Here is a 55,331-nt window from a genome sequence, read left to right as displayed (position 1 = left end):
CCCGCCGCCGACCGTGGCCCGGCCGCCGGGCACCCGGCTGCCGCGTACGTCCCGGACCTCTGAGGTGTCCAGGCCGGCGTCGTCGTCGAACTGCATGGGGCCACCACCCTGTGCGCGCCTGGCGGCCCCGCACCGTGGCCGCGAACACTCCAGCTTGGCCGAAAAGCAGTTGCACACGCCCGTTAGACTGGCCCGTATGGCCATTCTCCCTGTGCATTAGACCGGCGTCGAAGCCACCGCACCCGCCGTCCTTCCGCCGTCTTCCACCCCGCCCTGGAGTCTGTCCGTGATCACCGCTTCCGGCATCGAGCTGCGCGCCGGCGCCCGCGTCCTCATCGAATCCGCTTCCTTCCGCATCGCCAAGGGCGACCGCATCGGCCTGGTCGGCCGCAACGGCGCCGGCAAGACCACCCTCACCAAGTGCCTCGCCGGCGAGGGCGTCCCCGCGGGCGGCACGATCTCCCGCTCCGGCGAGGTCGGCTACCTCCCGCAGGACCCGCGCACCGGCGACCTCGACGTGCTGGCCAGCGACCGCATCCTCTCCGCCCGCGGCCTGGACGTCCTGCTCCGCAAGATGCGGCAGAACGAGGAGCGCATCGCGGGCGGCCAGGGCGCCACCCGCGACAAGGCCATGCGCCAGTACGAGCGCCAGGAGACCGAGTTCCTCACCAAGGGCGGGTACGCCGCCGAGGCCGAGGCCGCCACCATCGCCGCCGCCCTCGGCCTGCCCGACCGGGTCCTCGGCCAGCCGCTGCACACGCTCTCCGGTGGTCAGCGCCGCCGCGTGGAGCTCGCCCGCATCCTGTTCTCGGACGCCGACGTCCTGCTCCTGGACGAGCCGACCAACCACCTCGACGCCGACTCGATCGTCTGGCTGCGCGACTACCTCAAGACGTACCGCGGCGGCTTCATCGTGATCTCCCACGACGTCGATCTCGTCGAGACCGTCGTCAACAAGGTGTTCTACCTGGACGCCAACCGGTCGGTGATCGACGTCTACAACATGGGCTGGAAGCTCTACCAACAGCAGCGCGAGGCCGACGAGAAGCGCCGCAAGCGCGAGCGCGCCAACGCCGAGAAGAAGGCCGCCGCCCTCAACTCGCAGGCCGACAAGATGCGCGCCAAGGCCACCAAGACCGTCGCCGCGCAGAACATGGCCCGCCGCGCCGAGCGGCTGCTGTCCGGCCTCGAAGACGTCCGCGCCTCCGACAAGGTCGCCAAGCTCCGCTTCCCGGAGCCCGCGCCCTGCGGCAAGACGCCGCTCACCGCGGAGGGGCTGTCCAAGTCGTACGGATCCCTGGAGATCTTCACCGACGTGGACCTCGCCATCGACAAGGGGTCGCGGGTCGTCATCCTCGGCCTCAACGGCGCCGGCAAGACGACGCTGCTGCGGCTGCTGGCCGGGGTCGAGAAGCCGGACACCGGCCAGGTCACGCCGGGCCACGGCCTCAAGCTGGGCTACTACGCCCAGGAGCACGAGACCCTCGACCCGGACCGCACCGTCCTGGAGAACATGCGCTCGGCCGCGCCCGACCTCGACCTCGTCGAGGTGCGCAAGACGCTCGGCTCCTTCCTCTTCTCCGGCGACGACGTCGACAAGCCGGCGGGTGTCCTCTCCGGTGGCGAGAAGACCCGGCTGGCGCTGGCCACCCTGGTCGTCTCCTCGGCCAACGTCCTGCTCCTCGACGAGCCGACGAACAACCTCGACCCGGCCAGCCGCGAGGAGATCCTCGGCGCCCTGCGCACCTACAAGGGCGCCGTCGTCCTCGTCACGCACGACGAGGGCGCCGTCGACGCCCTCCAGCCGGAGCGGATCATCCTGCTGCCCGACGGGGTCGAGGACCTGTGGGGCGCGGACTACGCGGACCTCGTGGCACTGGCGTAACCAGCCCTGATCGTCTCCGTATGGATCATTCGGCTTACGCGTGATCCATCATCTGAGTGAGGACGTCTCGTACCGCGGCGTGGCGCCGGGCCAATTTCCCGTCCCGGCCACACGCCGCCCCTTCCCTCCTCCCACCTCCCTGACCTGGCCTTTCACCCCCCGGGCCGGTCCTGATCCGGAATCGTGGCCCGGAATACGGCCCCGGGGCGGCGAAACCTTGCGGCACGGACCTTGTCGAATGGCTGGCCAGGAAGCGCCCGAGGGGTGATCATGAGAAGACCAGAGCGCACTTCCCATGAGGAGGCACGGGTGGCCGAGACTCTGAAGAAGGGCAGCCGGGTGACCGGCGCCGCGCGCGACAAGCTCGCGGCAGACCTGAAGAAGAAGTACGACTCCGGTGCGAGCATCCGGGCATTGGCCGAGGAGACGGGCCGATCCTACGGATTCGTCCACCGGATGCTGAGCGAGTCCGGAGTCACGCTGCGTGGACGCGGCGGAGCGACGCGAGGCAAGAAGGCCGCTTCGGCCTGACGGCCCCCGCGACCTGACGAACCCGAGCGCGGCTCGTCCGGCCCCACCGGTTACGGCAGGGCCACCCGGTCGATCGCAGTGTCGGCCGGGTGGTTACTGTGCAGTCACTTGATGGCTGCACAGTTGCCCCTGCACCGGACCCGGAGGCGCCCCATGACCTCGCTCGACCCAGTCCTCGAAGTGCTCGACAAGGACGGCGTACGGCTCACCGTCGAGGACGCCGTTGCCACGGTGACCCTGACCAACCCGGCCAAGCGCAACGCCCAGTCCCCCGCTCTGTGGCGGGCGTTGGTGGAAGCCGGCCGGTCGCTGCCGGGCAGCGTGCGGGTCGTGGTGCTGCGCGGTGAAGGCAAGTCCTTCTCCGCCGGGCTCGACCGGCAGGCGTTCACGCCGGAGGGCTTCGACGGCGAGCCGTCGTTCCTCGATCTGGCGCGCGGCTCCGACGCCGAACTCGACGCGGTCATCGCCGAGTACCAGGAGGCGTTCACCTGGTGGCGCCGTAACGACCTCGTGTCGATCGCGGCCGTCCAGGGGCACGCGATCGGGGCCGGCTTCCAGCTCGCCCTGGCGTGCGACCTGCGGGTCGTGGCGCAGGACGTCCAGTTCGCCATGCGCGAGACCAGCCTGGGCCTCGTCCCCGACCTGACGGGTACACACCCGCTCGTCGCGGCGGTCGGCTACGCCCGTGCGCTGGAGATCTGCGCCACGGGCCGGTTCGTCCACGCCGCCGAGGCCGAGCGCATCGGGCTCGCCAACCTCGTCGTGCCTGCCGACGACCTCGACGGTGCGGTCCGGGACCTGGCGGCCGCGCTGCTGGCGGCGCCGCGTGACGCGGTCGTCGAGACCAAGGCGCTGCTGCGGGGCGCGGGGGAGCGTACGTACGAGGAGCAGCGCACGGCCGAGCGCGCGGCCCAGGCGCGCCGCCTGCGTGACCTGGCGGGCCTCGCCGACTAGCTTTCGAGCACCTCGGTGACCAGGACGGTCACCGGGAGAGCGCCCTTCCCGGCGCCTTCCACGGCCCCGCGTACCGCCCGTGCCACGTCCAGTGCACGGTGGTCCGGGGCCGTCGCCAGTTCGATACGGAGGTGATCGGCCGCCCGGTGGACCGACGGCCCCAGCACCGCCGTCAGCCGCGCCACGCCGGGGACGGCGGCCGCAGCGACGGCCGCGGGGTCGTCCGCGGGGTCGTCCGGGGTGGTCGCCGGGTCCTCCGATGGGGGAGCGGGGGTGGCCGGCGAATCCGGCGGGGCGTCCAGGAGCGCCGTGACCCGGAGGTCCACCTCGGCCACGGCCAGCCCGAGGCGCCGCTCCGCCGCCGTGAACAGCGCGGTACGCACCCGCTCGGTGAGGTCCGGCAACGGCACGCCGTACCCGGCGGCGAACTCCGCCTCGACCCGCAACGGGCCGGGCGGCACCGAGCCCGGCGGGGCGGGAAACGCCGGTACGGTCGCCGATTCGGCGCCCGCGAGGGCGATCCGGAGCCGGCCCGGCTCCACCCCCGGCACCCGCCGTGCCGCCCGGCGCAGCACCGCGTCGGCGGCGCGCTCCGCGATCCAGGCCCCGTCGGCCGCGTCACCCAGTGCAATCAGCCGGCCCAGGCCGATCCGGCTTCGTACCGTCGCCATCCATCCGTCAGCCGTCGTCATTCCTCCAGCCTGCCGCATTCCTGGCGCGAGATCCGGAAACCACCCTTAATGTGAGCGAAGGAGACCGAATCCTCCCTATCGCCCCGAAGGGATAACGGTGATGACTGACGCGTCGCAGTCCGCCTCGTCCGACCAGGCAGCCCAGTCCGCCCAGGCGGCGAAGGCCGCGCGGGTCAAGGAACCGGCGGCCGAGGAGAGCAGGAAGACCTCCGTGGCCAAGCGGAGCGGCGCCGGCGGCGATCCCGCGTCCCGTGGCCGTACCACCATCGCCGACGGTGTGGTGGAGAAGATCGCCGGGCTGGCGGCCCGTGATGTCGTCGGCGTCCACGCGATGGGCAGCGGCATCTCCCGGACCTTCGGCGCGGTGCGCGACCGGGTACCCGGCGGCCGGCCGAGCGTCACGCGTGGTGTGAAGGCCGAGGTCGGGGAGGTGCAGACGGCACTCGACCTGGAGATCGTCGTCGAGTACGGCGTCTCGATCCTCGATGTCGCCCGCGCGGTGCGGGAGAACGTGATCACGGCGGTCGAGCGGATGACCGGACTGGAGGTCGTCGAGGTCAACGTCGCGGTGAGCGATGTGAAGCTGCCGGAGGAAGAGGAAGAAGAGCCGGAGACACGGCTCCAGTAGCCAGCCGATCGAGGAGCGCACGATGAGCATGTCGGTGGTCGGCCTGTTGGCCGGAATGGCGCTCGGCTTCGCCGGATACTTCGGCGGCTTCGGGGCGTTTTTGCTGGTGGCCGCGTTGGGTGCGGTCGGATTCGTGGCGGGGCGGTTCCTGGACGGGGACCTGGAGCCCGGCGACTTCTTCCGGAGCCGTGACCGCGACGACCGGCGGCGGTGACCCGGTGACGGCGGTCCTTGCGGCGGAACGCGGAGCGACCACCATCGCCGACCGCGTGGTGGCGAAGATCGCCGCGCACGCGGCGCGGGAAGCGCTCGAGGGCGTCCCGGAGGGCGGTCGAGGTGCCGGGGAGGGCGGTCGTCCGCCACACGCGACGGTCGTCGTCCACCGGGACATCGCGCGTGTCCGCGTCAGTCTGGAGCTCGGCTACCCCTCCGACATCGGCGCCCAGTGCGGCGCCGTACGCAGCCAGGTGGTCCGGCGCGTGCGGACGCTGGCGGGCATGGAGGTGCGGGAGGTGACGGTCCAGGTGGAGCGGCTGCACTCCTCGTACACGCGCGACCGCGACGACAAGGGACGGGGGAGGGTGCGATGAGCACGACCGTGCCCGCCGATCCCGTACCCGTACTGGAGAAGACGGGAGTCGGCACCGCGCGCCGCTTCTGGTCCGTACGCCGCGTCCCGGCCGCGCTGCTCGCGCTGCTGGTCCTCGCCGGTGCGGGGTTGCTGCTGTACGACGTCGCCGCGGTACGGGCCGGGCGGCCCGGCATGCGATGGCGCCGCGCCCTCGCCGACGAGCTGGCCACGCGGCCGCTCGACAACCTGTGGGTACTCATCGGTGCCGTGGTCGCCATCGGGCTGGGCGTGTGGCTGCTCGTGCTGGCCGCCACGCCCGGGCTGCGCGCCGTCCTGCCGATGCGGCGCGCCGAGGGTCCGCTGCGCGCCGGGCTCGGGCGGGAAGCGGTCGAGATCGTGCTGCGCGACCGGGCGATGGCGGTGGCGGGCGTGCAGGCGGTACGCGTACGGGCGCGGCGTCGCAAGGCCGTCGTACGGGCCGTGTCCCACTTCCGCGAGCTCGACGACGTACGCGCCGACCTGGACGACGCGCTGCGTGCCGCGGTCGGGGAACTGGACCTGGCGCGGCCGCCGGACCTGTCGGTGCACGTCGTGCGCCCGGCGCGGAAGGGGTGAGCGGACATGCTGCGGGCGGTGAACCGGGTGTTGCTGGGCCTGGGCGGAGCGGTGCTGGTGTGCGCGGGCGGGGCGGTGCTCGCGGCCGGCCTGGACCTGGGCGTGCCGTCGTGGTGGCCCTGGCGGGGCCCGGACGCCGTGCTGCTGAGCGAGTCGGCGCGGAGGCGCTGGGGGTGGGTGGTCGTCATCGCGGTGCTGGCGGCCGTGGTGCTCCTGGCGCTCGGGTGGCTGCTGGCACAGCTGCGGCGCCCGCGCCTGGCCGAGGTGCTCGTCGACAGCCGGGACGGAGACAGCGCGGTGCTGCGGGGCCGGGCGCTGGAGGGCGCCGTGGAGGCGGAGGCGGAGGCGGTGGACGGCGTGTCGCGCGCCCGCGTCCGGCTCACCGGCCGCCGTACGGCGCCCTCGGCGCGGGTCTCGATGCTCCTGGAACCCCACGCGTCCCCGGCCGAGGCCCTGGCCCGCCTCCGTGACGGCGCGCTGCGACACGCCCGTGACTCGGCGGGCCTGCCCTCCCTCCCCACGGAGGCTCACCTCCGCGCCGCCAAACACCCGCCCCGCCGCGTCACCTGAGGCCGCCGCCCCACGGGCGGGCGCACGGCCGGGCGGGCCGGGCCGGTGCGGCGGGTGCGGCCCGTGCGGCCGGCGCGGTCAGGAGTGGCCCGTGCGGCCGGTTGCCCTGTGCGGAGTGAGGCCGCCCGGTATCTGGGCGGGGCCGCCTGGTTCCCGGACGGGGCCGCTCCGTTCGGGGGCCGGACCGCCTGGGTTCGTGGACGTCCGCCCGGCTTCCGGGCGGGCCACCGGGCCGCCCGGGACGGCGACCGCGCGTCTCGCGGCACCGCCCCGGGCTCTGGACGTGCCCCCGGTCGGGCCCCGGGCCGCCGGCCGGAGGCTCATGTACCCCCGGGTCAGAAGCCGTGGCGGGCGCCGCCGTCGACGGGGAACATCACGCCCGTCAGGTAGGAGGCCGCGGGAGAGAGGAGGAACGCCGCAGTGTTGCCGAACTCCTCCGGGGTGCCGTAGCGGCGCAGCGGGATGTGGGACTCGTTGGCCGCGCGGGTGGCAGCGGCGTCGCCGGACAGGGCGTCCAGTTCGCGGACGCGGTCCGTGTCGATGCGGCCCGGCAGCAGGCCGACGACCCTGATGCCGCGCGGGCCCAGTTCGTTGGCGAGGGACTTGGCGAAGCCGGCGAGGCCCGGGCGCAGGCCGTTGGAGATGGTCAGGCCCGGGATCGGCTCGTACACCGAGCCGGACAGGACGAAACCGATCACCCCGCCCTCCGGCAGCGCGGCCGCCGCCGCCCGGGCCATCCTCACCGCGCCCAGGAACACCGAGTCGAACGCCGCCTGCCACTGGTCGTCGGTGTTGTCCGCCGCCCACCCCGGGGCCGGGCCGCCCACACTGATGAGGACGCCGTCGAAGCGCCCGAAGTGCGTCCGGGCGGCGCCGATCAGGCGGTCGGCGGCGGCCGGGTCGGCGTTGTCCGCCGCGACGCCCACCGCACCGGCGCCCAGCTCCTCCGCCGCCCGGGCCACCGCCTTCTCGTCACGCGAGGAGACCACGACCTTCGCGCCGTCCGCCACCAGCGCACGCGCCGACGCGTTGCCCAGCCCCCGGGACGCGCCGGTCACGACGTACACACGATCCTTCAGTCCAAGATCCATGGGCCTATCCTGCCGCCTCCTCCCGCGCCAGCGCGAGGGCCGTCCCCACCAGCCCGATGTGGCTGAACGCCTGCGGGAAGTTGCCCAGCTGCCGCCGCGCCGCCGCGTCGTACTCCTCGGCCAGCAGCCCCACGTCGTTGCGCAGCGCCAGCAGCCGTTCGAACAGCTCCCGCGCCTCCTTCGTACGGCCGGTCATGCGCAGGGCGTCCGCCATCCAGAACGAGCAGACGAGGAACGTTCCCTCGTCGCCCGGCAGCCCGTCGACCGACACGCCCTCGGTGCTGTACCGCCGGATCAGTCCGTTGTGGTTCAGCTCCGCCCACACCGCGTCCACCGTGCCGACCACGCGCGGGTCGTCCGGCGGCAGGAAACCGACCCGGGGGATCAGCAGCGTCGCCGCGTCCAGCTCGCGGGAGCCGTACGACTGCGTGAACGTGTTCCGCTCCGGGTCGTACCCCTTCTCGCACACCTCCCGGTGCACCTCGTCGCGCATCGCCCGCCACCGGCCCACGTCACCGCGCAGCGACGGGTCCTTCTCCAGCGTGCGCACCGCGCGGTCGGCGGCGACCCATGCCATGACCTTGGAGTGGACGAAGTGGCGGCGCGGCCCGCGCACTTCCCACAGCCCCTCGTCGGGCTGTCGCCATGTCGACTCCAGGAACCCCAGCAGGCTCAGCTGGAGGTTCCAGGCGTGCGACTGCGCGGCCAGCCCCGCCTCGCGCGCCAGGTACAGCGAGTCGATGACCTCCCCGTACACATCGAGCTGCAACTGCCGCACCGCCGCGTTGCCCGTCCGTACCGGTGCCGACCCCGCGTACCCGCGCAGCCACGGCAGCTCCGTCTCCGGCAGCCGGCGTTCGCCCGCGAGCCCGTACATGATCTGGAGGTCCGCCGGGTCACCGGCCACCGCCCGCAGCAGCCAGTCGCGCCACGCGGCCGCCTCGTCCAGATAACCGGCCGACAGCAGCGCGCCGAGGGTGAGCGTCGAGTCGCGCAGCCAGCAGTAGCGGTAGTCCCAGTTGCGTACGCCCCCGATGTCCTCGGGCAGCGAGGTCGTCGGCGCGGCGACGATGCCGCCCGTCGGGGCGTACGTCAGCGCCTTGAGGGTGACCAGCGAGCGCAGCACGGCCTCACGGTACGGCCCTTCGTACGTGCACTGCGCCGCCCAGGACTTCCAGTCCTCGAGCGTGTGCTCCAGCGCCTCGTACGGGTCGATCAGCGGCGGGCGCGGCCGGTGCGAGGGGTGCCAGGTGAGGACGAACGCCACCTTCTCGCCGGCCCCGACCGTGAACGACGAGCAGGTGCTGAACTGCTGACCCCACGTCTTGACCTCCGGTTCGCTGCGCAGCCATATCGAGTCGGGGCCCGCGATCGCCACCCGGTGGCCGTCCGTCCGGCGCACCCACGGCACGATCTGGCCGTAGTCGAAGCGCAGCCGCAGCACCCCCGCCATCTCGACCGTGCCGGAGACGCCCTCCACGATGCGTACGACATCGGGGGCCTCGTCGCGCTGCGGCATGAAGTCCAGCACCTTGACCGTGCCGGTGCGGGTCTCCCAGATGGACTCCAGGACGAGGGAGTCGCCGACGTAACGGCGCCGGGTGCAGGCGTGTGCGTCCTTGGGGGCGATCCGCCAGTGGCCGTTGTTCTCGTCGCCGAGCAGCGCGGCGAAACAGGCCGCCGAGTCGAAACGCGGCAGGCACAGCCAGTCGATCGAACCGTCCCTGCCCACCAGGGCCGCGGTCTGCAGATCGCCGATGAGGGCGTAGTCCTCGATGCGTTGCGTCACGCTCTGGCGTCTTCCCGCCAGGACGGACGGCTAAGCAGTGGCGGACGGCTGGGGCGTACGGCGCTCTAAGTGGCCGCGTGCGCGGCCGGTTCCGCGTCGCCGTCGACACCGCCGCCTTCGCCCTCGCCCGCCGTCCCGGCCGCCGCCGCCACCTCGCGGTCGCGCTTCTCGCGGCGTACCAGCACCACCCAGCCGACCGGGACGCCCGCCGCGAACAGCCACCACTGCACCGCGTACGCCATGTGCGCGCCGATGGAGTCGTGGTCGGGCTCGGGGATCAGCTCCGGGGTGTCCCCGGCCGGGGCCGGAGCGGTCTGCTCCAGATAGCCGCCGAGCACCTCGCGGCCGAGGCTCTTCGCCTGCTGCTCGCTGTTGATCAGCATGACCTGGCGGTCCGGCAGTCCGCTGAGGTCCTTGATGCCGCTGGCGCCGGTCGTCTCGTCGGCCTTGAGCCGGCCGGTGACGGTCACCTCGCCCTTGGGCGCGGGCGGCACCTCGGGGAAGCTCCTCTGGTCGGCGGCGGCCGGGATCCAGCCCCGGTTGACCAGGACCGCGCGGCCGTCGTCGAGGACCAGGGGGGTCAGGACCAGGACGCCGATCCGTTCGTCGGCGGAGGTCCGGCGGCGTACGACGACCTCGTGGTCCGTGTCGAAGGTGCCGGTGGCGGTGACGCGGCGCCAGTAGTCGGAGCGGGGGACGGTGTGACCGGGCGAGGTGAGCTCCGTCACGGGGACGGGCTCCGCCTTCAGGTTGTCCTCGATCAGCTGGTTCTGCGCGACCCGGTGCTCGTGCCGGTGGAACTGCCAGAAGCCCAGCTCGATCATCACGGGGATGAGAACGAGGGCGATGAGGGTGAGGATCACCCACTGCCGGGACAACAGGAAGCGGTACACGGCTTCGACCGTACCTGCTCGGGTCCGGGGCCCGGATGGGGGGTCCCATCCGGGACGGATCAGACTTTGTCGACGATGCCCACCTGGCCCTTCTCCGCGCGGGCGCAGTGCGCCCCGCAGAACCACTGGCCGTCGGCCTCGACGCCCTGGCCGATGATCTGGACCCGGCAGTGCTCGCAGATGGGCGCCATGCGGTGGATGGCGCAGGCGAAGCAGTCGAAGACGTGCACGGCGCCTTGCGCGTGCACCTCGAAGGACATGCCGTAATCGTTTCCGCAGACCTCACAACGTGCCATGCGCCACAGGGTGCGGTCCGGCGTCCCGTAAGGGGCGGCGAAACGCCCGGCGGTCACCCGTCTGCTTACTCGTCTGCCGGGGCCACGTCACCGAGCAACTGGGTGAACGCCGCCTCGTCGACGATCGGCGTGCCGAACGACTTGGCCTTGACCGTCTTGGAGGTGGCCGAGTCCGGATCGTTGGTGACCAGCAGGCTCGTCAGCCGGGAGACGCTGGTGGCCACATGGAGGCCCGCCTCGACCGCCCGGTCCTCCAGCAGCTCACGGTCGATGGACGTATCACCCGAAAACGCCACCCGCATGCCCTGTTTGAGCGGTTTATCCACTTCGTACCGCCCGGGGTTCGGGTACGGGCACGCCGGCCGCTTGCGGGACGGCCGCCAGCTGTTGGTGCCGTACGACGCCTGGCGGCCGATGCGCGGCACCCCCGACGGGGTGGGTGACGGTGACGAGGCCCATTCGGTGAGCGGACGGCACTCCAGCAGCGGCAGCCGTACGCCCCGCTCCGCCGCCGCGTGCAGACTCGGGCGGAAGGCCTCGGCCAGCACGCGCGCGTCGTCCAGCGCGTTGTGCGCGCGCCGCTGCACGACGCCGAAGTGCGTGGCCAGCGTCTCCAGCTTGAAGTTGGACAGCGGCAGCCCCAGCTCCTTGGAGAGCGCGATGGTGCACAGCCGCTGCCGCACCGGCGCCGTGCGCTCGGCCCGTGCGTACTCGCGGGAGATCATCGACCAGTCGAACATGGCGTTGTGCGCGACGAGCACCCGGCCGTCGAGCCGTGCGGAGAACTCGGCCGCGATGTCCGCGAAGAGCGGCGCACCCTCCAGCACATCGGTCGTCAGCCCGTGGATCCAGACCGGTCCCGGATCCCGCTCCGGATTGACCAGCGTGTACCAGTGGTCCTCCACATTGCCCTGCGCGTCGAGCCGGTAGACGGCAGCGGACACTATCCGGTCGTCGCGGGCGAGGCCGGTGGTCTCCACGTCGACGACCGCGTACCCCTGCGTCGGGTAGGCGGCCGGCCACGGTGCTGCTGTCGTACGGTCGTCGAGCATGGTCACTGAGAATAGAGGCCGCCACTGACAGTGCCGCCGCCGGGCATGCCCTGTGCGGCGGCCGTGTTGACGCCCCGCACCCGTAAAGCCGTGGCCCGAGGGCCAGTTGGGGAGATTGCCGTCACCGCTCACCCCGTGCCCGTTTCGTACGGATACGTCGCACCTGCGAGCCGGTCGTCCCCGGCGGGCCGGTGTTCTGCGCGCCCGGCCCCAGCAGGCCCTCCACCAGCGCCCGTACGGACGTGACGAACAGCCGTTCCGCGTCCACCGGGCGGGTCAGCGCACGGGCCAGAGCCCGGTCGTGCTCGGCGGTCTCCGTGTCCCACAGCTCGTGCTCGCCCGGCGACTGCACCGGGGCCCGCTCGCGGTTGCGCTCCACCAGGACGTACCCGACGACCTGGAACTGCACCGCCCGCACCACCTCCGCCGCGCGGGCGCCGCGCAGGCCCGCCGCGTGGACCTCGTGGACGAGGGCGCGCTGGGCGGGCAGGAACATCCGCTCCGTAAGGCCCCGTTCATGGACCATCGCGACCAGGTGCGGGCGGTCCAGCAGCTCGCGGCGGAGCGTGCGGGCGACCGAGACGATCCGCGCGGCGGGGGTGCCGCCCCGGGGCGTGATCGCGCCCAGGTCCGCCACCGTACGGTCGGCGAGGGCGTCCAGGAGCGACTCGCGGTTGCCCACGTGCCAGTAGATCGACGTGACCGCCGTACCCAGCTCGGCGGCCAGCTTGCGCATGGTGAGGGCCGCCGGACCGTCCCGCTTCACCAGCCGGGCGGCGGCGTCCAGGACCTCTTCCCGGGTCAGTGACGGCTTCGGCATCGGTGCTCCACCCCCGTACGCGCACGACTGTTCCCACTTCATCGCTGTCGGTGTAACAGTGTTACAGAGTTGCTCCTCACCCGCCGACGAAGGGTGGTACGCCATGGCACGCGTACGGTACGGCGCCCGCACCGAGCAGGAGATCGCCGCGGCCCGCGCCGCGGGCGCGAAGCTCCCCGACATCTGGTCCACCGGCGTGGTCGCCGTGTGGGAGAGCGACCCCGACGTGGTCGCGGCCGTGCTCCCGCCGCCGCTCAAGCCCGCACCACGCCCGCTCGTACGGGCCGCCATCAGCAAGGTCGACCTGCCCGGCTACCCGCTCGGCGCCGGCTCGGTCGCGGTCGCGGCCACCCACGACGACCAGGAGGGCTGGTATCCGCTGGTCATGCCGATGACGCACGAGCGAGCGCTGACCGGCGGCCGGGAGGTGTTCGGCGAGCCGAAGAAGCTCGGCGAGGTGACCGTCGAGCGGGACGGGCTGACGGTGCGGGCGGCACTGGCCCGGCACGGCATCGCCTTCGTCGAGGTGCGCGGCGCCGTGGAGGGCCCGCTGCCGCTGCCCGCCGAGCCGGTCGAGAAGCTGGACTTCTACTTCAAGTTCCTGCCCGCCGTGGACGGTTCGGGCTTCGACACCGACCCGGTCCTCGTGCACTGCCTACGCCGCGAGAAGGTGCGCGCACTGGAGCGGATCACGGGGGACGTGGTGCTGCGCGAGTCGATGTACGACCCGGTCGCCGACCTGGCCGTACGCCGCCTCGTCGAGATCACGATCGGGGAGAAGACCACCGACCAGCGCGGCAGGGTGGTGGAGCGGGTCAGCGCGCAGGCCCTCCTGCCGTACATCCACCAGCGCTACGACGATCCCCAGCAGATCCTCGACGCGCCGCCGCCGCGAGGGGACGGCCGATGAGGCTGGAGGCGGGCCAGGTCGCCGTGGTCACGGGCGCCGCCAGCGGCATCGGGCTCGCGATGGCCCGCCGGTTCGCCGCCGAGGGCCTGAAGGTGGTCCTCGCGGACGTGGAGGCGGCCGCCCTGGACAAGGCGTTCACGCGGCTGCGTGAGGAGGGCGCCGAGGTCCTCGCCCGTACCGTCGACGTCTCCGAGCCCGACTCGGTCGCCTCCCTGGCCGACGCGGTGTACGACGCCTTCGGCGCCGTCCATGTGCTGTGCAACAACGCGGGCGTCGGCTCCGGCGCCGAGGGCCGGATGTGGGAACACGACCCGGCCGACTGGAAGTGGGCCTTCGCCGTCAACGTCTGGGGCGTCTTCCACGGCATCCAGGCCTTCGTCCCGCGCATGATCGCCTCCGGCGAGCCCGGCCACGTCGTCAACACCTCCTCCGGGGACGGCGGCATCGCGCCGCTGCCCACCGCCTCGGTGTACGCGGTCACCAAGGCGGCCGTCGTCACCATGACCGAGTCCCTGTACGCCCACCTCAAAGCGGAGCACGCGCGGGTGGGGGCCTCCGTCCTCTTCCCCGGCCCGCACATGCTGCGCACCGGCCTGTGGGAGTCGCACCGCAACCGGCCCGCCCGGTACGCCAAACAGCGCCCCCGCAAGACCCCGTACCGCAGCCTCGACCAGTGGGAGGCCGCCATGAAGGAAGCCGGCCACGAGGTCGCCTTCACGCCGGTGGAGGAGGTCGCCGAGCACGTGGTGGACGGCATCAGGGCCGACCGCTTCTGGATGCTGCCGGCCGGCGAGCACAGCGACCGGCAGATCAGGGCCAGGGCACGGTCCATGCTCGACCGCGCCGACCCGACGTACCTGGAGAGCTTCGTACTCGACTGAGGAATCGACTGAGGGGGCCGTTGTGACGGATCCGTATCTGATCATCTCCTCCGACTGCCACGCCGGACTGCCGACCGAGCAGTACCGGCCCTACCTGGACTCCCGCTTCCACCGCGCCTTCGACGAGTTCCTCGCCGGGCGGGACGCCCGCCGCGCCGAGATGACCCGCCTCGGCGTACGCAACGAGGCGTTCGCGAGCAAGTGGTTCAGCGACAACGAGGAGGGGCTGAGGGGCGGCTGGGAGCCCGCCCAGCGGCTCAAGGAGCTCGACGGCGACGGGGTGGCCGCCGAGGTCGTCTTCCCCGACGCGGACGCCGTCGACAGCCGGACCGCCGCGCCCTTCGGCGTGGGCCTGGGCCTGTCCGGCGACCAGGACCCGGAGCTGGGCATGGCGGGCGCGCAGGCGCACAACCGCTGGCTGGCCGAGTTCGTCTCCGAGCATCCCGAACGGCACTGCGGGGTCGCCCTGCTGCCCGTCACGGGCGAGGTGGACCGGGTCGTCGCCGAGATCCACCGGGCCAAGGAGTCCGGGCTCGGCGCGCTGATGATCCCCTCCATGTGGGTCGACAAGGCGCCATACCACGACCGCCGCTACGACCCAGTGTGGGGGGCCGCCGCCGAGACCGGCATGCCGGTGCTCACCCACTCGGGCGCGGCGCCGCGCCACGAGTACGGCGACCATCTCGGCATCTACGTCAGCGAGGTGACCTGGTGGCCGGCCCGGCCCCTGTGGTTCCTGCTCTGGTCGGGCGTCTTCGAACGCCACCCGGGGCTGAGGTTCGGCGTCGCCGAGTCGGGCTGCTGGTGGCTGCCGAACCTGCTGTGGTTCATGGACCGGCTCTACCTGGGCGCCCATGGCGGCAAGAAACTCTCGCCCTTCGCGGAGCTGAAGCGGCCCCCCAGCGAGTACCTGGACCGGCAGGTCTTCATCTGCGCCACCAACACCAAACGGCGCGAGCTGGCCCAGCGGTACGAGATCGGCGTCGACAACATCCTGTGGGGCAGCGACTTCCCGCACCCCGAGGGCACCTGGCCCGACACGCGCGCGTGGCTGCGGAAAACCTTCCACGACATCCCCGTCGCCGAGACCCGGCGCATGCTGGGCCTCGCGGCGGCGGAGGTCTTCGGGTTCGACACGGCGAAACTGGAGCCCGTCGCCCGCCGCATCGGGCCCACCCCGGCCGACCTGGGCCAGAGCGACGACCAGGCGGCCGTGGAGGCGTCCTGGGCGCGCTCGCGCGAGGTGGGCCGCCACTGGCTTACCGGCCACGACTTCCCGCACCTCGGAGGGGCCTGATGGAGCGCTACACGGTCATCTCCGCCGACTGCCACGCCGGCGCCGACCTCCTCGACTACAAGCCGTACCTGGAGAAGAAGTACCACGACGACTTCGACGCCTGGGCGGCCACCTATGTGAACCCGTACGAGGACCTCCTCGCCGACACCGCCGACCGCAACTGGAACTCCGGCCGGCGCCTCGCCGAACTGGAGGCCGACGGCATCGTCGCCGAGGTGGTCTTCCCCAACACCATTCCGCCCTTCTTCCCGTCCGCGTCCCTGATGGCGCCCGCGCCGACCGGTGAGGAGTACGAACAGCGCTGGGCGGGCCTCCGCGCCCACAACCGGTGGCTCGCCGACTTCTGCTCGCTGGCGCCGGGGCGGCGGGCGGGCGTCGCGCAGATCCTGCTGAACGACCCGGAGGAGGCCGCCCGCGAGGTCCGCCGCACGAAGGAGGCGGGCCTGACCGGCGGCATCATGCTCCCGGGCACCCCGCCCGGCTCGCGCCTCCCGGAGCTGTACTCCCGGGCGTACGACCCGATCTGGGCCGTGTGCGAGGAGCTGGACGTACCCGTCAACCACCACGGCGGCTCGGCGTCCCCGCCGCTCGGCGACGAACCGGCCGCGCGGGCGGTCTTCATGGTCGAGACGACCTGGTTCTCGCACCGCGCTCTCTGGCACCTGGTCTTCGGCGGCGCCTTCCGCCGTCACCCGGGACTCACACTCGTCCTCACCGAACAGGGCTCCGGCTGGATCCCCGGTGTCCTGGAGATGCTGGACTACTACCACGACCGTCTGGTCGCGGCCTCCACCTCGGCCGAGTCCAAGTTCGGCGCCGGACTGGCGGCCTCCATGGGCAAGGGCCCGAGCGAGGTGTGGCGGGACAACTGCTTCGTCGGCGCGAGCTTCATGCGCCCGCACGAGGTGCCGCTGCGGGACCGGATCGGCCTCGACAAGATCATGTGGGGCAGTGACTACCCGCACGACGAGGGCACGGCCCCGTACTCCCGCGAAGGCCTCCGCATCGCCTACGCGGGCCTGCCGCGCGAGGAGGTCGCCGCCATGGCGGGCGGCAACGCGGCCCGCGTGTACGGGTTCGACCTGGCGTTCCTCGACCCGCTCGCGGCCGTCCACGGCCCCACCGTCGCCGAGATCGCCGAACCGCTGACCGAGGTCCCGGCGGACGCGACGAGCCCCGCGTTCGCCCCGGGCGGGTCGGTGCGCGTCTGGTGAACGCGACGGTGAGACCCTCCCGTGGTGACTGACGCACCCCATGAAGAGGAACACGGCGGCGCGCTCGGCACACGCCTCAACTGGCTGCGTGCCGCCGTCCTCGGCGCCAACGACGGCGTCGTCTCCACCGCGGGCCTCGTCGTCGGCGTCGCCGGCGCCACCGACGACCGCGCCACCCTCCTCACGGCCGGCCTCGCGGGCCTGCTCGCCGGCTCCATGTCCATGGCCGCCGGCGAGTACGTCTCCGTCTCCACCCAACGCGACTCCGAAAAGGCCGCCCTGGCCGTGGAGAAGCGCGAGCTGCGCGAACAACCGGAAGCCGAACTCGACGAACTCACCGACCTCCTCGAAGCCCGCGGCCTGACCCGCGACGTCGCCCGCGAGGCCGCCGAACAACTCACGGAACGCGACGCACTGCGCGCCCACGCGCGCGTGGAGCTGGGAATCGACCCCGACGAGCTGACCAACCCCTGGCACGCGGCGGCCGCCAGCTTCCTCGCCTTCACCATCGGCGCCCTGCTTCCCCTCCTCGCCATCGTCCTCCCCCCGACCCCCGCCCGCCTCTACGTCACCGTCCTCTCCGTCCTGGCGGCCCTCACCCTCACCGGCTTCTCCAGCGCCCGCCTCGGCGACGCCCCCGCCCGCCCGGCCATCCTCCGCAACGCCGGCGGCGGAGCCCTCGCCATGGCCGTGACGTACGGGGCGGGAACGCTGCTGGGCGCGGCGGGGGTGTGAGTCCGGAGTCAAGCCCATCGAGGGGCGTCGGTGCCCCACAGGCCCGGTGGGCGGGCCCAGTTCGCCGGGGCTCCTTCGTACCAGACCGGGGGCAGGGCGTGCCGCAACCGGCCCATGGGGCTGTCCGTCTCGGTCAGTCGGCGCTCCGGGTCGAAGCCGCGCTCCCGCTCCGGTGTCTTCGTGAGGCCGTGCACCAGCCAGTGGGCGGTCTGGGTCAGGGCGAGGCGGGCGAGGCGTGTGCCGCCGCCGTCCTGGCCGTGCTGGAGCGTCACCGCCCGGAGCACGGCGGCGGCCAGCAGGTAGCCGGTGCCGTGGTCGAGGGCCTGCGCGGGCAGCGCGCCGGGCTCGCCGTCGGAGCCCTCCAGCGCGGCGATGCCCGTCGCGACCTGGACCAAGCTGTCGAAGCCCCGCCGCTCGTGCCACGGCCCGTACCGGCCCCACGCCGACAGCTGGGCGACGACCAGGCCGGGGCGGCGCTCGGCCAGGGCATCGGGGGAGAGCCCGAACCGGTCCAGCGCGCCCGGCCGGTAGCCGGTCACCACCACGTCGGCGCCTCCCAGCAGGTCCTCGAAGGCCCGGTGGTCCCTGGAGTCACCGAGGTCCAGGGTCGTCGAGCGCTTCCCCATGCCGGTGTCGTTGTGTGCCTCCTGGCTCTCCGGCAGGTGCGGCGCGTCGATCCGCAGCACGTCCGCGCCCAGCAGCGCCAGCGTCCGCGTGGCGACCGGCCCGGCCAGCACCCGCGTCAGGTCCAGCACCCGCAACCCGGCGCAGGGCAGTAGCGGCGTACCGGAAATCCGGCTCCACGCGCGCGTGGGCCCCCCTTCACCGATGGCCTCCAGCGTCAGCAGCGGCTGCCCGGCCACCAGCGCGCCCTGCTCGTGCGCCGCCCACTCCTCCGCGCCACGCGCCGCGACGGCGAGTCCGCCCGCCGCGTACACGGTGTCCTCCACATCGACGGCGCGGCGCCCCGCGATCACCTCGCCGACCGCGTCGGCCCCGGCGTCGTCCGGCAGGCCCAGCGCGGCGAGCAGCCGGGACCGGTGGTGCGGGTAGTTGGCGTGCGTACGCACCCACCCGTCGGCAGCCCGCCAGAACCGTGACAGCGGTGCGAACGTCGTCCACGCCCGCCCGTCCACCCTGACCAGCCGGTCGCTGAGGAACGCCGCGGCCACCGCGCCGTCGTCGACCCGCACCCGCGGCACCTGCCGCCCGGTGCGTACGGCGGTGAGCTCGGCGGCCGCCAGTGCGCAGACCGCGACGGTCGCGCGGGCCAGCTCCATCCCGGGCAGCCGCGCGGGCAGGCCGTCCGACGGACCGCCGTAGGAAACCCGCTCCAATAGAGCCGGGTCGGCACTCAGTGCCGCCCATGCCTGGGACGTACCGGCAGAAAGTTCAGCGTCCATACTGGCACTATGGCACTGAGTGCCATTGCGGGGAAGAGCCCCGGACGCGGTATGTGCACCGCGCCCGGGGCCCCGGGATCCGTTACCTCCGTACCGCGTCCAGCGCGTCGGTCATGCCCGTCCCGTAGAAGCCGTTGTCGCGCTTGCCGCCCTCGCACACCGCGTCGACCGTGCCGTCGCCGTTGATGTCGTACGGGTTCGTGCACGCCATGTCGTCGGCCTGCTTGTACAGCAGCGCCTTCACCTCGGCGGGCGAGGCGTACGGGCGCGTCGACTTGATCAGCGCGGCCACACCCGCCACGTGCGGCGACGCCATCGACGTACCGCCCTTGTAGCCGTACTTCCCGCCCGGCAGCGTCGACAGGATCAGCCCGCTGGTGGCCGGCGCCTCCGGCGGCTGGTACGCCGTCGAGTCACCACCCGGGGCGGCGATGTCCACCACCCCGTCGCCGTAGTTCGAGTACGAGGCCTTCAGGCCCTTCGCGCCCGTCGCGGAGACGGTGACCACACCGTCGAGCATCGTCGGAACGTCCGGGCACTCGCTCGGGTCGACGACCCGCTCGACCGGCGTGGTGTCGTTCGGGCTGGTCTTGTCGACCACCTCGTCCGACGCCAGGTCCGTACGGGAGTTGCCCGCGGCGGCGACATTGACCGCGCCCTTGCGCTCGGCGTACCGCGTGGCGCGCTGGAGCGCCTCCACCAGGGCGCCCTGGTCGAGGTCGTTCTTGCACGTGTACAGCCACGGGTCGACGTAATAGCTGTTGTTGGTGACCTCGACGCCGTGCTCGGCGGCCCAGACGAACCCGCAGACGACGGACTCGGTGTAGAAGAAGCCGTCGGGGTCGGACACCTTGATGCCGGAGACCTTCACGCCCGGGGCGACACCGGTCACGCCGACACCGTTCTTCGCGGCGGCGATCGTGCCGGCGACATGCGTGCCGTGGTCGCTCTCGGTGGGGCCCGGCCGCCAGGAGCCCTCGGTGGTGTCCGGGGCGCCGGTCACGCAGTTCGCGGACGCCGCGCGGTCGAAGTTGGGGGCGAGGTCCGGGTGGGTGTCGTCGACGCCCGTGTCCAGGACCGCGACGGTGACCTTCTTGCTGCCCAGGGACTTCTCGTGCGCCTTGTCCGCCTTGATGGCCGGCAGGTCCCACTGGAGGGGCTCGAACGGGTCCTGGCCGTCGGACGCCAGGTCGGCCGCCGCGCGGGCCTCCTTGGCGGACAGTGGCTGCTCGGCCCCGATGTCGGTGGTGGTCTGGGCGGCGAGCGGCGCGGTCCTCGTGGCTCCCGCCGACTTCACGCCGCGTACCTCGCGGATCGTCCTGGCGAAGTCCGGGTTCTGCGAATGGACGACGATGACACCGATCTGGTCATAGGCGATCACCACCGTGCCGCCCGCCTCGGATATCGCCCTCTTCACCGCCTTGACGGTGGAGTGACCGCCCGTCACATTCACGACGTACGACATCTTCGGGCCGTTCGTCGCGACAGCGGCGGCCGGGGCCCCCTCCAGCGGGGCCGCCGACGCGGCACCCACCGGAAGCAGGCCGAGCGAGGCCGTGAGCGCCAGACCGGCGGGCAGCGCGAGTATGCGCCCGCGTCCGGTTCCCAGATGAGCCATGGGTTCTCCACATCATCCGTGACGTCCGCCCACACACCGGGTGCGCGTGGACGGGTACATGACGAGCGAAGTTATCGCCGATCATCCCGGCCCATCAATGACTTGGAGAGATTGGAAGAAAGAAAAAGGCCCCAGGTGAACCGCGTCGACACCGCTTCCGTGCCGTTGATCAGGGGAGGAGCACCAGGCCCGTGCCGGCCCCCCGACCGTGAGGTTCTTTGTCCATGCCCAGCGCACCCGCGTCGCGAGGAGTTTCCGTGGTTACCGATGCACCGCCGCCCGAGGGCGGTACGGACACCAGTCCCGCCCAGCCCACGACAGAGTCGTTCGTCGAGGTGCAGGAGGGTGCGGAATTCGGCGAACTGCGCCGCACGTACCGCTCCTTCGCCTTCCCCCTGACCATCGCCTTCATCGCCTGGTACCTGCTGTACGTCCTGCTGTCCAACTACGCGGGCGGCTTCATGGGCACCAAGCTGTTCGGCAACATCAACGTGGCGCTGGTCCTCGGCATCGGCCAGTTCGTCACCACCTTCCTCATCGCCTGGTTCTACTCCCGGCACGCCGCCGAGAAGCTCGACCCGAAGGCGGAAGCAATCAAGTCCGGTATGGAGTCCCGTATGGAGGCCGGCGCATGAGCAGCCCCACCGTCTGGCTGGCCGCGGCATCCGACGCCTCGGAGCACCGGCCGCTGATCATCACCCTTTTCGCGGCCTTCGTCGTCGCGACCCTCTTCATCACCGTCTGGGCCGGCCGCCAGACCAAGAACGCCTCCGACTTCTACGCGGGCGGCCGCCAGTTCACCGGCTTCCAGAACGGCCTCGCCATCTCCGGCGACTACATGTCCGCCGCGTCGTTCCTCGGCATCGCGGGCGCCATCGCCCTCTTCGGATACGACGGTTTCCTCTACTCCATCGGCTTCCTGGTCGCCTGGCTGGTCGCCCTGCTGCTGGTCGCCGAGCCGCTGCGCAACTCCGGCCGGTACACCATGGGCGACGTCCTCGCCTACCGCATGCGCCAGCGCCCCGTCCGTACCGCCGCGGGCACCTCCACCATCGTCGTCTCGATCTTCTACCTGCTCGCCCAGATGGCGGGCGCGGGCGTCCTGGTCTCGCTGCTGCTCGGAATCACCTCGGACGGCGGCAAGATCGCGATCGTCGCCCTCGTCGGCGTACTGATGATCGTGTACGTGACCATCGGCGGGATGAAGGGCACCACCTGGGTGCAGATGGTCAAGGCCGTGCTGCTCATCGCGGGCACCCTGCTCATCACCTTCCTCATCCTGCTGAAGTTCGGCTTCAACCTCTCCGACCTGCTCGGCACCGCCGCCGCCAACAGCGGCAAGGGCGCGGCCTTCCTCGAACCCGGCCTCAAGTACGGCGCCACCGGCACCTCGAAGCTGGACTTCATCTCGCTCGGCATCGCCCTGGTGCTCGGCACCGCGGGCCTGCCGCACATCCTGATCCGCTTCTACACGGTGCCCACGGCCAAGGCCGCCCGTAAGTCGGTCAACTGGGCCATCGGCATCATCGGCGCCTTCTACCTGATGACCATCGTGCTCGGCTTCGGCGCCGCCGCCCTCCTCAAGCCCGGCGACATCATCGCGTCCAACAAGGCGGGCAACACGGCGGCCCCGCTGGCCGCCCTGGAGATCGGCGGCGGTGGCGACTCCGCGGGCGGCGCGATCCTGCTCGCCGTGATCTCCGCGGTCGCCTTCGCCACCATCCTCGCCGTCGTCGCAGGCCTCACCCTCGCCTCGTCGTCGTCCTTCGCGCACGACATCTACGCCAACGTGATCCGCAAGGGACAGGCCACGGACAAGGAGGAGGTACGCGCCGCCCGCTGGGCGACCGTCTTCATCGGCATCGTCTCCATCGCGCTCGGCGCGCTGGCCCGCGACCTGAACGTCGCAGGCCTGGTCGCGCTCGCCTTCGCGGTCGCGGCCTCCGCGAACCTGCCGACGATCCTCTACAGCCTGTTCTGGAAGAGGTTCACCACCCAGGGCGCCCTGTGGTCGATCTACGGCGGCCTGACCGCCTCCGTGGCGCTCGTGCTGTTCTCGCCGGTCGTCTCCGGCAAGCCCAGCTCGATGTTCCCGGACGCCGACTTCGCCTGGTTCCCGCTGGAGAACCCGGGCCTGATCTCCATCCCGCTCGGCTTCCTGCTCGGCTGGCTCGGCTCGCTGCTGTCGAAGGAGGAGCCGGACAAGGGCAAGTACGCGGAGCTGGAGGTCAAGTCCCTCACCGGTGTCGGAGCGCACTGACGCGCACACCGTGTGCGACCGTACGTCGCCGGCCCGTGGGCCGCGTCGTAGATCCCTACGACGCGGCCCCGCCGCTCCTGTGGACAATGGCCCGTGTTGTTGTCAGTGGTGTCACGTACGCTCCTTGGTATACGGAACCTGATAACCGGGGGAGGCGCCCACAGTGCTCATCGACACATACGGCCGCGTGGCCACTGACCTGCGCGTCTCGCTCACCGACCGGTGCAACCTCCGGTGCACGTACTGCATGCCCGAAGAGGGCCTGCAGTGGCTCGCCAAGCCCGACCTGCTCACCGACGACGAGATCGTCCGGCTGATCCGGATCGCCGTCACCGACCTCGGCATCACCGAGGTCCGCTTCACCGGCGGCGAGCCGCTCCTGCGCCCCGGACTGGTCGGCATCGTCGAGCGCTGCGCCGCCCTGGAGCCCCGCCCCAGGATGTCGCTGACCACCAACGGCATCGGCCTCAAGCGCACCGCGCCCGCACTCAAGGCCGCCGGTCTGGACCGGGTCAATGTCTCCCTCGACACCCTCCGCCCCGACGTCTTCAAGACCCTGACCCGCCGCGACCGCCACAAGGACGTCCTGGAGGGCCTCCAGGCCGCCCGGGACGCCGGGCTCACCCCGGTCAAGGTCAACTCGGTCCTCATGCCGGGGCTCAACGACGACGAGGCCCCCGACCTGCTCGCCTGGGCCGTGGAGAACGACTACGAGCTGCGCTTCATCGAGCAGATGCCGCTGGACGCCCAGCACGGCTGGAAGCGCGACGGCATGATCACCGCCGGGGACATCCTGGAGTCGCTGCGTACGCGCTTCGGCCTCGACCCCGAGCCCGACGAGGCGCGCGGCTCGGCACCCGCCGAGCGCTGGATCGTCGATGGCGGACCGCACCGCGTGGGCGTCATCGCCTCCGTCACCCGGCCCTTCTGCCGGGCCTGCGACCGGACCAGGCTCACGGCCGACGGGCAGGTGCGCACCTGCCTTTTCGCCCAGGAGGAGACGGACCTGCGGGCCGCACTGCGTTCGGACGCGCCGGACGAGGAGATCGCCCGCATATGGCGGCTCGCGATGTGGGGGAAGAAGGCCGGCTCGGGGCTGGACGACCCGAGCTTCCTGCAGCCCGAGCGGCCGATGTCGGCGATCGGCGGCTGAGCGGCCCGTCAGCGGTTCGAGTGGGACTCCCACTCGGCGAGCGTGACCACGTCCTTCAAGAAGCCCCGCACGCCCAGGAATTGGGACAGGTGCTCGCGGTGCTCGTCACAGGCCAGCCAGGTCTTGCGGCGCTCCGGCGTGTGCAGCTTCGGGTTGTTCCACGCCAGCACCCACACGGCCGCGGTACGGCAGCCCTTGGCGGAACAGATCGGGGTGGTGGTCTCGTCGCTCACAACACGTCCAAACAAAAAGCCCGAACAAAGGCGACGCCGGGCAGCCACGGGGGGAGCTGCCCGGCGTCGGTCCGTCGCTCCGACGGGGGATGCGGAGCGCCTACGAAGTATGTCACGGGGACCGGGGTGGCGTGCACCGAAACCACATGATTGATCTGAGCTTTTCTTGAGCTTTGCAGACCGGTGGCGGCTCAGCTCTGCTCGTACTGGCGTTCCTGCCGGGGTTTCCGGTGGTCCCGGCGATCCTCCCACTCCGACTCCGACTCCGACACCGGTTCCGCTGCCGGTTCCGTCCCCGGCTCTTCGGGTGCCCGTGCTCCGGGCTCCTCCGTGGCGCGGCCCGCCGTCAGCATAGGGTGCTCGGTCACCGGAGTCGGTACGAAGGTCTGCGGCAGCGAAGGCGCCGTCTCCCGGCCCGCGTTGGCGATCACCACCGCGACGTACGGCAGCACCGCTCCCAGCACCAGGGCCACGATCGCCACGTGCCGCTCGACGTTCCACAGGGACGCGGCCGCGATCACCGCGACGGTCCGCACCGACATGGAGATGACGTAGCGCCGCTGCCGGCCGCGCACATCGTCCGCCAGCCCCTGACGGGCGCCGGTGATCCGGAAGACCTCGTCGCTGCCACGCTTCCGCATCACGTTCCACCACCCGACATCCACGCCGGACGCTCCCCGGACCGGCTTGCTTCCACGGTACGCCCGCCCTGCGCCGCGTACGAGACCGGGTCACCCTTCACCAGCGCCGACGGTCCCGGGCCTCGCACGTACGGACGCGTCCGACATGCGCCGTACGCCAGGTGGGCCGAGACTTGTCGGGACTGCTCACGTCAATCCGTACCAAGGAGGCAGCCATGGGCTGGTTGTGGGCGATTATCGTCGGATTCGTGCTGGGCCTGCTGGCCAAGGCGATCCTGCCAGGCAAGCAGCACAGTCCGCTGTGGCTGGCCACCATTTTCGGCATCATCGGCGGCATCGTCGGTAACGCCCTCGCCAGGGCATTCGGCATCGAGGCGACCCCGGGCATCGACTGGGGCAGGCACGCCCTCCAGGTCGTGGCGGCGGTCGTCATCGTCGGCCTCGGCGACATGCTCTACATGTCGATGCGCGGCAACAGACAGCGGGCCTGACCCAACGGCGAAGGGCGGCGCCCCGAGTGCGGAACACTCGGGACGCCGCCCCGCGGCGCCTCATGGGCCGGCTTGCTCCGCCCGCCCGGCGATGTCAGTGCCGGTGCCGGCGCCGGGGAAGGCAGCCCCGACGAGCCGGAGCACGTCCCCGCAATGGCCGCCCGGGCCGACCGCCGCGCCGGAAGACCGCCTGCGGCCGTGCCCGGCGACAAACCCGCGCCGGAAGACCCCCCGGGGCCGTCCCGGCGTCCACCGCGCCGCGACAACCGCAACCGCGCCGGGACGCCGCCCGGGCAGCGCCGTGACAACCGCCCTGGAACGCGCCCGGGCCGCGCCGCGGCAACCCCGCCGGAAGACCGCCGGAAGACCGCCCGCGGCCGTCCCCGGTGAGTACCGCGCCGCGACAACCGCGCAACCGCAACCGCCACCGCAACCGCGCCGGAAGCGCCCCCGTGGCACGTGCCCGGGGCGCCCCGCCGGCAGCCGGGCCCGTCAGCCCGCGGTGACCTCGATCGCCGCCAGGTTCTTCTTGCCGCGCCGCAGCACCAGCCAGCGCCCGTGCAGCAGCTCGTCGGCGGACACCACGGCGTCCTCGGCGGTCACCTTGACGTTGTTCACGTACGCGCCGCCCTCCTTGACCGTGCGGCGGGCCGCCGACTTGCTCGGCGCCAGGCCCACCTCCGCGAAGAGGTCCACCACCGGGCCGGGCTCGGCGACCCGGGCGTGCGGCAGCTCCGCGAGCGCCGCGGCCAGCGTCGACGCGTCCAGCTCCGCCAGCTCGCCCTGCCCGAACAGCGCCTTCGAGGCGGCGACGACCGCGGCGCACTGCTCGGCGCCGTGCACCAGCGTCGTCAGCTCCTCCGCGAGCGCGCGCTGGGCCGCACGGGCCTGCGGGCGCTCCTCGGTGAGCTTCTCCAGATCCTCGATCTCCTCGCGGGACTTGAAGCTGAAGATCCGCAGGAACTTGGAGACGTCCCGGTCGTCCGCGTTCAGCCAGAACTGGTAGAACGCGTACGGCGTGGTTCGCTCGGCGTCCAGCCAGACCGTGCCCGTCTCGGTCTTGCCGAACTTGGTGCCGTCGGCCTTCGTGATCAGCGGCGTCGCCAGGGCGTGCACCGCGGCGTGGGGCTCGACCCGGTGGATCAGGTCGGCGCCCGCCGTGAGGTTGCCCCACTGGTCGCTGCCGCCGGTCTGCAGGACGCAGCCGTGGCGCCGGTACAGCTCCAGGAAGTCCATGCCCTGCAGGATCTGGTAGCTGAACTCGGTGTAGCTGATGCCCGCGTCCGAATTCAGGCGCCGCGCGACCGCCTCCTTGGCGATCATCTTGTTGACCCGGAAGTACTTGCCGACGTCCCGGAGGAAGTCGATCGCCGACAGCCCCGCCGTCCAGTCCAGGTTGTTGACCATGGTCGCGGCGTACGGGCCCTCGAAGTCGAGGAACCGCTCGATCTGCTCCCGCAGGCGCTCCACCCAGCCGGCGACGACCTCCGGCGCGTTCAGCTGCCGCTCCGCGGTCGGCTTGGGGTCGCCGATCAGGCCCGTGGCACCGCCGACCAGGCCGAGCGGGCGGTTGCCCGCCTGCTGGATCCGGCGCATGGTCAGGATCTGCACCAGGTTGCCCAGGTGCAGGCTGGGGGCTGTCGGGTCGAAGCCGCAATAGAACGTGACGGGACCGTCCGCGAACGCCTTGCGCAATGCGTCCTCGTCAGTGGAGAGGGCGATCAGCCCCCGCCACTGCAGTTCGTCGACGATGTCCGTCACGGTGACGTCTCTCCTTGAGCGAAATGGGATCGAACAGGTGCGGTGTTCCCCGCCAGTCTATGGGGGTCACACACCCTGGCTGACCGAACTCATGTTGAAGTCCGGCACCCGCAGCGGCGGCATCGCGGCACGCGTGAACCAGTCGCTCCACTCACGCGGCAGCGTCCGCTCGGTACGGCCGGCCTCCGTGGCCCGCGACAGCAGGTCCACCGGCGACTCGTTGAACCGGAAGTTGTTCACCTCGCCGACGACCTCGCCGTTCTCGACGAGGTACACGCCGTCCCTGGTCAGCCCGGTCAGCAGCAGCGTCGCCGGGTCGACCTCGCGGATGTACCACAGGCAGGTCAGCAGCAGCCCGCGCTCCGTGGAGGCCACCATCTCCTCCAGGGACCGCTCGCCACCGCCGTTCAGGACAAGGTTGCCGATACCGGGCGTCACGGGCAACCGAGTAAGCGCGGCGCTGTGCCGCGTGGTGATCAGGTGCTCCAGCCGGCCCTCCCGTAGCCAGTCGGTCGGCGCCAGCGGCAGCCCGTTGTCGAACACCGACGAGTCGTCGCCCGACGCGTGCGCGATCACGAACGGCGCCGACTCCAGGCCCGGCTCGTTCGGGTCGCTGCGCAGGGTCAGCGGCAGCGGGGAGAGCGTCTCGCCGATCCGGGTGCCGCCGCCCGGCTTGGAGAAGACGGTGCGGCCCTCCGCCGCGTCCCGGGCGGCCGACGACCACAGCTGGTAGATCATCAGGTCCGCCACGGCGGTGGGCGGCAGCAGCGTCTCGTACCGCCCGGCGGGCAGCTCGACACGGCGCTCGGCCCAGCCGAGGCGCTGCGCCAGCTCCGCGTCCAGGGCGATCGGGTCGACGTCCTTGAAGTCCCGCGTCGCGTGCCCCGTCCACGCCGACCGGGTCCGGTCCGGCGACTTGGCGTTGAGCTCCAGCGTCCCGGACGGCTGGTCGTGCCGCAGCCGCAGCCCCGTCGACGTACCGAGGTACGTCGAGGTCAGCTCGTGGTTCGCGAACCCGTACAGCTCCCGGCCCCCCGCGCGGGCCCGGGCGAACGCCTCGCCCAGCGCGGGCGCGAAGTCCGCGAACACGGCCGACGAGGTCTCGGCGGGCGCGTCCGTGAAGTCGGGCGACGCCTCCCCGCCGGTCACCAGCGGCTGGGCGTCCTCGGCCGGCCCGGCGCCCCGCGCGGCGGCCTCGGCCGCCCGGACGAGCGGCTCCAGCTCCTCGGCGGTGACCGCCGACCGGGACACCACGCCGGACGCGGTGCCCTCCGCCCCGTCGACGGTGGCGATGACGGTGAGGGTCCGGCCCCGGGTCACACCGTTGGTGGTCAGGGCGTTGCCCGCCCAGCGCAGGTTGGCGGACGAGTGCTCGTCCGCGATGACGGCACACCCGTCCGCGCGGGACAGTTCCAGGGCCCGCTCGACGATCTCGTACGGCTTCGCTACGGGGCTCATCGGCCACCCTCCTGCGCGGTGTTGAGAATGTTCACGCCCCGGAACAGGGCCGAGGGGCAGCCGTGCGAGACCGCCGCGACCTGGCCCGGCTGGGCCTTGCCGCAGTTGAAGGCGCCGCCCAGGACGTACGTCTGGGGGCCGCCGACCTTCTCCATGGATCCCCAGAAGTCCGTCGTCGTCGCCTGGTACGCCACATCGCGCAGCTGGCCGGCCAGCCGCCCGTTCTCGATCCGGAAGAACCGCTGCCCGGTGAACTGGAAGTTGTACCGCTGCATGTCGATCGACCACGACCGGTCGCCGACCACATAGATGCCGCGCTCCACCCCGCCGATCAGGTCCTCCGTCGACAGCCCGCCCGGATCCGGCTGGAGCGACACGTTCGCCATGCGCTGCACCGGCACGTGCCCCGGTGAGTCCGCGTACGCGCAGCCGTTGGACCGGCCCAGCCCCGTCAGCTTCGCGATCCGCCGGTCCAGCTGGTAGCCGACCAGCGTGCCGTCCTTCACCAGGTCCCAGCTCTGCGCCTCGACGCCCTCGTCGTCGTACCCGATCGTGGCCAGCCCGTGCTCGGCCGTACGGTCACCCGTCACGTTCATGATCGACGACCCGTACGCCAGCTTCCCCAGCTGGTCGAACGTGGCGAACGACGTCCCCGCGTACGCCGCCTCGTACCCCAGTGCCCGGTCCAGCTCGGTCGCGTGCCCGATCGACTCGTGGATGGTCAGCCACAGGTTCGAGGGGTCGACGACCAGGTCGTACGTCCCCGGCTCCACGCTCGGCGCCCGCATCTTCTCGGCGAGCAGCTCCGGGATCCGCTCCAGCTCGGCGTCCCAGTCCCAGCCCGTGCCGGTCAGGTACTCCCAGCCACGCCCGACCGGCGGCGCGATCGTCCGCATCGAGTCGAACTCGCCGGTCGTCCCGTCCACCGCGACCGCCGTGAGCTGCGGATGCAGCCGTACGCGCTGCTGCGTGGTGACCGTCCCGGCCGTGTCCGCGTAGAACTTGTTCTCGTGCACGGTCAGCAGCGAGGCGTCCACATGCGCCACCCCGTCCGCGCGCAGCAGCCGTGCGCTCCACTCCGCCAGCAGCCCGCTCTTCTCGGCGTCCGGCACGGTGAAGGGATCGATCTCGTACGACGAGACCCACGTCCGGTCCGCGTGCACCGGCTCGTCCGCCAGCTCGACGCGCTCGTCGGAGCCCGCGGCCGCGATCACCTGGGCCGACAGCTTCGCCATGGCCACGGCCTGCGAGGCCACCTTGGCGGCCGCGTCCATGGACAGGTCCACCCCGGACGCGAACCCCCACGCCCCGCCGTGCACGACCCGCACCGCGTACCCGAGGTCGGTGGTGTCCGACGATCCGGCGGGCTTGGCGTCCCGCAGCCGCCACGAGGCGCTGCGTACCCGCTCGAAACGGAAGTCGGCGTGCTCGGCGCCGAGCGCCCTGGCCCGCGCGAGCGCCGCGTCGGCGAGCGCCCGCAGCGGCAGTGCCGTGAAGGCTTCGTCGATGGAATGAGGCACGAATGTCTCCTGTCGTATGAGACCGGTCGTCCCGATCATGTCGCGCCGCACGGTCCCGTGCCCAGTACTTTCCGCAGGCCCTTCTGTAGGGACCCGACAGTGACACCCGTACGCCACTGTCAGGGCTCGATTCTCCGTAGTGAGCGCCGGACCGATAGGTTTTCGATGAACCAGACCGCTAGGGAAAGGGTGATCCGTTGAGCCGCTCGGTTCTCGTCACCGGAGGTAACCGGGGCATCGGCCTCGCCATCGCCCGCGCATTCGCCGACGCCGGCGACAAGGTCGCGATCACGTACCGGTCCGGCGACCCGGCAGAGCTCGCCGAGGAGGGCTTCCTGGCCGTCCGGTGCGACATCACCGACGCCGAGCAGGTGGAGCAGGCCTACAAGGAGATCGAGGAGAAGCACGGTCCGGTGGAGGTGCTGGTGGCCAACGCCGGTGTCACCAAGGACCAGTTGCTGATGCGGATGTCGGAGGAGGACTTCACGTCCGTACTCGACACCAACCTCACCGGCACCTTCCGGGTGGTCAAGCGTGCCAACCGCGGCATGCTGCGCGCCAAGAAGGGCCGGGTCGTCCTGATCTCCTCCGTGGTCGGGCTGCTGGGCTCGGCGGGCCAGGCGAACTACGCCGCCTCCAAGGCCGGGCTCGTCGGCTTCGCGCGCTCCCTCGCCCGCGAGCTGGGCTCGCGCAACATCACGTTCAATGTCGTCGCACCCGGTTTCGTCGACACCGACATGACCAAGGTGCTGACCGAGGAGCAGCGGGCGGGCATCGTCGCCCAGGTGCCGCTCGGCCGCTACGCGCAGCCCGACGAGATCGCCGCCGCGGTCCGGTTCCTCGCGTCCGACGACGCCTCGTACATCACTGGAGCCGTCATCCCCGTTGACGGCGGATTGGGCATGGGTCACTGATCACATGAGCGGAATTCTCGACGGCAAGCGCATCCTGATCACCGGTGTGCTGATGGAGTCCTCCATCGCCTTCCACGCCGCCAAGGTGGCTCAGGAACAGGGCGCCGAGGTCATTCTGACCGCCTTCCCGCGGCCCACCCTGACCGAGCGCATCGCCAGGAAGCTCCCCAAGCCCGCCAAGGTCATCGAGCTCGACGTCACGAACGACGAGCACCTCGCCCGTCTCGAGGGCCTGGTGCGCGAGGAGCTCGGCGGCCTCGACGGCGTCGTCCACTCCATCGGCTTCGCCCCGCAGGACGCGCTCGGCGGCAACTTCCTCAACACGCCGTTCGAGTCGGTCGCGACCGCGATGCACGTCTCGGCGTTCTCGCTGAAGTCGCTCACCATGGCCTGCCTGCCGCTGATGCAGAACGGCGGCTCGGTCGTCGGCCTCACCTTCGACGCGCAGTTCGCCTGGCCGCAGTACGACTGGATGGGCCCGGCCAAGGCCGCGCTGGAGGCCACCAGCCGCTACCTGGCCCGTGACCTGGGCAAGCAGAACGTGCGCTGCAACCTGATCTCGGCCGGCCCCCTCGGGTCGATGGCCGCCAAGTCCATCCCGGGCTTCTCGGACCTCGCGAAGGTGTGGGACGAGCGCTCCCCGCTCCAGTGGGACATGTCGGACCCGGAGCCGGCCGGGCGCGGTGTCGTCGCGCTGCTGTCGGACTTCTTCCCGAAGACGACCGGCGAGATCGTCCACGTCGACGGCGGCGTGCACATCATGGGCGCCTGAGCCTCCCTCCTGACGCCGGAAGGCCGCGAGCCGCTCCTGGGGAGCGGCTCGCGGCCTTCGTGCTTTTCGTACATGTGTACGCTACGCAGCGCTCCCGAGTCGAAGAGTCACCGATATCACGGCACACTGGTGCAGAACGGATTCGCGTCCGTTACTCGGGGATTGCTCGGGGACTGTTCGGGGAGTTTCGGGGAGGAGGTGTGGCTGTGCGTACCAAGCGCCATGCGAGACACCGTCGAGCGGTGGCCCTGGCCGCCACCGCGGCCCTGCTGTCGGGGCTCGCCGTCAGCGCCCAGGCCTATGCCGCCGAGAGGGACGTGTACGTCGCCTCATGCCGTACGTCGGTCGAGGGCTCCCGGGTCACCGCGTACTGCCACAACCCCTACCCCGCCACGGACCGCGTCCAGCTGCACGTCGAGTGCGCCCGGTGGTGGGACATCGACTCCGACAGCGCGCCCGTCGACATCGGCCCCACGGCCTATGCCGAGCTGACCCAGCGCTGCTGGAAAGAGGTCGATGACGCCTGGATCAGCCACCAGCCGGTGCCCGATCCCCGCCCAGGCACATGAACGGGTAGCCGGCCGCCTCCGAGGCCGCCGCATGGGCGTCCCCCGCACGGATCGCCTCCACCAGCCGGGCGTGGTCCATGTGGTTCTCCGGGCGCAGGTCCTGGCCCACGTCGTCGCGCAGCCAGTCCCGCAGCAGATGACCGAGGTCGGCGTACAGCTCGGACATGACCTCATTGTGCGAGGCGGCCACCACGGCCAGGTGGAACGTCGCGTCGGCCGCCACGAACCGCTCCGCGTCGCCCGCGTCCCACGCCTCCTCCCGCCGGGCCAGGAGTGCGTCCAGCTGCCTCATGTCCCGTTCCGTACGGCGCCCGGCGGCCAGCCGGGCGGCCGACGACTCCAGCGTGGAGCGCAGCTCGGCGATGTGCCGCGGGTCGGCGCCCGCGAACCGCCGGTGCATCACCCCGGCCAGCTCGCTGGTCGCGACGACGTACGTGCCCGAGCCCTGGCGGATGTCCAGCAGGCCGTTGTGGGCCAGTGCCCTGACCGCCTCACGGACAGTGTTGCGGGCCACGCCCAGCTGCTCGACCAGCTCCGGCTCGGTGGGGATCCGGGAGCCGACCGGCCACTCGCCCGTCGTGATCTGGTTCCGCAGCTCGGCGATCACCTGGTCGGAGAGTGCGGAACGGCGGGGTGAGCTGAGCGCCATGGTGCTCCTTGGCTCCTTGGAAAGAGGATTGGACAGCCAATCATCCCATGATTCTATGATGGGCCCATGTCCGACGAGCCGCAGACCCCCACCCTCACCCCAGCACGTACCCCCACCTCCGCCCCCGCATCTACGCCGGACCAGGCCGGAACCCGGCCCACGAGCGCGGTGTGGCTCACCCGGCTCCTGATCGTCGGGCTCGTCCTCGCCGCGCTCAACCTCCGCCCCGCCATCACCAGCCTCGGCGCCCTCCTCGAAGAGGTGCGGGACGGGCTGCACATGAGCGGTGGCGTCGCCGGCGTCCTCACCTCCGTACCGCCGCTGTGCTTCGCCGTCTTCGGCATCACCGCGCCCCGGCTCGCCCGGCGCTTCGGCCCCGGCGCCGTCGTCTTCGCCGGCATGGCGGCCATCACCGCCGGCCTGGTCATCCGCCCGTTCGCCGGCGGTACGGCCGCCTTCCTGGCCGCCAGCGCCCTCGCCCTGATGGGCATAGCCGTCAGCAACGTCCTGATGCCGGTCATCGTCAAGCGGTACTTCCCCGACCGCGTCGGCACCATGACGGGCCTCTACTCGATGGCCCTCGCCCTCGGCACGTCCCTCGCGGCCGCCGCGACCGTCCCGGTCACCGACGCGCTCGGCGGCAACTGGCGCACCGGGCTCGCCGTGTGGGCGGTCCTCGGCGCCCTCGCCGTCGTGGCCTGGCTCCCGCTGGTACGCAACCGGGGCAGCGGGGACGACACGGCCACCCCCGGGACGGACACCCCGGAGGAAACCCCCGCCATAAGGATCACCCGCAGCCGCACGGCCTGGGCACTGGCCTGCTTCTTCGGCCTCCAGGCCACCGGCGCGTACATCACCATGGGCTGGATGCCGCAGATCTTCCGCGACGCCGGGGTCTCCGCCGGCACCGCCGGAGTGCTGCTCGCCGTGACCATGGTGATGGGCGTGCCGCTCGCCTTCGTCATCCCCCGGCTCGCCACCCGCATGAAGAACCAGGGCCCCATCGTCGTCGCCCTCGGCCTGTGCGGACTGAGCGGATACGCCGGACTGCACTTCGCTCCGGCGGCCGGGGCGTGGGCCTGGGCGCTGCTCCTGGGCGTCTCCAACTGCGCCTTCCCGCTCGCCCTCACCATGATCGGCATGCGCTCGCGGACCGGAGGCGGGGTTGTACGGCTCTCCGCCTTCGCCCAGAGCGTCGGCTACCTCATCTCCATCCCCGGGCCCACGCTGGTCGGTGCCCTCTACGAGCACAGCGGCGGCTGGGGGACCCCCCTCGCGCTGATGACGGGGCTGATGGTGCCCCAGGTGATCGTGGGGATCATCGCCGGGCGGGACCGGACGATCGAGGACGAAGCCTGAGGTGCGAGACTTGTCCCATGCAGCCTGTGCTCGACCCGAACCCTCAGAACGGCCAGAAGAAGCTCCTCATCGTGCTCGGCGCGATGCTGGCGATCGGCGTGGTCATCGGAATCGTCGCGTCCATCGCCTCGCCGTGACCGGGGAGCCGGGACCGGGGAGCCGGGACCCGGGCCGTGACCGGGGTGGTGGGGCTGCCCCCACCATCCCCTAGGGGGCCAGGGTCAGGGTGAAGTGGGTGGATTGCCGGATGGGCGCGGCGGCTCATGATCCGTAGCGTTGACACCACTTCGACCTCGGCATCACGGACCCACGGAGGCGGCCATGCCGGCCCGTACACACCCGCAACGGACGCACGCCACCACCACCATCACCGGCAGCAGCACTGACGGCACGTGGCTGCCCTGGTGGGCCGTGGCACTGCCCGTACTCGCCTTCGCCGTCCTCTTCGGCCTGATAACCGGGGGCGGTGAGGCGCACGCGGCGGGTGGTGACCTGGCGGTGGGCCGCATCCTTGAGCAGATCCAGCACACGCTCGCGCGGTAGTGGGCAAGCTGCTCAACACCCACCGCTCCATGGCGTGTTTCATGCGAAGCTGGGGAGCATGAGCGTCGATACACCCCGCAGGATCGTGCTACTCCGGCATGCGAAGGCCGACTGGCCCCAGGTGTCCGACCACGAGCGGCCGCTCGCCGAGCGAGGCCGCAAGGACGCCCCCGTGGCCGGCCGCCGGCTCGCCGAGACCGGCATCACCTTCGATCTGGCCCTGTGCTCGACCGCGGCCAGGACCCGCGAGACATGGAAGCTGGCGGTCCAGGAGCTCCCACAGCGCCCCAAGACCGTGTACGAGGAGCGGCTCTACGAAGCCTCACTCGGCGACATCCTCGCGCTGCTCAACGAGACCCCGGAAGAAGTGAACGACCTCCTGGTCATCGGACACAACCCGGGCGTGCACGCCGTCGCCGACGCCCTCGCCGGCCGGGCCGACGGCGACACACTCGCCCGGATGAACCGGGGTGGCTTCCCCACCTCCGCCTTCGCCGTCGTCGGCTTCAGCGGCTCCTGGAAGTCCGTGGAACACGGCGTGGGCAAGCTGCTGAGCTACTGGGCGCCCCACGAGTAACCCCCGTACACGTCAAAGGCCCGGCCACCGGAAAGCGCCCCGTGTGACCGGGCCTCCTCGTGTCAGGGGTCCTCACCCCTAGACCTGGTCGGCGTCCGCGGCCTCGACCTCTTCGCGGGTGATGCCCAGCAGATACAGCACAGTGTCCAGGAACGGCACATTGACGGCGGTGTGGGCCGCCTTGCGGACCACCGGCTTGGCGTTGAAGGCCACACCCAGACCGGCCGTGTTCAGCATGTCCAGGTCGTTGGCGCCATCGCCGATCGCCACCGTCTGAGCGAGCGGTACGCCGGCCTCGGCGGCGAACCGGCGAAGCAGCCGCGCCTTCCCCGCCCGGTCGACGACCTCGCCGGTCACCCGTCCGGTCAGCTTGCCGTCCACGATCTCCAGCGTGTTGGCCGACGCGAAGTCCAGCCCCAGCCGCACCTTCAGGTCGTCCGTGACCTGGGTGAACCCGCCCGACACCACACCCACCTGGTACCCGAGCCGCTTCAGCGTACGGATCAGGGTGCGCGCGCCCGAGGTCAGCCTGACCTCCGACCGCACCTTGTCCACGACCGACTCGTCCAGCCCGGCGAGCAGCGCCACGCGCGCGTGCAGCGACTGCTCGAAGTCCAGCTCCCCGCGCATCGCCCGCGCCGTCACCTCGGCGACCTGCTCCTCACAGCCGGCGTGGGCCGCGAAGAGCTCGATCACCTCGTCCTGGATGAGCGTCGAGTCCACGTCCATGACGACCAGCCGCTGCGCCCGGCGGTGCAGACCCGCCGACACCACCGCCACGTCCACGCCGATCTCATGGGCCTGGGTGGCCAGCGCGGTGCGCAAAGGCGCCGTCTCCGTGCCCGACACCGCGAACTCCACAGCCGTCACCGGGTACTTCGCCAGCCGGAAGATACGGTCGATGTTGCCGCCGGTCCCGGTGATCGTGGCCGCTATTGCCGCCGTGTCCTCGGCCGTCAGGGGGTGCCCGAGCACGGTGACGTGCGACCGCCCCGAGCCGCGCGGCCGGTTGTCACCCGTACCGGAAATGATCTCCGCCTGAAGCTTCAGGGACTCGGCCCAGCTGTGCACGGTGGCCCGCAGCTCCCCCTCGGTGCTCACGGTCGGCTCCGTGACGAGCGCGCACAGGACGATGCGGCCACGGGTGACGACCTGCTCGATGTCGACGACATCTACGGAGAAGGCGGCCAGGGTGTCGAACAGCCCGGCGGTGATCCCGGGGCGGTCCTTCCCGAAAATCTTGACGAGAAGGGTGGGAACGTCAGAGGTCTGCGATGCGCTCATGGTCCCCCCACCGTATCGGCCCCCACGCTCCCGGGCGCGCCCCGTCCCGACCACCGGACACCCCGCCCCGCATCCGGGCCCCCCGGACCGGTCCTCGCCGACCGGGACCCTCCATCCGCGCGCCCCGCACCCCCGGCGCCGGGTCCGTGCCGAGCGACCCAGGAGCCCCCACGCGGCGCGCCCCGTACGCCCACTACCAGCCGCCCCGGCGCGCCCGAAGCCTGCTGCCCGGGCGGCCTTGGACCACGCCCCACGGGAGGCGGTGAGCCCCTGGACCGTGCCGCCGGCCAAGACCCGCCGCCCGCCGTGCCGTCGGCCGAGACCCGCCGCCCGGCGGCCGAGGCTTGCCGCTCGCGGTGCCGTCGGCCGAGACCCGGCGCCGCCCGCCGCCCCGGCGGCCGAGCGGCCGAGGTCCGCCGCACGCGGCCTCGGACCACGCCCCTAGCCGGGGCCGTGTGCCTCACCGGCCGCCCCGGCGCCCGGGTCCGCCGCCCCGGCGGCCCAGGTCGGCCGCGCCTGCGGCCCTTGGACCAGGGCACCCCTCCGGTGGCACCGGCGGTCCTGGACTGCGCGGCGTCCAGCGGCCGACGTTGCCGGGGCAGCGCCCGTACCTGCGGGTCCGTCGCCGGAGCGGCACGAGGCTGCACGCGGTTGGCCCGGCGGTCGGGCGGCGTCCCGCTGCCGTGCTGCACGAGGCTGTCCACGTGGACGCGCACCCCGCGCCCGTCCACGCGGTGCACAACCGCCGCGTGCCGGGGGCGGAGCACCCGGTTTCGGGAAGGGGCGGGGTGGGGGACAAGCCGCCCACCTCAACCGCCCGGCCGCCCCCGCTCCGGCCACCCGTCCGCCCGGCCCTCCGGAGGGCAGCCGGGATCCGGCAGCCGCAGGTACGGGTTCGTGTCGGGGTTCGGCGGCCGGTACGGCACCGAGGGGGTGTACGGCCCCGGCGCTCCCGGGCCCCACGGCACCGCCCGGGCCACCGGCGGCAACGACGCCGCGCGCCCCGCCACCCCCGCCCCATACGCCAGCAGCGCCCCGGCGCCGCCCGCCGCCCCGCCCCACAGCGCACCCAACAACACCGCCATGCCCCCGTCGCCCCGCAGCTCCACGACCCCGTCGACCCCACCGACGTCGACCCCACCGAACCCGTCCACCCCCAACACCGACAGCGACGCGCCCGCCGACACCCCCGCCAGCCCCACCACCAACGGCAGCCCAGCCGCCGTCACCGCCGCCAGCCGCACAGCGCACCGCCCCGCGAACGCCACCGCACCGAGCCCACCCCGCGCCGTACGCACCGCCGTCAGCACACCCGCGCCCAGCATCAGCAGCCCTGCCGCGCCCACCAACAGCCACACGCCCCGATCCAGTCCGGCCAGCCGCCCCACCGTCACGGGCTCGCCGGACGACACCCGCAGCAGATCACCCAACGGGTCCGGCAACGCCCCCGCCAGCCCGCCCGACGCCCGCCCCTCCCAGGGCACGAAGAGCCCGACGGCCACCCCGAGCCACACCCCGTTCGGCGCGCCGAGCAGCGCGGCGCCCACCACCCGCCCCGGATGGTCGTCACCGACCGCCGCGTACGCCGCCGCCGCCCACCCCGCGGCCACCGCCACCACCGCGACCGTCACGAGCGTGGAGGCGGCGGGCCGCACCACGCGCCGTACCGCGTCCCAGCCGCGCCCCGGCGGCAACGGCGCAGGGGGCGACGCGAGCAGGGCGAGCAGCACCACCCCCAGCGCCCAGCAGGCCGCACCCGCCAACGATTCCGCCACGTCCACCCGGAAACCCACCGACGCCTTCCCGCCCACGAGGTCCCCGACACCCCCGACCCCCAGTGACTCCCCGTCAACCGGGATGACGCCGCGACCCGCCCACACCGGCCCACCGGCCACAGCGACGAACGCCGCCACCAACACACCCACCCGGGCCGCGAGTTCAGCCCCCGACACGTACGCGGGCCCCGCCGCCGCCCGCAACGACCGCAGGAACACGTACGACAGCAGCAGCGCCCCGACGAGGCCCACGCCCAGCGGCGTGATGTCGACGGCCACCCCGGCCGCCGCGCGTTCCCCACCGAACACGGACACATCGCCCCACGGCGTCACCGAACCGCCCACCCCGAGCACCACCACGGCCGCCGTCATCGGCCCGAGCGCACCCGCCGGAGCCGCCCCCAGCAGGTGCAGGCCGAGCGCCGCGACGCCCGCCATCCCCACCAGCGCCCAGCCCACGGCGGCGAGCGAGGCCAGGATCACATCGCCCCACCGGATACCCCCGCCACCGCCGTCCTTGTGCATAAGGACCCCCGAAAGACCCGTGATCCGTACCGGGTTGCCCCATTCACGCATGATCCGTGCGTACTCATGGGTGCTTACCACTCTCCGGGCGTATTTCTCCTGAGTCAACGGCGAGTCGGGGGCGAGTCGGCGGCACAGGGAAGCAGGGTGGCGGGGCGTCTGCGCGCTGTCTTCACACCGCCCGACTTTCGATTCCGGCGCCGGGCCTGAAATAGTTCCCCCCGATGTTCGCCATCCCTAGACTCCCTGCGACGGGGGGAACTCGGGGGACAAGTAGTGGGGCATGGAGTGCCGGAACTCGTACTGGAATTGAACGGAAGGACCTGGGCTCTCGATCCGTCCAGGTCGTACACCCTCGGACGTGATCCGCAGGGCGACCTGGTGATCGACGACGCCAGGGTTTCGTGGCGGCACGCCACGATCAGCTGGAACAGCCGTAGTTGGGTCATCGAGGACCACGGCTCCACCAACGGCACGTATGTGCAGGGCCAGCGGATCCACCAGATGGAGATCGGCCCCGGCTCCGCCGTGCACCTCGGCAACGCGACCGACGGTCCCCGGCTGAGTCTGACCGGTGCCGCGGCCGGAGCGGGCGCGTACAGCGCACAGGCCGCCGCCCCGCAGGCCCAGGCCTCGCAAGCCCAGGCCCCGCAGGCCTGGCAGCAGCAGGCCCCGGCCGCGCCTCACCAGCAGCCGCCTCACCATCAGCCACAGCAGCCACAGGGCTGGCCCCAGCAGCCGCCTCAGCAGCCTCAGCAGCCGCACGTCCCGCACCAGCAGCCCGGCCCCGCCGTGCACCCGGGCCAGCACGGCCACCCGGGCCACCCGGGCCCCACCGGCTCCGCCGAGCAGTACGCCCAGAAGATCCCGGGCCAGGGCGGCGGCGCCGCGCCGGCCGGAGCCGCGCCGGTGCACGCCGAGCGCAGCCCCACCACCTTCCACCAGCTGGCGCTGGGCCGCGTCATGCGCATCGGTCGTGCGCTCGAGAACGAACTGGTCGTCTCCGACCTCCAGGTCTCGCGCCACCACGCGGAGTTCCACGCCACACCCGACGGCCGCTTCGAGATCCGCGACCTCGGCTCGCACAACGGCACGTACGTCAACGGCCAGCCGCTCGCCAAGTCCGGCTCGGCGCTCATCGGCCCGAACGACATCGTCGGCGTCGGTCACTCGACGTTCCGCCTCGTCGGCGACCGGCTCGAGGAGTTCGTCGACACCGGCGAGATCTCCTTCTCCGCCCGCCACCTCACCGTCACGGTCGACGGCGGCAAGCAAATCCTGAAGGACGTCTCCTTCGGCGTCCCGGAGAAGTCGCTGATCGCGGTCATCGGCCCGTCCGGTTCCGGCAAGTCGACCCTGCTCAAGGCGCTCACCGGCTACCGCCCCGCCAACCAGGGTGACGTCCTCTACGACAACCGGAACCTGTACAAGCAGTTCGCCGAGCTCCGCCAGCGCATCGGTCTGGTCCCGCAGGACGACATCCTGCACAAGGAGCTGACCGTCCGCACCGCGCTCAAGTACGCCGCGAAGCTCCGCTTCCCCGCGGACACCACCGAGCAGGAGCGCGAGGCGCGGATCGACGAGGTCCTGCGCGAGCTGAAGCTCGACATCCACAAGACCAAGAAGATCACCGCCCTCTCCGGCGGCCAGCGCAAGCGCGTCTCCGTCGCCCTGGAGCTGCTGACCAAGCCGTCCCTCATCTTCCTGGACGAGCCGACCTCCGGCCTCGACCCGGGCATGGACCGCGACGTCATGCAGCTGCTGCGCGGCCTGGCCGACGACGGCCGTACGGTGCTCGTCGTCACCCACTCCGTCGCCGAGCTGGCGCTCTGCGACAAGCTGCTGGTCATGGCGCCCGGTGGCTCGGTGGCGTACTTCGGCCCGCCGGAGGAGGCGCTCAACTTCTTCGGCTACGAGACGTGGGCCGACGTCTTCTCCGCGTTCGAGAACTACCGCGACTACGACTGGGCGGGCCGCTGGAAGGGCTCGCAGCACTACCAGATGTACGCCGCGGACATCGACGCCGTCGCCCCGCAGTCGGTGGAGATGCCGTCGGCCCAGTCGATGCGCCCGCCCAAGCCGCAGAGCTGGGGCGCGCAGCTGTGGACCCTGATCCGCCGGTACGTGTCCGTCATCGCCTCCGACCGCGGCTTCCTCGCCCTGATGGTGATACTCCCGGCCGTCCTGGGCGTGGTCAGTACGCTGATCAGCTCCGACTACGGGCTCAGGCCGAGCCCCCGCGGCCCGAACGGCAGCGCGGCGACGATCCTGCTGATCCTCGCGGTGGGCGCCTGCTTCGCCGGTGCCGCCAACTCCGTACGAGAACTGATCAAGGAACGAGTCATCTATGAACGGGAACGGGCCACGGGCCTGTCACGTTCGGCGTACCTGATGTCGAAGGTGATCGTCCTCGGTGTGATCACGGTCATCCAGGGCGCGATCATCGGTGGCATCGGCTTCGGCCTCCGCGACGTACCGGACGAGGGCCTGCTCTTCGGCTCCTCCGCCGTCCGGCTCGAACTGAGTCTGCCGATCATGGCCCTCGGCTTCACCTCGATGATGTTCGGCCTGATCATCTCCTCGCTGGTGAAGACCGCCGAGAAGACGATGCCGCTGCTGGTGATGTTCGCGATCATCCAGGTCGTCTTCACCGGCTGCCTGTTCACGCTGCACGGCCAGGTCGGTGTCAACGAGTTCTCGTACCTGATGCCGTCCCGCTGGGCCGTCGCCGCCGCCGGAACGACCGCGCAGCTCAACGTCCTGTTCCCCAACCAGGACGACCCCACCGACACGGACCCGCTGTGGGACCACGAGCTGGGGCAGTGGATGGTCGACATGGGCGCGCTCCTGGCGCTCGGCGCCATCTGCGGCGTGATCGTGGCGCGCCTGCTGCGCCGCCACGAGCCGGAGGTCATGCGCAAGTAGTACGTGGCAGCAGCACCGCGCCGAAGGGCGGCACCCGCACGGGGTGCCGCCCTTCGGCACGGATGAACCGGCTCAGAGGCCTCAGTAGGCGCTGTTCACGTTGTCCATGGAGCCGTACCGGTCGGCCGCGTAGTTGCAGGCGGCGACGATGTTGGCGACCGGGTCCCACTGGCTCTTCTTGGTGCCCGGGACGTGGTACGCGTCGAAGGTCGGCTTGATGACCTGGAGCAGACCGATCGACGGGACGCCGTTGATGGCGTTGATGTCCCAGTTGTTGATCGCGTTCGGGTTACCGCTGGACTCCCGGATGATGTTGCGGTGGATGCCCTCGTAGGTACCCGGGATGTTGTTCTTCTTCATGATGAAGAGCGCCTCACGGATCCAGCCGTCGAGGTTGTTGGCGAACACCGGCTTGCGGGCGGCGGCGCGGCTCGCGGCGGCCTTGGCGGCGGCGCGCTTCTTCGCGGCGGCCTCGGCCTTCGCCTTGGCGGCAGCGGCGGCCTGCGCCTTCGCGGCGGCGGCGGCCTGCGCCTTGGCCTTCGCGGCGGCGGCGTCGGCCTTGGCCTTCAGCTCGATGGTGGTCTGCTGCTCGGTGATGCCGAGGTGCAGCGGCTTGTTCTGCGCGCTGCTGAGCGTGTTCGTGAGCGCGACCGGAGCGGCAGCAGGGGCGGCGGCGACAGCCTGCGGCTCCGTCTCGGCGGCGGCGTCGTTGCCCGGAACGACGGAGAACGCGAGCGCGGCGGCGCTCAGCGTGGCAATGCCGGCGAGGGAAAGCTTGTGGTTCTTCTTGAGACGGCTGAAGCCGGGGCGGGTGCTGGACGCGGACATGCAGTCGTACCTCTTCGAATCGCGGGACGTCGCAAGGCCAGGGCGGCGCTTCGCCTGCTCGGCGGGCGACGGCTGCAATTCTTAGCTGGCGCAAAATGCAGAGGCAAAGGTGTGACGTACGAAGCCGGGTAGTGGATCAGCGGGTGCCGGAGAGAGCCACCGGACCCTCCCGTCACCCGCTGGGCCAGCACTGATCTGCCCTTTATGGCACCAACTAGACACGTTCGTAAGTGACCTACGTCCTATGCGCGGGCTCACATCGGGCACGTAACAGTCTCACCATCTGTTGCACGCGCAATGCGCTCAGTGAGGCCCCTCATCCGGGAGTATGAGGTGGACGTCGCCGAACTCGTGCCAGAGGTAGAGCCGCCTCAGCGCCTCGGTGTACGCACGGCCCAGCGCCTCCCTCCCCGCGATCGCCTCCAGCATCAGCAGATGCGACGCCTCCGGCTCGTGCAGCCCGGTCAGCAGCCCGTCCACGGCACGCACCCCACGCCGCGGTGTGACCACCAGGTCCGTCCAGCCCGACGCCGGTCGTACGACGCCGTCGGCACCCACCGCCGACTCCAGCGCCCGCACCGCCGTCGTCCCCACGGCCACGATCCGGCCGCCACCGGCCCGCGCCGCGCCGACCAGCCACGCGGTGGCCGCCGGCACCTCGAACCGCTCCGGGTACGGCGGCTCGTGCGCCTCCGCCGACGCCACACCCGTGTGCAGCGTCACCGGCGCGAACTGCACGCCCCGGCTCACCAGCTCCGCCACCATCCCCGCCGTGAAGGGCCGCGCCGCACTCGGCATCTCCGCGGAGCCCGAGCCGTCCCGGGACGGCCGCGCGAAGACGGTCTGGTACGCGGCCAGCGGCTGGTCCCGCTCCGTGTAGCCGTACCGGATGGGACGCCCGTACCCGGCCAGCAGCCCCGGCACACCCACCGAAACGGCCCCCCACCACAACCGTCCGGCCCCGCCGGAGCCCGCCCCGCCGGAGCCCACCTCAGAAGCACCACCGGCCCCCGCCCCGCCCGAACCCAGCGGCTCCTCCAGCACCAGCTGTGCCCCGCCGGGCAGCCGCACCACCGCGCCCGCCGGGCCGCCGGGCCGTGGCCGCGTACTGCCCCGCCCGTCCGGGTCCCGCAGCTCCACCGCCCACCGCCCGTCGTCCCCGCGCGTGGAGAAGTGCACGACGACGAGCTCGCCACCGTCCCCGCCCAGGCGCCCGGTCACCGCCGCGGCCAGCGTCGGCGACGTGTTCACCACCAGCACGTCCCCGGCCCGCAGCAGCCCCGGCAGCTCCCGGAACGCGTGGTGAGACACGGCGAGCCCGCGCGACACCATCAGCCGTACGTCGTCCCGCCCCGCGCCCCGCTGCTCGGCAGGCACCCGCGCGGACAGCTCCTCCGGCACCCGAAGCGCCTCCAGCACGCTCACGCGCCCACCCCCAGCAGGGCGGCCGCCGCGTACCGTCCGCTCGCCGGCCGTTCCGCCAGCAGCCGCAGGAAGCCCGGCACCACGGACTCGGGCAACGGCCGGCCCGTATCGTCGTCGACCGGCACGGCGGCCTGGTACAGATCCGTCCGCATGTCACCCGGGTCCACCGCCCACACCTTCAGCTCCGGCTCCTCCACGGCCAGCACCGCCGCCAGGTGGTCCAGCGCCGCCTTCGACGCCCCGTACCCGCCCCACGTCTCGTACGCCTCCGCCGCCGCGTCCGAACTCACCGCGATCACCGCCCCCGCCCCGCTCGCCCGCAACAGCGGCAGCGCCTCCTGTACGAGCCCGAGCGCGGCGACCACATTCGTCTCCAGCGCCGTCCGGAACCCCTCCAACGAATGCGCGTCCAGCCGTACGAGCGGCTCGGCGCCCAGCGCGCTCGCATTGCTCACCAGCAGGTCCAGCCCGCCCAGCTCCCGCGCCGCGGCCACCAGCGCACCCCGGTGCCACCCGTCGGTGACGTCCCCGGGCAGCGCCACCACCCGCGTCCCGTGCGTCCGCGCCTCCCGTGCGCTCTCCTCCAGTACGGAGGCGGTCCTGGCGTCCAGCACCAGATCCCAGCCCTGCCGGGCGAGGGCGACGGCCAGCGCCCGCCCCAGCCCCTTCGAAGCACCCGTGATGATCGCGACAGCCATGACCCATCCCCTGAGAACGTAGAACCGAAAGAGAACCGATGCCCTCAGCCTGGAACCCGCCCCCCGGCCCCCGCCTCGGCCCAGGGCCGGGACCCGCCGGGGACTTCGACCTAGGCCCTCCGCCCTAATCGGCCGCCGTCCCCGGTCCGATACGGACTGTCACACCCCGCCGGTAACGTGAACGCATGACCGATCGACGAGAGGGATCGCCCCGCTCCGGCCTCGCCGCCGTCAGCACCGCGCTGCTCGCGATGAGCAGACACCTGGAGGTGCGCGACGTCCTCAAGACGATCGTGGCCTCCGCCCGCGAGCTGCTCGACGCCGAGTACGCGGCGCTGGGCGTGCCCGACGACCACGGCGGGTTCGCCCAGTTCGTCGTGGACGGCGTCAGCGAGGAGCAGTGGAAGGCGATCGGCCCTCTGCCGCGCCAGCACGGCATCCTCGCCGCGATGCTCCACGAGGCGAAGCCCGAGCGCCTCGCCGACGTCCGCAAGGACCCCCGCTTCGAGGGCTGGCCCTCCGCCCACCCCGACATGTCCGACTTCCTGGGTCTGCCCGTCCGGGACGGCGACGAGACGATCGGCGCGCTGTTCCTCGCCAACAAACGCTGCCCGAACGGCCCCGCCCCCGACGGCGGCTGCGGCTTCACGGAGGAGGACGAGGAACTCCTCGGCATCCTCGCCCAGCACGCCGCGATAGCCCTCACCAACGCCCGGCTGTACGAGCGCAGCCGCGAGCTGACCATCGCCGAGGAGCGCTCCCGGCTCGCCCACGAGCTGCACGACGCGGTCAGCCAGAAGCTCTTCTCGCTGCGGCTCACCGCCCAGGCGGCCGCCGCCCTCGTCGACCGCGACCCGGCCCGCGCCAAGGGCGAGCTCCAGCAGGTCGCCGCCCTCGCCGCCGAGGCCGCGGACGAACTGCGCGCCGCGGTCGTCGAGCTGCGCCCCGCCGCGCTGGACGAGGACGGCCTGGTCCATACCCTCCGTACGCAGATACAGGTCCTGGACCGCGCCCACAGCGCGCACGTCACGTTCGACAGCTGCGGTGTACGGGCCCTGCCCGCCGCCCAGGAAGAGGCCATGCTCCGGGTCGCCCAGGAGGCACTGCACAACGCCCTGCGCCACTCCGGGGCCGACCGGGTCGCCGTGTCCCTCGTACGACGCGGTCAGGGCGTGCTCCTCAGCGTCACCGACAACGGCAAGGGTTTCGAACCCCGCACGGTCCGCCGGGCCGGCCGGCACCTCGGCCTGGTCTCGATGCGGGACCGGGCGGGAGGCGTCGGCGGAAAGCTCACCGTCCAGTCCGCGCCCGGCAAGGGCACCACGATCGAGATGGAGGTCCCCGGTGGCTGACGCTGTGCCCGATCCAAAGACCGGGATCCGTGTCCTGCTGGTCGACGACCACCAGGTGGTCCGTCGCGGGCTGCGCACGTTCCTCGAGGTACAGGACGACATAGAGGTGGTCGGGGAGGCGGGCGACGGGGCCGAGGGCGTGGCCCGCGCGGAGGAGCTCCGCCCCGACGTCGTCCTGATGGACGTGAAGATGCCCGGCATGGACGGCATCGAGGCCCTGCGCAAGCTGCGCGAGCTGGCCAACCCGGCAAAGGTGCTGATCGTCACCAGCTTCACCGAGCAGCGCACGGTGATCCCCGCGCTGCGGGCGGGGGCGTCGGGTTACGTATACAAGGACGTCGACCCGGACGCGCTGGCCGGCGCGATCCGCTCCGTACACGCGGGCCATGTCCTGCTCCAGCCGGAGGTGGCCGTGGCGCTCCTCTCCCAGGAGGAGGCGAACGGCGCGACGGGCCGCGGCAGCACGCTCACCGAGCGGGAGCGGGAAGTCCTCGGCCTGATCGCCGACGGGCGTTCCAACCGCGAGATCGCCCGCGCGCTGGTCCTGTCCGAGAAGACCGTCAAGACGCACGTCTCCAACATCCTGATGAAGCTGGATCTCGCCGACCGCACTCAGGCCGCGCTGTGGGCGGTCCGCCACGGCTTGACCGGCTGACCCGGCGGGCCCCGTCAATCCGAGGCCTTCCACCGGTACGAGATTCATACCGTCGTGTGTATGTCACCCACTCGGCGCAACCCGAGCGCCGCGTGGGCGTTCTCCATGGCGTGCTGCGGTGATCGCCGCAGCGATAGTCAACGGAGGATTCTCGAAGTGAAGAACCTGAAGAAGGCCGCTGCTGTCACCATCGCCGCCGGTGGGCTGGTCGCCGCCGCCGCGGGTGCCGCGTCCGCCACCGGCGGCGCGCACGCGGACGGCGCGGCCATCGGATCGCCCGGCGTCGGCTCCGGCAACCTGGTGCAGGTCCCGGTCCACGTCCCGGTGAACGTCTCGGGCAACAGCGTCAACGTCATCGGCGCCCTGAACCCGGCCTTCGGCAACACCGCCGTCAACCACTGACGCCGGAACGCCTGCCCGGCCCCCAGCCCCACCTGGGGGCCGCCCCCCTTCCCGGGACCCCCAAGGGCGCAGCGCCACCCCAGGCCGCCCGCGCCCCAAGGGCCGGCCCCGGCAGTCCGGGCGGCGGGACCGCGTACGAAGGGGCCAGCCCCCAAGCCAGGCCGCCGGCCTCACCCCAATGCCCGGCCTCCAGTTCACGGCCGCCAGGTGGACCGAGGTCCGGGCTCCCCTCCATCGGCCATCTCGCCCGGTGGCGCCGGCCGCCACGGCCACCATCCCGCGCAGCGGCCGCGGGCTACGCCGAAGGCGCACAGGGGTCCGGGGCGGAGCCCCGATGTCGGGAAGGGGCGGCTGGGGAAGGCGACGCCCCACGCCCCGGCACCAGCGCATACGGCGCGCCCCGGCACCCGGGCGCCCGGCATCCGTAACCCGGCCACCCACACCGCCGGCACCCGGCGCAGGTGCACGGGGACACCGGGCGGCGGCCCGGACCGGCGGAACGAACCGGACCCGGACCGGAACTACCAACGGGACGGAACCGGGCAGACCACCCCGCCCCGCCCCGCAGAACAAGCCACCCCGCCCCGCCCCTCACCCCCGCTCGCGTTCCTCCACCCACGCGTTGAACGCCGCCACCTGCGCACGCCGTGCCACCCGCTCCACCGGCCGGAGCGCCTCCGCGCGGGCCGCCATCTCCGACGCGCTCACCGCCCCACCGTGCGCGCCCCCCGTCCCGTACGCCGGTGAGTACGCCAGCGAGATCAGCAGCCCCACCCGCTGGGCCAGCTCCAGTACCCGCACCGCCCGCGGCGGATACCCCGGCGCCAGCACCTCACGCCCCGCCTCCGCCCGCGCCCGGTACGCGTCCAGCGCCGCCTCCGCCACCGGCCCCGACGCCGCCACGTCCAGCCGCGTCAGCACCACCGTCGCGTCCCGCAGCGCCTCCGCCAGCTCCCGCTCCGCCTCCCCGAGCGACGGCACGTCCGCCGGCGGCGCCTCCCGCACCGGCAGGCAGTGCCACAGGACCTCCACATGCAGGTCCCCAGGCTCCGGCCCCGCCTCGTACACCTCCGGTACGAGGCCGAAACCCGCCCCGTACCCGACGACGGCCTCCTCCGCCTCCAGCGCCCGCGCGTTGAACTCCGGCGGCCCGCTCAGCCCCAGCGGATGCCCCGGCGCCGGCAGCGCCACCCGCCACCCGGCCACCCCGAGCGCCCGCAGCCGCCCCAGCGCCAGCGTCAGGCCGACCGGCCCCTCCTCGCCCGGCAGCCCCTCCACCCGGTGCACGGCGTCGTCCCCGACAATCGCGAGCACGGCCTCATCCGGCGACACCAACCCGGCCAGCAGGGAGTTCCCCCATGCGGCCAACCGTCCTGAACGTGGTTCCGAAAGCATTCCCCCACCCTAGGCACTGCCGCCCGGCCACTGTCCGGAACCGGCCCTAAGGGCCGACCCCCGCCACCGGTGGCGTAGGTTTTCCCTGGGAGCTTCGCCCACAGGCGCAAGCGACGACGAGACTCGACCGCATAGGGGAGACAACGCGCTCATGAGCGATGTACTGGAGCTGGTGGACGTATCCGTGGTCCGCGACGGACGCGCTCTGGTGGACGACGTCTCCTGGTCGGTCAAGGAGGGCGAGCGCTGGGTCATCCTCGGACCCAACGGCGCCGGCAAGACCACCCTCCTCAATGTCGCGTCCAGCTACCTCTTCCCGAGCACCGGCACCGCCCGCATCCTGGGCGACCAGCTCGGCAAGGTCGACGTCTTCGACCTCCGCCCCCGCATCGGCATGGCCGGCATCGCCATGGCCGACAAGCTCCCCAAGCGCCAGACCGTCCTGCAGACCGTCCTCACCGCCGCGTACGGCATGACCGCGACCTGGCACGAGAACTACGACGCCGTCGACGAGGACCGCGCCCGCGCCTTCCTCGACCGCCTCGGCATGACCGAGTTCCTGGACCGCAAGTTCGGCACCCTCTCCGAGGGCGAGCGCAAGCGCACCCTGATCGCCCGCGCCATGATGACCGACCCCGAGCTGCTGCTCCTCGACGAGCCGGCCGCCGGCCTCGACCTCGGCGGCCGCGAGGACCTCGTACGCCGCCTCGGCCGCCTCGCCCGGGACGCGTACGCGCCCTCCATGGTCATGGTCACCCACCACGTCGAGGAGATCCCGCCCGGCTTCACCCACGTCCTGATGATCCGTCAGGGCAAGGTGCTCGCCGCCGGCCCCGTCGAGATGGAACTGACCTCCCGCAACCTCTCGCACTGCTTCGGTCTGCCGCTCGTCGTCGAACGCGTCGGGGACCGCTACACCGCCCAGGGCCTGCCCCTCTCCTGACCGTACGAGTCCCCCCGCGCCCTGTCCGAGACCCGACCCCCGGTCCTACCATGACCACGTGGACATCGACGCATGGGTCTGGTGGCTGATCGGCGCGGTGGGACTCGGCATCCCCCTCGTCCTTACCGCGATGCCGGAATTCGGAATGCTGTCCGTCGGAGCGATCGCCGGAGCCGTCACCGCGGGCCTCGGCTTCGGCGTGGTGGCCCAAGTGGTGGTCTTCGCCGCCGTCTCCGTCGCACTCATCGCGGTGGTACGCCCCATCGCGGCCCGCCACAGGGACGGACGCCCCCAACACGCCACGAACGTCGACGCGCTGAGAGGCCGTCAAGCCGTCGTGCTCGAACGCGTCGACGGCAGCGGCGGCCGCATCAAGCTCGCCGGCGAGGTCTGGTCCGCCCGTGCCCTCGACGCCGACCAGACCTTCGAACCGGGCCGGCAGGTCGACGTCGTCGAAATCGACGGGGCGACCGCAGTAGTGATGTGATGTGACGAGGCGCCAGGTGCCGCAACCTGGCCAACTCCCGCAGAACGGCGCACGGGACAGCCCGCCGTCTGCGAAACTCGATCATCGAACCAACCGGCAACGAACCGGCACACAACCGGCAGCGAAGGGCACGGGGAACACACGATGCCATCAGTCATCATCGTCCTGGTCATCCTGGTGGTGCTCGTCTTCATCGCCCTGATCAAGACGATCCAGGTCATCCCGCAAGCCAGCGCCGCCATCGTCGAGCGCTTCGGCCGCTACACCCGCACCCTCAACGCGGGGCTGAACATCGTCGTCCCGTTCATCGACTCGATCCGCAACCGGATCGACCTCCGCGAACAGGTCGTCCCGTTCCCGCCCCAGCCGGTGATCACCCAGGACAACCTGGTGGTGAACATCGACACCGTCATCTACTACCAGGTGACCGACGCCCGCGCCGCGACCTACGAAGTCGCCAGCTACATCCAGGCGATCGAGCAGCTCACCGTCACCACCCTCCGCAACATCATCGGCGGCATGGACCTGGAGCGGACCCTCACCTCCCGCGAGGAGATCAACGCCGCCCTCCGTGGCGTCCTCGACGAAGCCACCGGCAAGTGGGGCATCCGCGTCAACCGCGTCGAGCTCAAGGCCATCGAACCGCCCACCTCCATCCAGGACTCGATGGAGAAGCAGATGCGCGCCGACCGCGACAAGCGCGCCGCGATCCTCACCGCCGAAGGCATCCGCCAGTCCCAGATCCTGACCGCCGAGGGTGAGAAGCAGTCCGCGATCCTCCGCGCCGAAGGCGAGGCCAAGGCCGCCGCCCTCCGCGCCGAGGGCGAGGCGCAGGCCGTGCGTACGGTCTTCGAAGCCATCCACGCCGGCGACCCCGACCAGAAGCTGCTGTCCTACCAGTACCTCCAGATGCTCCCGAAGATCGCCGAGGGCGACGCCAACAAGCTCTGGATCGTCCCCAGCGAGATCGGTGACGCCCTCAAGGGCCTCTCCGGCGCCTTCGGCAACTTCGGCAGCGGCGCCCCCGGCTTCAACCCCGGAGGCACGGGAGGCACGGGAGGCACGGGAGGCGGCGGAGGCACGGGAGGCGGCGGAGGCACCGCAGGCACCGTCGACACCGGCAAGGAACGCCCCCCGGCACAGCGCCGCGAAGAGCCCCCGGTCGACTGACCCACCCGCCCCTTCGTGCATGATCAGTGCAGCAGGCACCAATCCTGCAAGCACTGATCCTGTACGAAGGGCGAGGGCACAGCGTGACGATCTGGGAGATGCTCGCCGTCTTCGCCGCAGGCATCGGCGCCGGCACGATCAACACGATCGTCGGATCGGGAACCCTGATCACCTTCCCCGTCCTCGTCGCCACCGGACTCCCACCGGTCACCGCCACCGTCTCCAACGCCCTCGGCCTGATCCCCGGCTCCATCAGCGGCGCCATCGGCTACCGCGCCGAACTCACCGGCCAGCGCCGCCGCGTCCTGCGCCTGAGCGTCGCCGCCGCCATCGGCGGACTCGGTGGAGCCATACTGCTCCTCCTCCTGCCCGCCACCGCCTTCGAGACCATCGTCCCGGTCCTGGTCGCCCTTGCCCTGGTCCTGGTCGTCCTGCAACCCCGCATCTCCAAGGCCGTCCAGCGCCGCCGCGACCGCGAGGGCACCCACGGCAACCCCGACGGCGGCCCGCTCCTCTTCGCCGGCCTCCTCTTCGCCAGCGTCTACGGCGGCTACTTCACCGCCGCCCAGGGGATCATCTACCTCTCCCTCATGGGCATGCTGCTCCACGACACGCTGCAGCGCCTCAACGCCACCAAGAACATCCTCGCGGCCGTCGTCAACACCATCGCCGCGCTCTTCTTCCTCTTCGTCGCCCACTTCGACTGGACGGCGGTGCTGCTGATCGCCGTCGGCTCCACCATCGGCGGCCAGATCGGCGCCAAAGTCGGCCGCCGCCTCCCACCGACCGCCCTCCGCGCGGTGATCATCGTCGTTGGTACCCTCGCGATCATCCAACTCACCACCAGGGGATGACCTCATGGCACTGGAGATGCGCGACACCTGCGAACGCTGCGAGGCGTCCCTGACCGCCACCGCCACCGCCACCGCCACCGCCACCGCCACCGCGTACATCTGCAGCTACGAATGCACCTTCTGCCCGGCCTGTACGACGACGATGAACCACCTCTGCCCCAACTGCGGCGGCGACCTCGTCCAGCGCCCCACACGCAAGGAGCCCGCCTCGGCCTGACGCGAGACGGGCACCGGACGGTCACGGTCGTACGCGGCGGCTCACGCAGCCGCCGACGTCAGCCAATCGGGCAGCTCGGACCGGTTCCGTACCCCCAGCGCCAGCAGCATCGCGTCCGCCGGCGACGGTATGAACGGCTGGTGCAGCAGCGGCATCCCCGCCTGCTCCGGCGTACGGTCCGCCTTGCGGTGATTGTCCTCCGCGCACGACGCCACCGTGTTCAGCCAGTTGTCCCCACCGCCCTGCGCCCGCGGCACCACGTGGTCCACGGTCGTCGCGCGCCTTCCGCAGTACGCGCACCTGTGCTGGTCCCGTACCAGCACACCCCGCCTCGACCACGGGGCCTGTCTTCGGAACGGCACCCTGACGTACCTGCACAGCCTGATCACCCGAGGCACCGGGAGTTCGACGGCGGCCGCCCGCACGCGCAGACGGGGATGCTCCTGCTCGACAACGGCCTTGTCCTGAAGCACAAGCACCACCGCACGGTTGAGTGTCACCGTCGACAGCGGCTCGAAGCTCGCGTTGAGTACCAGCGTGTCCCGCATCCTGCCCACCTCCCGTATGCCGGCCCCGCCCTGTCGGCGGGCCTGGGGCTGGGACCAACTCTGGCCGGGCGCGCCGGGTTGGACAACGCAATATCCGTGCGCAACGAAAGATGCCCGCTCCTGATCTCTCCAAGACCAGGAGCGGGCAAACAAAAAGCGAACGATCAGCTCTCCGCCGGTTCCGCGTAATGACCGATCAGCTGAGCCCGCGCCAGCGTGTGGAACCGCAGGTTGAACCCGACCACGGCGGGCGACGCGTCCGCGTCCGGCCCGAGCTTCTCGGTGTCCACCGCGTACACGGTGAAGACATAACGGTGCTCCTCGCCCGCCGGCGGCGCCGCACCGCCGAAGTCCTTCGACCCGTAGTCGTTACGGACGTGCACCGCCCCTTCGGGCAGCCCCTCGAACTTCCCGCTGCCCACACCCGCCGGCAACTCGGTGACCGACGCCGGGATGTCGAACAGCACCCAGTGCCAGAACCCGCTCCCGGTCGGCGCGTCCGGGTCGAAGCACGTCACGGCGAAGCTCTTGGTCTCCGGCGGGAAACCCTCCCACCGCAGATGCGGCGAGGTGTTCCCCTTCGCGTAGACCTGCGCGTCCGCCAGCACGGCCTCCGGCGCGATGTCATCGCTCACCACGGTGAACGACGGCACCTGCGGATGGAAGTCATGAGGGAGTGGCGCCCTTTTCCCCTCGGTCACGGTCACGTCAGAACCTCCGTTTCCCTGCTCTCCGATGAGCTTCGACGAGCCTAGAGCCAGTTGCGACGACCACCGACATCGGCGAGCCACTGGTTGAGGTAGGCGGCCCAGTCGGTGTTCTGGAAGTCGTTCAGCCCCACCTTGAACGCCCGGTACGAGTCACTGCCCTCACTGAACAGCCCCGGCTTCTTGTCCATCTCCAGGACGACGTCCATCTCGCGCTCGTCCGCGACGAACGTCAGCTCCACCTGGTGCAGCCCCCGGTACTGCTGCGGCGGCAGGAACTCGATCTCCTGGTAGAAGGGCAGCTTCTGCCGCGTCCCACGGATGTGCCCACGCTCCATGTCCGCGCTCTTGAAACGGAAGCCCAGCTGGATGAAGGCATCCAGGATCGCCTGCTGCGCCGGCAGCGGATGCACATTGATCGCGTCCAGGTCACTGGAGTCCACCGCCCGCGCGATCTCCAGCTCCGTCGAAACACCGATGTCCATCCCGCGCAGCTGCTGCCCCGCGATGGTCGTGACGGGCGTCTCCCAGGGGATGTCCAGACCGAACGGCACCACGTGCACCGCCCCCGCCTTCACCTCGAAGGCCCCACCGAGCCGCACCTTCGTGAACTCGATGTCCTGCTTGACCTCCTGGTCACCGCCCTCGACCTCGACCCGGGCCTGCAGACCGACCGACAGCCCCTCGATCCGCTGGTCCACCGAGCCGCCTTGGATACGCACCTCCCCCTGGACGACCCCACCGGGCACCACGTTTGCCTCGGTGAGCACCGTCTCCACGGACGCGCCCCCCGCACCCAGGCTCGCGAGCAGCTTCTTGAACCCCATGTTCACTCCTTTTCGGATCCTGACCCCTACATACGCGCATACGCGGAAGGACCGCGGCCGGTTCCCAGTACGCTCGTACGACATGATCGAGAGCTCCGACCGTACGCCGCTGCCGCGGGCCTTCTTCGACCGCCCCGTACTGGAGGTCGCCCCGGACCTGCTCGGCCGCACCCTCGTACGCATGACGGACGACGGCCCCATCGAGCTCCGCCTCACCGAGGTGGAGGCGTACGCGGGCGAAGCCGACCCAGGCTCCCACGCCTACCGCGGCCGCACCGCCCGAAACGCCGTGATGTTCGGCCCGCCCGGTCACGCCTACGTCTACTTCACCTACGGCATGTGGCACTGCCTGAACCTGGTGTGCGGACCCGAGGGCTCCGCGAGCGGCGTCCTGCTGCGCGCCGGCGAGGTACGGGTCGGCCAGGAGCTCGCCCGCAAACGCCGACTCTCAGCCCGGTACGACAAGGAACTGGCCAAAGGCCCCGCCCGCCTCGCCACCGCCCTCGACGTCGACCGCACCCTGGACGGCACCGACGCCTGCGCCGGCCCCGCCTCCCCTCTCTCGATACTGATCGGAGCCCCGGTCACCCCCGACCAGGTCCGCACCGGCCCCCGCACCGGAGTGGGCGGCGACGGAGCCGTGCACCCCTGGCGCTTCTGGATCGACGGCGACCCCACGGTGAGTCCGTACCGCGCCCACGCACCACGCCGGAGGAGGGCTTGACTTGGAGCACTGAAGCGCCTAATGTCTACCGAGCTGCAGGAGCTGGGCTGCCGTTCGAGGCACCCCCAGGAGCAGCCATCCACCACCGAAGATCGACTTCCCGAATGGGTCGGCTTCCGGCGTGTCCGGAATCCAATTCAGCGGCTCGATTATGAGTCGCCGGGGAAAATGGTCTAAAGTGGCGGAGCGCCGAAAGGCAAAGGCCCTCCAACGGCCACCGGGAACTGAATCCGAACCGGAAACGG

General features: G+C 71.8%; 59 protein-coding genes (1 of these 59 running past the window's edge). 34 read left to right on the top strand and 25 right to left on the bottom strand.

Features of this window, described 5'->3' with window-relative positions; genetic code table 11:
* Positions 1 to 96: the 5' end (the start) of a neutral zinc metallopeptidase gene (locus BKD26_RS23040; RefSeq protein WP_084901358.1), read on the bottom strand. It extends 795 nt beyond the left edge of the window; only the first 96 of its 891 coding nucleotides appear in the window; its start codon is at positions 94 to 96; its stop codon lies beyond the left edge, outside the window.
* A 190-nt stretch (positions 97 to 286) separates the two neighbouring features.
* Between BKD26_RS23040 and BKD26_RS23035 the strand changes: the two genes are divergently transcribed.
* The 3 genes from BKD26_RS23035 (at position 287) to BKD26_RS23025 (ending at position 3,370) form a co-directional block, all read left to right on the top strand.
* On the top strand, positions 287 to 1,885 hold the full coding sequence (locus BKD26_RS23035) for an ABC-F family ATP-binding cassette domain-containing protein (protein WP_084901356.1): 1,599 nt from the start codon (positions 287 to 289) through the stop codon (positions 1,883 to 1,885).
* A 309-nt stretch (positions 1,886 to 2,194) separates the two neighbouring features.
* Positions 2,195 to 2,416 carry a helix-turn-helix domain-containing protein gene (locus BKD26_RS23030; protein ID WP_006123601.1) on the top strand — a complete coding sequence of 74 codons (222 nt, stop codon included), beginning with the start codon at positions 2,195 to 2,197 and terminating at the stop codon, positions 2,414 to 2,416.
* A gap of 153 nt (positions 2,417 to 2,569) precedes the next feature.
* Entirely contained in the window at positions 2,570 to 3,370 is an 801-nt protein-coding gene (locus tag BKD26_RS23025) for an enoyl-CoA hydratase/isomerase family protein (RefSeq protein ID WP_084901354.1), read from the top strand.
* On the opposite strand, the gene BKD26_RS23020 is transcribed toward BKD26_RS23025, so the two are convergent.
* On the bottom strand, positions 3,367 to 4,062 hold the full coding sequence (locus BKD26_RS23020; protein WP_241518790.1) for a hypothetical protein: 696 nt from the start codon (positions 4,060 to 4,062) through the stop codon (positions 3,367 to 3,369). The genes BKD26_RS23025 and BKD26_RS23020 overlap by 4 nt on opposite strands.
* Positions 4,063 to 4,162: 100 nt before the next feature.
* Here BKD26_RS23020 and BKD26_RS23015 point away from each other — a divergent pair, with 100 nt between their 5' ends.
* From BKD26_RS23015 to amaP, 5 genes are read left to right on the top strand one after another with little or no spacing between them, the layout of a single operon-like run.
* The gene (locus BKD26_RS23015; protein ID WP_084901729.1) at positions 4,163 to 4,690 is read left to right on the top strand and encodes an Asp23/Gls24 family envelope stress response protein; all 528 of its coding nucleotides are present in this window, start codon (positions 4,163 to 4,165) and stop codon (positions 4,688 to 4,690) included.
* Positions 4,691 to 4,712: 22 nt separating this feature from the next.
* Entirely contained in the window at positions 4,713 to 4,904 is a 192-nt protein-coding gene (locus BKD26_RS23010) for a hypothetical protein (protein ID WP_073752785.1), read from the top strand.
* Entirely contained in the window at positions 4,879 to 5,280 is a 402-nt protein-coding gene (locus BKD26_RS23005; RefSeq protein ID WP_241518789.1) for an Asp23/Gls24 family envelope stress response protein, read from the top strand. The genes BKD26_RS23010 and BKD26_RS23005 overlap by 26 nt, the downstream gene beginning before the upstream one ends.
* Positions 5,277 to 5,876: a DUF6286 domain-containing protein gene (locus BKD26_RS23000; protein ID WP_084901346.1), complete on the top strand. Its 600-nt coding sequence runs from the start codon at positions 5,277 to 5,279 to the stop codon at positions 5,874 to 5,876. Before BKD26_RS23005 ends, BKD26_RS23000 begins: the two co-directional genes overlap by 4 nt.
* Positions 5,877 to 5,882: 6 nt before the next feature.
* Entirely contained in the window at positions 5,883 to 6,446 is a 564-nt protein-coding gene (amaP, locus tag BKD26_RS22995; protein WP_084901344.1) for an alkaline shock response membrane anchor protein AmaP, read from the top strand.
* Between the two features lie 335 nt (positions 6,447 to 6,781).
* Here the strand turns inward: amaP and BKD26_RS22990 are convergent, their stop codons facing one another.
* The 6 genes from BKD26_RS22990 to BKD26_RS22965 form a co-directional block, all read right to left on the bottom strand.
* Positions 6,782 to 7,537: an SDR family oxidoreductase gene (locus BKD26_RS22990; protein WP_084901341.1), complete on the bottom strand. Its 756-nt coding sequence runs from the start codon at positions 7,535 to 7,537 to the stop codon at positions 6,782 to 6,784.
* A 4-nt stretch (positions 7,538 to 7,541) separates the two neighbouring features.
* Positions 7,542 to 9,326, bottom strand: coding sequence for a glycoside hydrolase family 15 protein (locus BKD26_RS22985; RefSeq protein ID WP_084901340.1), 1,785 nt, complete (start codon positions 9,324 to 9,326; stop codon positions 7,542 to 7,544).
* A 65-nt stretch (positions 9,327 to 9,391) separates the two neighbouring features.
* A complete protein-coding gene (locus tag BKD26_RS22980) occupies positions 9,392 to 10,219 on the bottom strand; it encodes an SURF1 family protein (protein ID WP_084901338.1) in 828 nt (275 codons plus the stop codon).
* A 59-nt stretch (positions 10,220 to 10,278) separates the two neighbouring features.
* Positions 10,279 to 10,515: a hypothetical protein gene (locus BKD26_RS22975; protein WP_064071372.1), complete on the bottom strand. Its 237-nt coding sequence runs from the start codon at positions 10,513 to 10,515 to the stop codon at positions 10,279 to 10,281.
* 65 nt (positions 10,516 to 10,580) lie between these two features.
* Positions 10,581 to 11,573: a DEDDh family exonuclease gene (locus tag BKD26_RS22970; protein ID WP_084901335.1), complete on the bottom strand. Its 993-nt coding sequence runs from the start codon at positions 11,571 to 11,573 to the stop codon at positions 10,581 to 10,583.
* Positions 11,574 to 11,688: 115 nt separating this feature from the next.
* Entirely contained in the window at positions 11,689 to 12,387 is a 699-nt protein-coding gene (locus BKD26_RS22965; protein ID WP_084901333.1) for a TetR/AcrR family transcriptional regulator, read from the bottom strand.
* A gap of 103 nt (positions 12,388 to 12,490) precedes the next feature.
* Here BKD26_RS22965 and BKD26_RS22960 point away from each other — a divergent pair, with 103 nt between their 5' ends.
* From BKD26_RS22960 to BKD26_RS22940, 5 genes are read left to right on the top strand one after another with little or no spacing between them, the layout of a single operon-like run.
* Positions 12,491 to 13,297 (top strand): acetoacetate decarboxylase family protein, encoded by an 807-nt coding sequence (locus tag BKD26_RS22960; RefSeq protein ID WP_084901330.1) that lies wholly within the window; start codon positions 12,491 to 12,493, stop codon positions 13,295 to 13,297.
* Positions 13,294 to 14,178, top strand: a complete 885-nt coding sequence (locus tag BKD26_RS22955; protein WP_084901328.1) for an SDR family NAD(P)-dependent oxidoreductase — start codon at positions 13,294 to 13,296, stop codon at positions 14,176 to 14,178. Before BKD26_RS22960 ends, BKD26_RS22955 begins: the two co-directional genes overlap by 4 nt.
* Positions 14,179 to 14,200: 22 nt before the next feature.
* Positions 14,201 to 15,475 (top strand): amidohydrolase family protein, encoded by a 1,275-nt coding sequence (locus BKD26_RS22950; protein ID WP_084901326.1) that lies wholly within the window; start codon positions 14,201 to 14,203, stop codon positions 15,473 to 15,475.
* Positions 15,475 to 16,689 (top strand): amidohydrolase family protein, encoded by a 1,215-nt coding sequence (locus BKD26_RS22945; protein ID WP_084901324.1) that lies wholly within the window; start codon positions 15,475 to 15,477, stop codon positions 16,687 to 16,689. The genes BKD26_RS22950 and BKD26_RS22945 overlap by 1 nt, the downstream gene beginning before the upstream one ends.
* A gap of 24 nt (positions 16,690 to 16,713) precedes the next feature.
* Positions 16,714 to 17,424: a VIT family protein gene (locus tag BKD26_RS22940; RefSeq protein WP_084901724.1), complete on the top strand. Its 711-nt coding sequence runs from the start codon at positions 16,714 to 16,716 to the stop codon at positions 17,422 to 17,424.
* An 8-nt stretch (positions 17,425 to 17,432) separates the two neighbouring features.
* Here BKD26_RS22940 and BKD26_RS22935 read toward each other — a convergent pair whose 3' ends face one another.
* Both BKD26_RS22935 and BKD26_RS22930 read right to left on the bottom strand, forming a co-directional pair.
* The gene (locus BKD26_RS22935; RefSeq protein WP_084901321.1) at positions 17,433 to 18,827 is read right to left on the bottom strand and encodes a CoA transferase; all 1,395 of its coding nucleotides are present in this window, start codon (positions 18,825 to 18,827) and stop codon (positions 17,433 to 17,435) included.
* A gap of 82 nt (positions 18,828 to 18,909) precedes the next feature.
* Positions 18,910 to 20,445 carry a S8 family serine peptidase gene (locus BKD26_RS22930; protein WP_084901318.1) on the bottom strand — a complete coding sequence of 512 codons (1,536 nt, stop codon included), beginning with the start codon at positions 20,443 to 20,445 and terminating at the stop codon, positions 18,910 to 18,912.
* 257 nt (positions 20,446 to 20,702) lie between these two features.
* Between BKD26_RS22930 and BKD26_RS22925 the strand changes: the two genes are divergently transcribed.
* The 3 genes from BKD26_RS22925 (at position 20,703) to moaA (ending at position 23,858) form a co-directional block, all read left to right on the top strand.
* Positions 20,703 to 21,080 carry a DUF485 domain-containing protein gene (locus BKD26_RS22925; RefSeq protein ID WP_084901316.1) on the top strand — a complete coding sequence of 126 codons (378 nt, stop codon included), beginning with the start codon at positions 20,703 to 20,705 and terminating at the stop codon, positions 21,078 to 21,080.
* Positions 21,077 to 22,705: a cation acetate symporter gene (locus BKD26_RS22920; RefSeq protein WP_084901313.1), complete on the top strand. Its 1,629-nt coding sequence runs from the start codon at positions 21,077 to 21,079 to the stop codon at positions 22,703 to 22,705. The genes BKD26_RS22925 and BKD26_RS22920 overlap by 4 nt, the downstream gene beginning before the upstream one ends.
* Before the next feature lie 163 nt (positions 22,706 to 22,868).
* Positions 22,869 to 23,858: a GTP 3',8-cyclase MoaA gene (gene moaA / locus BKD26_RS22915; protein ID WP_084901311.1), complete on the top strand. Its 990-nt coding sequence runs from the start codon at positions 22,869 to 22,871 to the stop codon at positions 23,856 to 23,858.
* Positions 23,859 to 23,866: 8 nt separating this feature from the next.
* Here the strand turns inward: moaA and BKD26_RS22910 are convergent, their stop codons facing one another.
* Together BKD26_RS22910 and BKD26_RS22905 are read right to left on the bottom strand one after the other, a co-directional pair.
* Entirely contained in the window at positions 23,867 to 24,091 is a 225-nt protein-coding gene (locus BKD26_RS22910) for a hypothetical protein (protein ID WP_084901308.1), read from the bottom strand.
* A 191-nt stretch (positions 24,092 to 24,282) separates the two neighbouring features.
* A complete protein-coding gene (locus tag BKD26_RS22905) occupies positions 24,283 to 24,732 on the bottom strand; it encodes a DUF3099 domain-containing protein (protein ID WP_084901721.1) in 450 nt (149 codons plus the stop codon).
* 215 nt (positions 24,733 to 24,947) lie between these two features.
* On the opposite strand from BKD26_RS22905, the gene BKD26_RS22900 reads away from it, so the two are divergent.
* Entirely contained in the window at positions 24,948 to 25,223 is a 276-nt protein-coding gene (locus tag BKD26_RS22900; protein WP_084901306.1) for a GlsB/YeaQ/YmgE family stress response membrane protein, read from the top strand.
* 492 nt (positions 25,224 to 25,715) lie between these two features.
* On the opposite strand, the gene tyrS is transcribed toward BKD26_RS22900, so the two are convergent.
* The 3 genes from tyrS to BKD26_RS22885 form a co-directional block, all read right to left on the bottom strand.
* Complete coding sequence (tyrS, locus tag BKD26_RS22895) at positions 25,716 to 26,984, bottom strand: tyrosine--tRNA ligase (RefSeq protein WP_084901303.1); 1,269 nt, start codon at positions 26,982 to 26,984, stop codon at positions 25,716 to 25,718.
* A 66-nt stretch (positions 26,985 to 27,050) separates the two neighbouring features.
* A complete protein-coding gene (locus BKD26_RS22890; RefSeq protein WP_084901301.1) occupies positions 27,051 to 28,442 on the bottom strand; it encodes a metallopeptidase TldD-related protein in 1,392 nt (463 codons plus the stop codon).
* Entirely contained in the window at positions 28,439 to 29,962 is a 1,524-nt protein-coding gene (locus BKD26_RS22885; RefSeq protein ID WP_084901718.1) for a TldD/PmbA family protein, read from the bottom strand. The genes BKD26_RS22890 and BKD26_RS22885 overlap by 4 nt, the downstream gene beginning before the upstream one ends.
* A gap of 197 nt (positions 29,963 to 30,159) precedes the next feature.
* On the opposite strand from BKD26_RS22885, the gene fabG reads away from it, so the two are divergent.
* The 3 genes from fabG to BKD26_RS22870 all read left to right on the top strand — a co-directional run bounded on the left by fabG (position 30,160) and on the right by BKD26_RS22870 (position 32,217).
* Positions 30,160 to 30,876 carry a 3-oxoacyl-[acyl-carrier-protein] reductase gene (gene fabG / locus BKD26_RS22880; protein ID WP_084901298.1) on the top strand — a complete coding sequence of 239 codons (717 nt, stop codon included), beginning with the start codon at positions 30,160 to 30,162 and terminating at the stop codon, positions 30,874 to 30,876.
* A 4-nt stretch (positions 30,877 to 30,880) separates the two neighbouring features.
* On the top strand, positions 30,881 to 31,648 hold the full coding sequence (gene fabI / locus BKD26_RS22875; protein ID WP_084901297.1) for an enoyl-ACP reductase FabI: 768 nt from the start codon (positions 30,881 to 30,883) through the stop codon (positions 31,646 to 31,648).
* Between the two features lie 242 nt (positions 31,649 to 31,890).
* Complete coding sequence (locus tag BKD26_RS22870; protein WP_347105297.1) at positions 31,891 to 32,217, top strand: hypothetical protein; 327 nt, start codon at positions 31,891 to 31,893, stop codon at positions 32,215 to 32,217.
* Here BKD26_RS22870 and BKD26_RS22865 read toward each other — a convergent pair.
* The gene (locus BKD26_RS22865; protein ID WP_084901292.1) at positions 32,177 to 32,866 is read right to left on the bottom strand and encodes a FadR/GntR family transcriptional regulator; all 690 of its coding nucleotides are present in this window, start codon (positions 32,864 to 32,866) and stop codon (positions 32,177 to 32,179) included. The two genes, BKD26_RS22870 and BKD26_RS22865, sit on opposite strands and share 41 nt — an antisense overlap.
* 66 nt (positions 32,867 to 32,932) lie before the next feature.
* On the opposite strand from BKD26_RS22865, the gene BKD26_RS22860 reads away from it, so the two are divergent.
* The 4 genes from BKD26_RS22860 (at position 32,933) to BKD26_RS22850 (ending at position 35,345) form a co-directional block, all read left to right on the top strand.
* On the top strand, positions 32,933 to 34,225 hold the full coding sequence (locus BKD26_RS22860; protein ID WP_084901289.1) for an MFS transporter: 1,293 nt from the start codon (positions 32,933 to 32,935) through the stop codon (positions 34,223 to 34,225).
* A gap of 17 nt (positions 34,226 to 34,242) precedes the next feature.
* Positions 34,243 to 34,362, top strand: coding sequence for an SGM_5486 family transporter-associated protein (locus BKD26_RS42075; protein WP_274536108.1), 120 nt, complete (start codon positions 34,243 to 34,245; stop codon positions 34,360 to 34,362).
* Positions 34,363 to 34,546: 184 nt separating this feature from the next.
* Positions 34,547 to 34,768, top strand: coding sequence for a hypothetical protein (locus BKD26_RS22855; RefSeq protein WP_084901287.1), 222 nt, complete (start codon positions 34,547 to 34,549; stop codon positions 34,766 to 34,768).
* Positions 34,769 to 34,826: 58 nt separating this feature from the next.
* Positions 34,827 to 35,345 carry a histidine phosphatase family protein gene (locus BKD26_RS22850; RefSeq protein WP_084901284.1) on the top strand — a complete coding sequence of 173 codons (519 nt, stop codon included), beginning with the start codon at positions 34,827 to 34,829 and terminating at the stop codon, positions 35,343 to 35,345.
* Between the two features lie 78 nt (positions 35,346 to 35,423).
* On the opposite strand, the gene serB is transcribed toward BKD26_RS22850, so the two are convergent.
* Together serB and BKD26_RS40450 are read right to left on the bottom strand one after the other, a co-directional pair.
* Complete coding sequence (gene serB / locus BKD26_RS22845; RefSeq protein WP_084901281.1) at positions 35,424 to 36,629, bottom strand: phosphoserine phosphatase SerB; 1,206 nt, start codon at positions 36,627 to 36,629, stop codon at positions 35,424 to 35,426.
* 809 nt (positions 36,630 to 37,438) lie between these two features.
* Entirely contained in the window at positions 37,439 to 38,929 is a 1,491-nt protein-coding gene (locus tag BKD26_RS40450) for a streptophobe family protein (RefSeq protein ID WP_107417957.1), read from the bottom strand.
* 288 nt (positions 38,930 to 39,217) lie between these two features.
* Here BKD26_RS40450 and BKD26_RS22835 point away from each other — a divergent pair, with 288 nt between their 5' ends.
* Positions 39,218 to 41,854 carry an FHA domain-containing protein gene (locus BKD26_RS22835; protein ID WP_084901277.1) on the top strand — a complete coding sequence of 879 codons (2,637 nt, stop codon included), beginning with the start codon at positions 39,218 to 39,220 and terminating at the stop codon, positions 41,852 to 41,854.
* An 81-nt stretch (positions 41,855 to 41,935) separates the two neighbouring features.
* Here BKD26_RS22835 and BKD26_RS22830 read toward each other — a convergent pair whose 3' ends face one another.
* From BKD26_RS22830 to BKD26_RS22820, 3 genes are all read right to left on the bottom strand, one after another.
* Positions 41,936 to 42,682 carry a transglycosylase SLT domain-containing protein gene (locus BKD26_RS22830; RefSeq protein WP_084901275.1) on the bottom strand — a complete coding sequence of 249 codons (747 nt, stop codon included), beginning with the start codon at positions 42,680 to 42,682 and terminating at the stop codon, positions 41,936 to 41,938.
* Positions 42,683 to 42,985: 303 nt separating this feature from the next.
* Positions 42,986 to 44,107, bottom strand: a complete 1,122-nt coding sequence (locus BKD26_RS22825) for an S-adenosylmethionine:tRNA ribosyltransferase-isomerase (RefSeq protein WP_084901273.1) — start codon at positions 44,105 to 44,107, stop codon at positions 42,986 to 42,988.
* Complete coding sequence (locus tag BKD26_RS22820; RefSeq protein ID WP_084901270.1) at positions 44,104 to 44,805, bottom strand: SDR family oxidoreductase; 702 nt, start codon at positions 44,803 to 44,805, stop codon at positions 44,104 to 44,106. Before BKD26_RS22820 ends, BKD26_RS22825 begins: the two co-directional genes overlap by 4 nt.
* Positions 44,806 to 44,990: 185 nt before the next feature.
* Between BKD26_RS22820 and BKD26_RS22815 the strand changes: the two genes are divergently transcribed.
* The 3 genes from BKD26_RS22815 (at position 44,991) to BKD26_RS22805 (ending at position 47,214) form a co-directional block, all read left to right on the top strand.
* The gene (locus BKD26_RS22815) at positions 44,991 to 46,157 is read left to right on the top strand and encodes a GAF domain-containing sensor histidine kinase (RefSeq protein ID WP_084901268.1); all 1,167 of its coding nucleotides are present in this window, start codon (positions 44,991 to 44,993) and stop codon (positions 46,155 to 46,157) included.
* The gene (locus BKD26_RS22810; protein ID WP_277622406.1) at positions 46,150 to 46,812 is read left to right on the top strand and encodes a response regulator transcription factor; all 663 of its coding nucleotides are present in this window, start codon (positions 46,150 to 46,152) and stop codon (positions 46,810 to 46,812) included. The genes BKD26_RS22815 and BKD26_RS22810 overlap by 8 nt, the downstream gene beginning before the upstream one ends.
* Before the next feature lie 156 nt (positions 46,813 to 46,968).
* Positions 46,969 to 47,214, top strand: a complete 246-nt coding sequence (locus BKD26_RS22805; protein WP_073752863.1) for a chaplin — start codon at positions 46,969 to 46,971, stop codon at positions 47,212 to 47,214.
* 591 nt (positions 47,215 to 47,805) lie between these two features.
* Here the strand turns inward: BKD26_RS22805 and BKD26_RS22800 are convergent.
* Positions 47,806 to 48,609, bottom strand: coding sequence for a hypothetical protein (locus tag BKD26_RS22800; RefSeq protein WP_084901265.1), 804 nt, complete (start codon positions 48,607 to 48,609; stop codon positions 47,806 to 47,808).
* 151 nt (positions 48,610 to 48,760) lie between these two features.
* Here BKD26_RS22800 and BKD26_RS22795 point away from each other — a divergent pair, with 151 nt between their 5' ends.
* The 5 genes from BKD26_RS22795 to BKD26_RS22775 all read left to right on the top strand — a co-directional run bounded on the left by BKD26_RS22795 (position 48,761) and on the right by BKD26_RS22775 (position 52,280).
* Positions 48,761 to 49,552 carry an ABC transporter ATP-binding protein gene (locus tag BKD26_RS22795; RefSeq protein ID WP_084901264.1) on the top strand — a complete coding sequence of 264 codons (792 nt, stop codon included), beginning with the start codon at positions 48,761 to 48,763 and terminating at the stop codon, positions 49,550 to 49,552.
* 58 nt (positions 49,553 to 49,610) lie between these two features.
* Positions 49,611 to 50,039: an NfeD family protein gene (locus BKD26_RS22790; protein ID WP_084901262.1), complete on the top strand. Its 429-nt coding sequence runs from the start codon at positions 49,611 to 49,613 to the stop codon at positions 50,037 to 50,039.
* 144 nt (positions 50,040 to 50,183) lie between these two features.
* Positions 50,184 to 51,209, top strand: a complete 1,026-nt coding sequence (locus BKD26_RS22785; RefSeq protein ID WP_084901260.1) for an SPFH domain-containing protein — start codon at positions 50,184 to 50,186, stop codon at positions 51,207 to 51,209.
* Between the two features lie 83 nt (positions 51,210 to 51,292).
* The gene (locus BKD26_RS22780) at positions 51,293 to 52,063 is read left to right on the top strand and encodes a sulfite exporter TauE/SafE family protein (RefSeq protein ID WP_084901258.1); all 771 of its coding nucleotides are present in this window, start codon (positions 51,293 to 51,295) and stop codon (positions 52,061 to 52,063) included.
* Positions 52,064 to 52,067: 4 nt separating this feature from the next.
* Entirely contained in the window at positions 52,068 to 52,280 is a 213-nt protein-coding gene (locus BKD26_RS22775) for a DUF1272 domain-containing protein (RefSeq protein ID WP_084901255.1), read from the top strand.
* A gap of 41 nt (positions 52,281 to 52,321) precedes the next feature.
* Here the strand turns inward: BKD26_RS22775 and BKD26_RS22770 are convergent, their stop codons facing one another.
* From BKD26_RS22770 to BKD26_RS22760, 3 genes are all read right to left on the bottom strand, one after another.
* Positions 52,322 to 52,828 carry an HNH endonuclease gene (locus BKD26_RS22770; RefSeq protein ID WP_084901253.1) on the bottom strand — a complete coding sequence of 169 codons (507 nt, stop codon included), beginning with the start codon at positions 52,826 to 52,828 and terminating at the stop codon, positions 52,322 to 52,324.
* A gap of 164 nt (positions 52,829 to 52,992) precedes the next feature.
* Positions 52,993 to 53,529, bottom strand: a complete 537-nt coding sequence (locus tag BKD26_RS22765) for a YbhB/YbcL family Raf kinase inhibitor-like protein (RefSeq protein ID WP_084901713.1) — start codon at positions 53,527 to 53,529, stop codon at positions 52,993 to 52,995.
* A gap of 50 nt (positions 53,530 to 53,579) precedes the next feature.
* Positions 53,580 to 54,362 carry a sporulation protein gene (locus BKD26_RS22760; protein ID WP_084901249.1) on the bottom strand — a complete coding sequence of 261 codons (783 nt, stop codon included), beginning with the start codon at positions 54,360 to 54,362 and terminating at the stop codon, positions 53,580 to 53,582.
* A gap of 82 nt (positions 54,363 to 54,444) precedes the next feature.
* Between BKD26_RS22760 and BKD26_RS22755 the strand changes: the two genes are divergently transcribed.
* A complete protein-coding gene (locus BKD26_RS22755) occupies positions 54,445 to 55,086 on the top strand; it encodes a DNA-3-methyladenine glycosylase (protein ID WP_084901246.1) in 642 nt (213 codons plus the stop codon).
* Positions 55,087 to 55,331 lie beyond the last annotated feature (245 nt).

The organism is Streptomyces sp. CB03238, from assembly GCF_002099185.1.
Taxonomy (GTDB): Bacteria; Actinomycetota; Actinomycetes; order Streptomycetales; family Streptomycetaceae; genus Streptomyces.
The sequence above is the reverse complement of the archived record's forward strand: the minus strand, read 5'-3'. Positions and strand labels throughout refer to the sequence as shown.

Coding starts and splice junctions, on each gene's coding strand:
- BKD26_RS23025 (WP_084901354.1), top strand. CDS start 2,570: ATGACCTCGCTCGACCCAGTCCTCGAAGTGCTCGACAAGGACGGCGTA.
- BKD26_RS23000 (WP_084901346.1), top strand. CDS start 5,277: ATGAGCACGACCGTGCCCGCCGATCCCGTACCCGTACTGGAGAAGACG.
- BKD26_RS22770 (WP_084901253.1), bottom strand. CDS start 52,828: ATGCGGGACACGCTGGTACTCAACGCGAGCTTCGAGCCGCTGTCGACG.
- BKD26_RS22890 (WP_084901301.1), bottom strand. CDS start 28,442: ATGAGCCCCGTAGCGAAGCCGTACGAGATCGTCGAGCGGGCCCTGGAA.
- BKD26_RS22905 (WP_084901721.1), bottom strand. CDS start 24,732: ATGCGGAAGCGTGGCAGCGACGAGGTCTTCCGGATCACCGGCGCCCGT.
- BKD26_RS22815 (WP_084901268.1), top strand. CDS start 44,991: ATGACCGATCGACGAGAGGGATCGCCCCGCTCCGGCCTCGCCGCCGTC.
- BKD26_RS22800 (WP_084901265.1), bottom strand. CDS start 48,609: ATGCTTTCGGAACCACGTTCAGGACGGTTGGCCGCATGGGGGAACTCC.
- BKD26_RS42075 (WP_274536108.1), top strand. CDS start 34,243: ATGCAGCCTGTGCTCGACCCGAACCCTCAGAACGGCCAGAAGAAGCTC.
- BKD26_RS40450 (WP_107417957.1), bottom strand. CDS start 38,929: ATGCACAAGGACGGCGGTGGCGGGGGTATCCGGTGGGGCGATGTGATC.
- BKD26_RS22760 (WP_084901249.1), bottom strand. CDS start 54,362: ATGGGGTTCAAGAAGCTGCTCGCGAGCCTGGGTGCGGGGGGCGCGTCC.
- BKD26_RS23020 (WP_241518790.1), bottom strand. CDS start 4,062: ATGACGACGGCTGACGGATGGATGGCGACGGTACGAAGCCGGATCGGC.
- BKD26_RS22755 (WP_084901246.1), top strand. CDS start 54,445: ATGATCGAGAGCTCCGACCGTACGCCGCTGCCGCGGGCCTTCTTCGAC.
- BKD26_RS23015 (WP_084901729.1), top strand. CDS start 4,163: ATGACTGACGCGTCGCAGTCCGCCTCGTCCGACCAGGCAGCCCAGTCC.
- BKD26_RS22945 (WP_084901324.1), top strand. CDS start 15,475: ATGGAGCGCTACACGGTCATCTCCGCCGACTGCCACGCCGGCGCCGAC.
- BKD26_RS22795 (WP_084901264.1), top strand. CDS start 48,761: ATGAGCGATGTACTGGAGCTGGTGGACGTATCCGTGGTCCGCGACGGA.
- BKD26_RS22990 (WP_084901341.1), bottom strand. CDS start 7,537: ATGGATCTTGGACTGAAGGATCGTGTGTACGTCGTGACCGGCGCGTCC.
- BKD26_RS22960 (WP_084901330.1), top strand. CDS start 12,491: ATGGCACGCGTACGGTACGGCGCCCGCACCGAGCAGGAGATCGCCGCG.
- BKD26_RS22860 (WP_084901289.1), top strand. CDS start 32,933: ATGTCCGACGAGCCGCAGACCCCCACCCTCACCCCAGCACGTACCCCC.
- BKD26_RS22775 (WP_084901255.1), top strand. CDS start 52,068: ATGGCACTGGAGATGCGCGACACCTGCGAACGCTGCGAGGCGTCCCTG.
- BKD26_RS22785 (WP_084901260.1), top strand. CDS start 50,184: ATGCCATCAGTCATCATCGTCCTGGTCATCCTGGTGGTGCTCGTCTTC.
- BKD26_RS22850 (WP_084901284.1), top strand. CDS start 34,827: ATGAGCGTCGATACACCCCGCAGGATCGTGCTACTCCGGCATGCGAAG.
- amaP (WP_084901344.1), top strand. CDS start 5,883: ATGCTGCGGGCGGTGAACCGGGTGTTGCTGGGCCTGGGCGGAGCGGTG.
- BKD26_RS22975 (WP_064071372.1), bottom strand. CDS start 10,515: ATGGCACGTTGTGAGGTCTGCGGAAACGATTACGGCATGTCCTTCGAG.
- BKD26_RS23010 (WP_073752785.1), top strand. CDS start 4,713: ATGAGCATGTCGGTGGTCGGCCTGTTGGCCGGAATGGCGCTCGGCTTC.
- BKD26_RS22955 (WP_084901328.1), top strand. CDS start 13,294: ATGAGGCTGGAGGCGGGCCAGGTCGCCGTGGTCACGGGCGCCGCCAGC.
- fabI (WP_084901297.1), top strand. CDS start 30,881: ATGAGCGGAATTCTCGACGGCAAGCGCATCCTGATCACCGGTGTGCTG.
- BKD26_RS22930 (WP_084901318.1), bottom strand. CDS start 20,445: ATGGCTCATCTGGGAACCGGACGCGGGCGCATACTCGCGCTGCCCGCC.
- BKD26_RS22830 (WP_084901275.1), bottom strand. CDS start 42,682: ATGTCCGCGTCCAGCACCCGCCCCGGCTTCAGCCGTCTCAAGAAGAAC.
- BKD26_RS22920 (WP_084901313.1), top strand. CDS start 21,077: ATGAGCAGCCCCACCGTCTGGCTGGCCGCGGCATCCGACGCCTCGGAG.
- BKD26_RS22820 (WP_084901270.1), bottom strand. CDS start 44,805: ATGGCTGTCGCGATCATCACGGGTGCTTCGAAGGGGCTGGGGCGGGCG.
- serB (WP_084901281.1), bottom strand. CDS start 36,629: ATGAGCGCATCGCAGACCTCTGACGTTCCCACCCTTCTCGTCAAGATT.
- BKD26_RS22855 (WP_084901287.1), top strand. CDS start 34,547: ATGCCGGCCCGTACACACCCGCAACGGACGCACGCCACCACCACCATC.
- BKD26_RS22865 (WP_084901292.1), bottom strand. CDS start 32,866: ATGGCGCTCAGCTCACCCCGCCGTTCCGCACTCTCCGACCAGGTGATC.
- BKD26_RS22935 (WP_084901321.1), bottom strand. CDS start 18,827: ATGGACGCTGAACTTTCTGCCGGTACGTCCCAGGCATGGGCGGCACTG.
- BKD26_RS22965 (WP_084901333.1), bottom strand. CDS start 12,387: ATGCCGAAGCCGTCACTGACCCGGGAAGAGGTCCTGGACGCCGCCGCC.
- BKD26_RS22900 (WP_084901306.1), top strand. CDS start 24,948: ATGGGCTGGTTGTGGGCGATTATCGTCGGATTCGTGCTGGGCCTGCTG.